This is a genomic window from Streptomyces sp. NPDC012637, assembly GCF_042954805.1.
Classification (GTDB): domain Bacteria; phylum Actinomycetota; class Actinomycetes; order Streptomycetales; family Streptomycetaceae; genus Streptomyces.
In genome coordinates, this window is the sequence record NZ_JBIBDS010000006.1 from 283,086 (window position 1) to 340,756 (window position 57,671).

The 57,671-nt window shown below is 73.1% G+C and carries 31 protein-coding genes (2 of these 31 cut by a window edge); 8 read left to right on the forward strand and 23 right to left on the reverse strand.

Going from position 1 to position 57,671, the window contains the following annotated elements:
- The 8 genes from ACFY8W_RS24500 to ACFY8W_RS24535 form a co-directional block, all read right to left on the reverse strand.
- A protein-coding gene (locus ACFY8W_RS24500; protein ID WP_391108929.1) for an amino acid adenylation domain-containing protein crosses the window boundary here: on the reverse strand, positions 1-1,018 show its 5' portion. The gene continues 863 nt to the left of window position 1, outside the view; only the first 1,018 of its 1,881 coding nucleotides appear in the window; its start codon is at positions 1,016-1,018; its stop codon lies beyond the left edge, outside the window.
- Between the two features lie 630 nt (positions 1,019-1,648).
- Positions 1,649-6,154, reverse strand: coding sequence for an amino acid adenylation domain-containing protein (locus ACFY8W_RS24505; protein ID WP_391108932.1), 4,506 nt, complete (start codon positions 6,152-6,154; stop codon positions 1,649-1,651).
- A 59-nt stretch (positions 6,155-6,213) separates the two neighbouring features.
- Positions 6,214-11,031, reverse strand: a complete 4,818-nt coding sequence (locus tag ACFY8W_RS24510; protein WP_391108935.1) for an amino acid adenylation domain-containing protein — start codon at positions 11,029-11,031, stop codon at positions 6,214-6,216.
- Between the two features lie 359 nt (positions 11,032-11,390).
- Positions 11,391-12,644 (reverse strand): glutamate synthase-related protein, encoded by a 1,254-nt coding sequence (locus ACFY8W_RS24515; RefSeq protein ID WP_391108938.1) that lies wholly within the window; start codon positions 12,642-12,644, stop codon positions 11,391-11,393.
- A complete protein-coding gene (locus ACFY8W_RS24520; RefSeq protein ID WP_391108941.1) occupies positions 12,641-13,642 on the reverse strand; it encodes an amino acid--tRNA ligase-related protein in 1,002 nt (333 codons plus the stop codon). Before ACFY8W_RS24520 ends, ACFY8W_RS24515 begins: the two co-directional genes overlap by 4 nt.
- Positions 13,639-15,186: a methylaspartate mutase gene (locus tag ACFY8W_RS24525; RefSeq protein ID WP_391108943.1), complete on the reverse strand. Its 1,548-nt coding sequence runs from the start codon at positions 15,184-15,186 to the stop codon at positions 13,639-13,641. Before ACFY8W_RS24525 ends, ACFY8W_RS24520 begins: the two co-directional genes overlap by 4 nt.
- On the reverse strand, positions 15,183-15,755 hold the full coding sequence (locus ACFY8W_RS24530; RefSeq protein ID WP_391108945.1) for a cobalamin-dependent protein: 573 nt from the start codon (positions 15,753-15,755) through the stop codon (positions 15,183-15,185). Before ACFY8W_RS24530 ends, ACFY8W_RS24525 begins: the two co-directional genes overlap by 4 nt.
- Before the next feature lie 174 nt (positions 15,756-15,929).
- The gene (locus ACFY8W_RS24535) at positions 15,930-17,216 is read right to left on the reverse strand and encodes a helix-turn-helix domain-containing protein (protein ID WP_391108948.1); all 1,287 of its coding nucleotides are present in this window, start codon (positions 17,214-17,216) and stop codon (positions 15,930-15,932) included.
- Between the two features lie 344 nt (positions 17,217-17,560).
- Here ACFY8W_RS24535 and ACFY8W_RS24540 point away from each other — a divergent pair, with 344 nt between their 5' ends.
- The gene (locus ACFY8W_RS24540) at positions 17,561-17,938 is read left to right on the forward strand and encodes a hypothetical protein (RefSeq protein ID WP_391108950.1); all 378 of its coding nucleotides are present in this window, start codon (positions 17,561-17,563) and stop codon (positions 17,936-17,938) included.
- An 87-nt stretch (positions 17,939-18,025) separates the two neighbouring features.
- Here the strand turns inward: ACFY8W_RS24540 and ACFY8W_RS24545 are convergent, their stop codons facing one another.
- Positions 18,026-18,727 (reverse strand): hypothetical protein, encoded by a 702-nt coding sequence (locus ACFY8W_RS24545; RefSeq protein ID WP_391108953.1) that lies wholly within the window; start codon positions 18,725-18,727, stop codon positions 18,026-18,028.
- 51 nt (positions 18,728-18,778) lie between these two features.
- Complete coding sequence (locus tag ACFY8W_RS24550) at positions 18,779-20,305, reverse strand: right-handed parallel beta-helix repeat-containing protein (protein WP_391108954.1); 1,527 nt, start codon at positions 20,303-20,305, stop codon at positions 18,779-18,781.
- 336 nt (positions 20,306-20,641) lie between these two features.
- Between ACFY8W_RS24550 and ACFY8W_RS24555 the strand changes: the two genes are divergently transcribed.
- Positions 20,642-21,889: a hypothetical protein gene (locus tag ACFY8W_RS24555; RefSeq protein ID WP_391108957.1), complete on the forward strand. Its 1,248-nt coding sequence runs from the start codon at positions 20,642-20,644 to the stop codon at positions 21,887-21,889.
- A gap of 150 nt (positions 21,890-22,039) precedes the next feature.
- The gene (locus ACFY8W_RS24560) at positions 22,040-23,842 is read left to right on the forward strand and encodes a SpoIIE family protein phosphatase (protein ID WP_391109660.1); all 1,803 of its coding nucleotides are present in this window, start codon (positions 22,040-22,042) and stop codon (positions 23,840-23,842) included.
- Positions 23,843-23,896: 54 nt separating this feature from the next.
- Here ACFY8W_RS24560 and ACFY8W_RS24565 read toward each other — a convergent pair whose 3' ends face one another.
- The gene (locus ACFY8W_RS24565; RefSeq protein ID WP_391108960.1) at positions 23,897-25,810 is read right to left on the reverse strand and encodes a ricin-type beta-trefoil lectin domain protein; all 1,914 of its coding nucleotides are present in this window, start codon (positions 25,808-25,810) and stop codon (positions 23,897-23,899) included.
- Positions 25,811-26,054: 244 nt separating this feature from the next.
- The gene (locus tag ACFY8W_RS24570) at positions 26,055-28,313 is read right to left on the reverse strand and encodes an LAETG motif-containing sortase-dependent surface protein (RefSeq protein ID WP_391108963.1); all 2,259 of its coding nucleotides are present in this window, start codon (positions 28,311-28,313) and stop codon (positions 26,055-26,057) included.
- Positions 28,314-28,570: 257 nt separating this feature from the next.
- Here ACFY8W_RS24570 and ACFY8W_RS24575 point away from each other — a divergent pair, with 257 nt between their 5' ends.
- Together ACFY8W_RS24575 and ACFY8W_RS24580 are read left to right on the forward strand one after the other, a co-directional pair.
- Positions 28,571-29,113 (forward strand): hypothetical protein, encoded by a 543-nt coding sequence (locus ACFY8W_RS24575; protein WP_391108966.1) that lies wholly within the window; start codon positions 28,571-28,573, stop codon positions 29,111-29,113.
- 10 nt (positions 29,114-29,123) lie between these two features.
- On the forward strand, positions 29,124-29,987 hold the full coding sequence (locus ACFY8W_RS24580; protein ID WP_391108969.1) for a hypothetical protein: 864 nt from the start codon (positions 29,124-29,126) through the stop codon (positions 29,985-29,987).
- A 93-nt stretch (positions 29,988-30,080) separates the two neighbouring features.
- On the opposite strand, the gene ACFY8W_RS24585 is transcribed toward ACFY8W_RS24580, so the two are convergent.
- From ACFY8W_RS24585 to ACFY8W_RS24630, 10 genes are all read right to left on the reverse strand, one after another.
- Positions 30,081-30,623 carry an NAD(P)H-dependent oxidoreductase gene (locus ACFY8W_RS24585; protein WP_391108972.1) on the reverse strand — a complete coding sequence of 181 codons (543 nt, stop codon included), beginning with the start codon at positions 30,621-30,623 and terminating at the stop codon, positions 30,081-30,083.
- Positions 30,620-31,354, reverse strand: coding sequence for a 4'-phosphopantetheinyl transferase superfamily protein (locus ACFY8W_RS24590; RefSeq protein ID WP_391108975.1), 735 nt, complete (start codon positions 31,352-31,354; stop codon positions 30,620-30,622). Before ACFY8W_RS24590 ends, ACFY8W_RS24585 begins: the two co-directional genes overlap by 4 nt.
- A complete protein-coding gene (locus ACFY8W_RS24595) occupies positions 31,351-32,166 on the reverse strand; it encodes an alpha/beta fold hydrolase (protein ID WP_391108978.1) in 816 nt (271 codons plus the stop codon). Before ACFY8W_RS24595 ends, ACFY8W_RS24590 begins: the two co-directional genes overlap by 4 nt.
- 11 nt (positions 32,167-32,177) lie before the next feature.
- A complete protein-coding gene (locus tag ACFY8W_RS24600; protein ID WP_391108981.1) occupies positions 32,178-32,795 on the reverse strand; it encodes an NAD(P)H-dependent oxidoreductase in 618 nt (205 codons plus the stop codon).
- A 58-nt stretch (positions 32,796-32,853) separates the two neighbouring features.
- The gene (locus ACFY8W_RS24605) at positions 32,854-34,455 is read right to left on the reverse strand and encodes a DHA2 family efflux MFS transporter permease subunit (protein ID WP_391108984.1); all 1,602 of its coding nucleotides are present in this window, start codon (positions 34,453-34,455) and stop codon (positions 32,854-32,856) included.
- A gap of 68 nt (positions 34,456-34,523) precedes the next feature.
- Complete coding sequence (locus ACFY8W_RS24610; protein ID WP_391108986.1) at positions 34,524-39,896, reverse strand: SDR family NAD(P)-dependent oxidoreductase; 5,373 nt, start codon at positions 39,894-39,896, stop codon at positions 34,524-34,526.
- A gap of 22 nt (positions 39,897-39,918) precedes the next feature.
- A complete protein-coding gene (locus ACFY8W_RS24615) occupies positions 39,919-41,466 on the reverse strand; it encodes an acyltransferase domain-containing protein (RefSeq protein WP_391108989.1) in 1,548 nt (515 codons plus the stop codon).
- A 53-nt stretch (positions 41,467-41,519) separates the two neighbouring features.
- The gene (locus ACFY8W_RS24620) at positions 41,520-42,713 is read right to left on the reverse strand and encodes a cytochrome P450 (protein WP_391108992.1); all 1,194 of its coding nucleotides are present in this window, start codon (positions 42,711-42,713) and stop codon (positions 41,520-41,522) included.
- On the reverse strand, positions 42,713-44,428 hold the full coding sequence (locus ACFY8W_RS24625; protein ID WP_391108995.1) for a thioester reductase domain-containing protein: 1,716 nt from the start codon (positions 44,426-44,428) through the stop codon (positions 42,713-42,715). The genes ACFY8W_RS24620 and ACFY8W_RS24625 overlap by 1 nt, the downstream gene beginning before the upstream one ends.
- Entirely contained in the window at positions 44,425-52,563 is an 8,139-nt protein-coding gene (locus ACFY8W_RS24630) for an amino acid adenylation domain-containing protein (RefSeq protein ID WP_391108998.1), read from the reverse strand. Before ACFY8W_RS24630 ends, ACFY8W_RS24625 begins: the two co-directional genes overlap by 4 nt.
- Before the next feature lie 664 nt (positions 52,564-53,227).
- Here ACFY8W_RS24630 and rpmF point away from each other — a divergent pair.
- Together rpmF and ACFY8W_RS24640 are read left to right on the forward strand one after the other, a co-directional pair.
- Entirely contained in the window at positions 53,228-53,398 is a 171-nt protein-coding gene (rpmF, locus tag ACFY8W_RS24635) for a 50S ribosomal protein L32 (protein ID WP_391109001.1), read from the forward strand.
- Positions 53,399-53,404: 6 nt separating this feature from the next.
- Positions 53,405-54,565 (forward strand): GTP-binding protein, encoded by a 1,161-nt coding sequence (locus ACFY8W_RS24640; protein WP_391109004.1) that lies wholly within the window; start codon positions 53,405-53,407, stop codon positions 54,563-54,565.
- 296 nt (positions 54,566-54,861) lie between these two features.
- Here the strand turns inward: ACFY8W_RS24640 and ACFY8W_RS24645 are convergent, their stop codons facing one another.
- A complete protein-coding gene (locus tag ACFY8W_RS24645; RefSeq protein ID WP_391109007.1) occupies positions 54,862-56,505 on the reverse strand; it encodes a DUF6351 family protein in 1,644 nt (547 codons plus the stop codon).
- Between the two features lie 350 nt (positions 56,506-56,855).
- Here ACFY8W_RS24645 and ACFY8W_RS24650 point away from each other — a divergent pair, with 350 nt between their 5' ends.
- Positions 56,856-57,671 carry the beginning of an ATP-binding cassette domain-containing protein gene (locus ACFY8W_RS24650; RefSeq protein WP_391109010.1) on the forward strand. It continues 819 nt past the right edge of the window, so only the first 816 of its 1,635 coding nucleotides appear in the window; it begins with the start codon at positions 56,856-56,858; the stop codon falls past the right edge of the window.

A 57,671-nucleotide genomic window follows, 5' to 3' on the forward strand; every position in this document is an offset into this window, starting at 1 on the left:
GCCGGTCGTCGAGCAGGTACGCGCGGACGCCGGGCAGCGGCTCGCCCAGGTGCGGGCCGGGGCCGGTGATCGGCGCGGTGATCGCGTCGACGGTGCACTCGGTGGGCCCGTACAGGTTGAGCGCGTCGATCCCGCCGTCGGCCAGTTCGCGCCAGGTCCGGGCGGGCACCGGCTCGCCGCCCATGAACAGTCGCGGCACGCGGGCTCCCGCCAGGGGCTCGCGGAGCAGCTGCCAGTGGGAAGGCGTCAGGTCGAGGTCGGTGACGCCGTGCTCGGCGAGCAGCCGTACGAGACGGGCGGGTTCGGCTCGCTGGGCGTCGTCGATCACCACCAGGGTGTCGCCGCGGCAGATCCGGATCCACTGCTGGACGGAGGCGTCGAAGGAGACGCTGGCGTTCCAGGCGACGACGCCCGGCTCCGGCCGGTAGGCGCCACTGCGCTCCAGGGCAGCGGCGAGATCCGCGACGGCGCCGTGCGACACCTCCACGCCCTTGGGCCGGCCGGTGGAGCCCGAGGTGTAGATGACGTACGCGGAGTCGAGCGGGTGCGGTGTGCACGCGGCGGCCGGGCCGGCCGCGGCGTCGGGTCGCAGCACCGGGACGCCCTCCGGCACGGGCGGCGCGGCGTCGGCGCTGACCACGGCGGCGAGCCGGGCGTCGGCGGCCATGAAACCGATCCGCTCGGCCGGGTAGGCGGGGTCGAGCGGCACGTACGCGGCGCCCGCCCGCCAGACGGCGAGCAGCGCGACGGGCAGGTCGGAGGTGCGGCCGAGGTGCACCCCGACCCGGTCCCCGCGCCGGACTCCGGACGCCTGCAGGGCGCCGGCCAGGGTGGCGGTACGGCGGTCCAGTTCGGCGAAGTCGAGACCGCCGTCGACGGCGCGGACGGCGGGCCGAGCGGGGTGGGCGGCGACGGTGGCACGCAGACGGGCCAGGAGGTCGCCGGCGGGGACGGGGGTGGGAACGGTGGTGCCGGTGACGGGGGCCGTGGCGGCGGCCGGCTCGGCGTAGGTGGTCATGTGAGGGCACTCCTCGGTGGTCGGTGGGTTCGATGGCGGGGTGATGCGGCGAGGTGGGTGGGATGGGTTGGAGGGGTTGGTCACGATGTGGGGGAGCCTCCCGCCGGTGCGGCGGGGGCTCTGTGGCGGCGGCTGGGCGGGGCGGCGGAGATGCCGTCCGGCCGAGTGCGGCCGGCCCTTGGGTGCTCGTCGGGCGGGGTGCCGGCCGGCGCGGTCGGAGAGCGGCGGGCGCCCGGCGGGGCGCCCGGCCGACCGCAGCGGCGTGGCGCGGCCGGTAGCGCGGCCCCTGGCGGGCGGAGGCGGTCGCGGGGCACAGGCGTACCCGACGGGCCGGACGGGCCCGGCGTTCCGGGCCGAAGGGCGCGCCAGCCCCCCGTGGCCCGCGTACGGGACCCGACGTACGGGACCCGACGTACGGGACCCGACGTACGGGACCCGACGTACGGGCCCGGGGCGCGTGGACGACGGTTCGGCACCCCTCGTGGCATGCCGTGCCCAGCCCGGTGCGTGGCCCTGGTACGCGGCTCGTGCCCGGCCAGGCGGCGCGATGCCGGCGGCCCGGCCTCGCCCCTCCCCCGGACCGGCGGCCCGGCCTCGCCCGGGCCGGGGGCCCGGCGGTCCCGCGCCGCGTCAGACGTCGCCGGCCAAGCGGCCCAGCGCCTCCTCGTACGCGTCCATGAACTCCTCCGCCGTGGTGTCGTCCACCACCGCGCGCTGGTGGTCCACGGCGAGCAGTACGCGGTGGGAGACCGGGTCCTGGATCAGGGAGGCGCCGAAGGCGAAGCTGTTGGGTTCGTGGCGGAGGGTGGGTTCGCAGCCGATGCGGCTGTCCTCGATGCGGGCCGCGCTGAGCCGGCCGAGGGCGTGGAAGCGGAGGTAGCCGAACTGGCTGTCGAGAGCGGTGTCGGCCATCATGCGGGCCAGGCGGGCGAACGGGACCCGGCGGTGCGGCATCATGTCCAGCTCTTCGCGGTGGACGTGGCGTACGAGCGCCGCCAGGTCGTCCCCCGGCTCGGCGACGAGCGGGACGGTGTTGAGGAAGAGGCCGTACACCTCGGTGCCGCCGAGCCGTTCGAGCCGGCCGTTCATGGCGAGGCCGGTGGTGACCCGGCGCCGCCCGGTGATCCGGGCCAGGGCGTGGAGGTGGGCGGCGAGCGCGACCGACTTGACCGGGACGGCGAGCGCGTCGGCGACGGCGCGCAGTTGTCCGGGGGCGTCGCGCAGCACCCGTTCGACGGTGCGGGGCAGCTCGTGGACGTCCTCGCTGCCGGGCCAGAGCTGGCCGGTGGCGCCGTCGAGCCGCCGTTGCCAGTACGCCAGGGACTCCTGGTCGGCGGCGGCCTCGCGTTCCACGGCGACGAAGTCGCGGAAGGCGGTGCGGGGCGGCGGGGTGGGCGCGGAGGCCGGGTCGGCGGCGAGCGCGGTGTGCCGTTCGAGGATCTCGGTGAGGAGCGAGGTGAAGCTCCAGCCGTCGAGGATGGCGTGGTGCTCGGAGATGGTGAGCTGGAAGGCGTCGTCGGCGAGCCGTTGCGCGGTGATCCGGAAGAGCGGTGGTGCGGCGAGGTCGAAGGGCCGGTCCCGGTGGTGCTCGAAGACGGAGCGGATCCGTTCGTCCTGTTCCGCTTCGGCCGCGCCGCGCAGGTCGGCGAACTCGACCGGTGCGGGCAGCGTGCCGTGCACGAGCTGGAGCGGTTCGCCGTAGCCGGAGAGGTCGAGTCCGGTGCGCAGGACGGCGTGCCGGGCCATCGCCTCCTCGACGGAGCGGCGCAGGGCGGTCTCGTCGAGGTCTCCGGTGATCCGGTAGGAGTTGACGTTGTGGTAGCTGTCGGTGCCGCCGGCGACCTCCATGTGGAAGACCATGGAGAGCTGCATCGAGACCATCGGGTAGGCGTCGACGATGCCGGGCGGGAGGTCGGCCCGGTCCTCCTCGTCGATCAGCGCGAACGGCAGGCCGGCGGCGGGATCGGCGGCGACCGGGCGGGCCAGCGGCAGGAGTTCGGCGACGGTGGGGGCGTTGAAGACGTCCCGAAGGGTGACCTGCCAGCCGCGGTCGTGGAGCGCGCCGGCCAGCTGGACGGCGCGGATGGAGTCGCCGCCGAGGTGGAAGAAGTCGTCGTGGACGCCGATCCCGGCGACGCCGAGCACGTCGGTCCAGACGCCGGCGAACAGTTCCTCCTCCGGGGTACGGGGCTCGACGTGCCGGCCGGTGGCGGTGGCTGCCGCCGCCCGGCCGGGTGCGGGCAGCGCGGCCCGGTCGACCTTGCCGTTGACGGTGAGCGGGATCGCGTCCAGGACCGTGACGGTCGCCGGGATCATGTACGCGGGCAGGGTGCGGCCGAGGAAGTCCCGCAGGTCGTGGGGTTCGGTGGACGTGCGTCCCGTGACGTACGCGGCCAGCCGGTCCTCGTGGACGGTGACCACGCACGCGTCCACCTCGGGGTAGGCGGCGACGGCGTTCTCGATCTCGCCGAGTTCGATCCGGAAGCCGCGCAGCTTCACCTGGAAGTCGGCCCTGCCGACGTATTCGAGGCCGCCGTCGGGCAGCCGCCTGGCGACGTCGCCCGTGCGGTAGAGCCGGGCACCGGGCGGGCCGTACGGGTCGGCGACGAAGCGGCCGGCGGTGAGGTCCGGGCGGCCCCAGTAGCCGTGCGCGAGGCTGCCGCCGCCGATGTACAGCTCGCCGGGGACGCCGGGCGGGCACGGCCGCAGCCAGTCGTCCAGGACGAGCGCGGTGAGGTGCGGCATCGGTGCGCCGACCAGGCTGCGTTCGAAGCCGGTGCCGCCTTCGGCGACGTCGTGGACGGTGACGTGGACGGTGGTCTCGGTGATGCCGTAGAGGTTGCAGAGCCGGGCGGGCGGCAGCGGGTCGAGTTCGTGCCAGCGCTGGACGACGGCCGGGTCGAGTGCCTCGCCGCCGAGCATGATCCAGCGCAGTGCGGGCAGGGCTCGCGGCCGGCGGCGCAGCGCCGGTTCGAGCTGGCGCAGGGCGGAGGGCGTGAGGCAGAGGTGGGTGACCGCCTCCTCGTCGAGCAGTCCGGCGAACTCGTCGGGCGAGCGGCTGGTGAGGTAGGGGACGACGACCAGGCGCGCGCCGTGCAGGAGGGCGCCCCACAGCTCCCAGACGGTCCAGTCGAAGGCGTAGCTGTGGAAGAGCGTCCAGACGGTGTCGGGGCCGAAGCCGAAGTGTTCGCGGCCGGAGTCGAGGAGGCGGCTGACGTGCTCGTGGGCGACGCCGACGCCTTTGGGGCGGCCGGTGGAGCCGGAGGTGAAGATGAGGTAGGCGAGGTCGCCGGGACGGCCGGCGGTGGGCGGCCTGTCCGCCGGGCGGGCGGCGATCTCCGCTGCCCGGTCGGTGAGGTCGAGGGTCTGCCAGGGGCCGTCGGGGGCCCGGTCGGGCCGGTCGGTGAGGACGAGGGTGACGGCGGTGTCGCCGAAGACGAGGGCCGCGCGGTCGGCCGGGGCGGCGAGGTCGACGGGCACGTAGGCGGCGCCGGTCTTGAGCACGGCGAGGATGGAGACCGGAACGGCGGCGGTGCGTTCGAGGAGCAGGCCGACCCGGTCGCCGGGGCGCACTCCGCGGTCGAGCAGGGTGTGGGCCAACCGGTTGGCGCGGGCGTCGAGTTCGGCGTACGTGAGGGTGGCGTGCCCGTCGCTCACGGCGGGCCGGTCGCCGTGGGCGTCGGCGGCCCGCTCGAAGAGGTGGTGGAGGCAGTGGCCCGGGTCGAGCCGGGCGGGGCGGTGCGGGCGGCCCGCCGAGGTGAGCCGGAGCACGGTGGCGTCCGGGTCGGCGAGGGCGGCGTCGAGGAGGCCGGAGTAGTCGGCGGCGAGGCGGCGCACGGTGTCGGCGTCGAAGAGGTCGCTGCTGTACTCGGCCTCGCCGCGCAGTTCGCCGCCGGTGCCGCCGTCGGTGGTGCCGGTGCTGTCGAACACCGACCAGGTGAGGTCGAACTTGCTGGTGCCGTTGGAGCGGGAACCGCGTACGGCGGTGGCGGCGCCGAGCGCGAGCGGTGTCCGGTCCTCGGCGTGGGCACCGAACACCACCTGGACCAGCGGCGGGTGCTGCGGGTTGCGGGCGGTGCCGAGCAGGTCGACCAGCTGGTCGAAGGGGACGTCGAGATAGCCGAAGGCGTCGAAGGCGGCGTCCTGGACGTCGGCGAGGAGCCGGCGGAAGGTGGCGCCGGGGGCGAGCCGGACGCGCAACGGCAGCAGGTTGACGAAGTAGCCCAGCAGATCGGCGAGTTCCGGGCGGTCGCGGGTGGTGACCGGGGTGCCGACGATCAGGTCGTCGGCGCCGGTCCAGCGGTTCATGAGGAGGGCGAAGGCGGCGAGCTGGACGGTGAACGGGGTGACGCCCTCCTGTTCGGCGAGCGCCCGGACCCGGGCGGCGGTGCCGGGGGCGAGGTCGAAGGGTTCGGTGGCGCCGCGGGGGCTGCGCTCGGCGGGCCTTGGCCGGTCGCCGGGCAGTTCGAGCAGGGTGGGGGCGCCGTCGAGGCTCTGTTTCCAGTGGGCCAGGTGCTCCTCGTACGAGGTGTGGCGCCCCTCCTCCGCCCAGTCGGCGTAACGGGTGGTGAGCTCCGCCAGGCCGTGCGAGCGCTGTTCGCCCAGGGCGCCGTAGAAGGCGGCGAGTTCACGCTCGAAGAGCTCGGCCGACCAGCCGTCCCAGACGATGTGGTGCACCACGAACAGGAGTCTGGTGCGGTCGTCGGCGAGCCGGAACGCCTCGGCGCGCAGCAGCGGGCCCGTGGTCAGGTCGAAGGGTTCCGCGGCCCGCTCGGCGATCAGCTCCTCGGCGCGCCCGGCCCGTCGGGGTTCGGGCAGCGCGCGGAGGTCGGTGACGGCGAGCGGCACGGCGAGCGTGGGGTGGACGCACTGGCGCGGGCCGTCCTCGCCCAGCTCGAAGGTGGTGCGCAGCACCTCCTGGCGGGCGACGACGCCGTCGAGGGCGCGCTGGAGCAGCGCGAGGTCGAGCGGGCCGGTGACGTCGTACGTCCACGGGGTGGTGTAGGTGGCGTCCTGCGGGTTCCACCGGTCGAGGAACCAGAGTCCGCGCTGGAGGCCGGAGACGGGCGCGGTACGGGCGGGGCCGGCCGGCGGCGTGTTCGGCGGCGCTGCGGGCAGGTCGGCGGACGGGGTCACGGCCTCGTTCCCTTCGGTCGGCGGGTGGGGCTGGAGGGCCTGCGGCCCCGGGTGTCGTGTCATCGCGCGGCCAGCCGTTCCGCGATGGCGCCGACCGTCCGGCCGCGGAAGACCACCTGCGGCGGGACCCGGGTGCCGGTCTGCTGGGAGAGCTGCATGGAGACCCGTACGGCGGCCAGCGAGTTGCCGCCGAGCCGGAAGAAGTCGGCGTCGGGTCCGGGGTCGTCGGCGAGTTTCAGTACGGTCCGGACGGCGTCGGCGACGAGGCGCTGGTCCGGGGTCAGCGGGTCGGCCTGGGCGGCCTGGGGGCGGTGGGCCGGGGCGGGCAGGGCCCGGCGGTCGGCCTTGCCGTTGGGGTTGAGCGGCAGCGCGTCGAGGACGTCGAGCGTGGCCGGGACCATGTGCTCGGGCAGCAGCCCGGCCAGGTGGTCGAGGAGTGCGTCCGGGTCGGGCGCCACCGGTCCGGCGGCGGTCACGTACGCGGCGAGCCGCTGGTCGCCGGGGGCCGGCTCGTGGACGGTGACGGCGGCCTCGCGTACGGACGGGTGGCGGGTGAGCGCGTCCTCGATCTCGCCGGGCTCGACCCGGAAACCGCGGATCTTCACCTGGTCGTCGATGCGGCCGGTGATCTCCAGGACGCCTTGCGCCGTCCGGTGGCCGAGGTCGCCGGTGCGGTAGAGCCGCTCGCCGGGTGCGCCGAACGGGGAGGCGACGAACCGTTCGGCGGTGAGGCCGGGACGGCCGACGTAGCCGAGGGCGAGGCCGCCGCCGGCCGCGTACAGCTCGCCGGGGGTGCCGTCCGGGACCGGGCGCAGCAGCTCGTCGAGGACGTGGATCTCCTTGCCGTGCAACGGCCGGCCGATCGGGATGGAGGCGCCGGAGGCGTCCTCGGGGGTGGCGCGGTGGCAGGTGGTGAGGCCGAGGCTCTCGACGGGGCCGTAGCCGTTGGCGACGACGAGCTCCGGGTACTGGTCGAGCGCCTTGCCGACGTGGGTGACGGAGGCCCGCTCGCCGGCGGTGAAGGCCACCCGGAGGTCGTCGTACGTCTCCGGGAACTCTTCGAGCAGGAAGTTGAACAGGCTCGCGGAGAGCTGCAGTTGGGTGACCCGGTGGCGCCGGGTCAGCTCGGCGACGGCCTGCGGGTCGGGCCGCTGGCCGGGCTGGAGCACGCACGCGCCGCCGAAGGCCAGGGCGCCGTACAGCTCCAGGGCGAAGGCGTCCCAGGAGACCGGGGAGCACTGGAGCCAGATCTCGTCGGGCCCGAAGCGGGCGTAGTCCTGGCCGAGGTAGGTGGTGGTGAGGGCGCGGTGCGGGACGGCGACGCCCTTGGGGCGGCCGGTGGAGCCGGACGTGAACATCACGCAGGCGAGATCGGTGCCGGTGACCGGCAGGCCGGGGTCGTGGCCGGGCCGGGCCGCGACGGCGGCGGCCTCGGTGTCCAGGTCGAGGTGGCGGGCGACCGGGAACGGCGGGCTCGCCCCACGGTGGGTGACGAGCAGGGCGGCGCGGCTGTCGCCGACCGCGCCGGCCAGTCGCTCGGCCGGGAAGTCCGGGTCGAGCAGGGTGTAGGCGGCGCCGGCCTTGAGGGCGGCGAGCAGGGCGACGACGAGATCCGGTCCGCGTTCGACCAGGACGGCGACGGTGTCGCCGCGGCCGATGCCGAGGCCTCCGAGGTGGTGGGCGAGGCGGTTGGCCCGCTCGTTCAGGGTGCCGTAGTCGACGCGTTCCTCCCCGGAGACCAGGGCGATGGCTCGCGGGTGGCGGTGGGCCCGGTCCTCGAACAGGGCGTGCACGGGCGCCTCGACGGCCGCGGCGAGCGTGCCGAGCCAGGCCTCGCACAGTTCGGCCATGGTGCCGGGGTCGAAGAGGTCGGAGTCGTACTCGAAGCGGCCGGTGAAGTCGGTGCCGCGGTCGTCGACGGAGATCGACAGGTCGAAGCGGGAGACCGGGTTGGAGTGGAGCTCGCGGGTGACCTCGGTGCCGCCGACGGTCAGCGGGCGGGTGTCCAGCGGGTGGAGTTCGAGGAGCACCTGGCAGAGCGGGTTGCGGTCCTCGGTGCGGTCGTCGGGGCGGTCCTCCATGACGGCGCCCGCGATGGCGTCGAAGGGTGCCTCCTGGTGACGGTAGCCGTCGATGGCCACCTCGCGGACGTGCCGCACCAGGTCGCGGAAGTCCATGTCCTCGTCGAGGCGGACGCGCAGCGGCAGCAGGTTGACGAAGTAGCCGATGAGCGCGTCGAGTTCGGCCCGGCCACGGACGCTCACCGGGGAGCCGAGGACGAGGTCGCGCCGGCCGGTCCGGCGGTGCAGGGTGAGGGCGAGTCCGGCGAGGAGCACCATGTACGGCGTCGCGTCCTCGCTGCGGGCCAGGGCGCGGACGGCCTCGGCGACCGGGCGGGGCATGGCGAAGCGGTGGAAGGCGCCGCGGAAGGCCTGGACCTCGGGGCGGGGCCGGTCGGTGGCGAGGACGGGTTCGGTGGGTGCGTCGCGCAGCTGCTCGCGCCAGTGGTCGAGCTGCCGCTCGGCGGCGCCGTCCTGCTGCTGCCAGGCGCTGTAGTCGGCGTACTGGACGGGGAGTTCGGGCAGGTCCGCGGGGCGGCCGGTGGCCAGGGACTCGTAGAGGGCGGCCAGTTCGGCCTCCAGGACGGGCAGCGAGCCCTCGTCCCAGACGATGTGGTGGCAGAGCAGCAGCAGGGTGGAGGTGCCGCCGGTGCGGTAGAGGTGGGCGCGGACGAGCGGGCCGGTCTCCAGGTCGAAGGGCACGAGCGCGGCCTCGGCGATCAGTTCGTCGAGGGCGTCGGCGGTGGTCTCCTGGACGGTGAACGGCAGCTCCACGGAGGGGTGGACGACCTGCCGGGGGCCCTCCTCGCCCAGCTCGAAGGTGGTGCGCAGCGCGCCGTGGCGGTCGACCACGCCGGCCAGTGCCCGGCGGAGAAGTTCCGGGTCGACCGGTCCGGCGAAACGGAACACCCAGGGCACGACGTAGGTCGGCGCGCCGGGGTTCCACTGGTCCAGGAACCACAGCCCCCGCTGGAAGTTCGCCAGCGGCGCCTCGGCGGCACCGGTGGGGACCAGCTCGGGGCGTTCACCGGCGTCCGATGCGGAGGTGACGGCGGCGGCGAACTCGGCCAGGGTCGGCGCGTCGAAGATGGTGTACGGGGAGATCATGCCGAACACGTCGAAGACGCGGCCGACCACGCGGACGGCGGTGAGGGAGTCCCCGCCCAGGTGGAAGAAGTTGTCGTCGGCGCCGACCTCGGGCACCCCGAGGACGTCGGCCCAGACGGCGGCGATCAGCTGCTCGGCGGGGGTACGCGGGGGACGGCGGCCGGCGGCGGGTGCGGCCGGCACCGCCTGGGGCTCGGGCAGCGCCGAGCGGTCGACCTTGCCTCCGGTGGTCAGCGGGAAGGCGTCCAGCGGGGTGACGGTGGCCGGGACCATGTGCTCGGGGAGCCGCTCGGCGAGGTGGGCGCGGAGCTCGGCGGCGTCGGGCGCGTGGGCGGTCCCGGCCGCGGTCACGTAGGCGGCGAGCCGGCCCTCGTGCGCGACGACGACCGCTCCGGCGACGTCCGGGTGACCGGCGAGCACCTGCTCGATCTCGCCGGGTTCGACCCGGAAGCCGCGGATCTTCACCTGGTGGTCGGCGCGGCCGACGAACTCCAGCGGGTCGTCGGCACCGGGCCGCCGCACCACGTCGCCGGTGCGGTACATCCGGGCGCCGGGCTCCGGCGCGAAGGGGTCGGCGACGAACCGGCCCGCGGTCAGGCCGGACCGGCCGTGGTAGCCGGAGGCCAGCAGCGGCCCGCCGAGGTACAGCTCGCCGGGCGTGCCGGGCGCCACCGGTCGCAGTCGCTCGTCGAGGACGTAGGCGCGACGGTCGCCGAGCGGGCGGCCGATGGGGACGGTGCCCGCCAGGAGGTCCTCCGCCGCTGCCGGGCCCGCCAGTTCGTGGACGGTGGCGGTGACGACGGTCTCGGTCGGCCCGTAGGCGTTGAGCAGCGGAACTCCGGTGGCGGCCCACCAGCCGGCGGCGGCGTCCGGGTAGAGGCGGTCGCTGCCCGAGATCATCAGGCGGAGCGTGCGCGGCGCGGCGCGGCCGTGCTCGCGGAGCGCGGCCACCACCTCCTGGAAGTAGCCGGCGGCCAGGTTGGCGACGGTGACGCCCTCGGCGTCGAGGAGGTCCAGGAGGGCGGCGGGCGCCATGAGCTGCTGCTCGGGCACGACGATGCGGGCGCCGGCCGAGAGGGCGGTGAGGACCTGCTCGACGGCCACGTCCACGGTAGGACGGGCGAAGTGCAGCACCACGTCGTCCTCGGTGAGTCCGAAGCGCTCGACGGCGGCGGCCAGGTGGCCGGTCAGGGCGGCGAGCGGCACGTGGACGCCCTTGGGGCGGCCGGTGGTTCCCGAGGTGTAGATGAGGTAGCCCGCGGCCCCGGCGGGACCTCCGGATCCGACGCCTCCGCCGACTGGATCCGCCCCGCCGGTTCGATCAGCTCCGCCCGCTCGGTCCTCTCCGCCGGCCCCACCGGCGGCTTCGGTCCCGGCGGGCGCGGCGAGCTCGACGAGTTCGCCGTCCGCGTAGGCGAGGGTGGCGCCGGCGTCCTCGCGGATCCAGCGGTTGCGCTCCTCGGGCGCCTCCCGGTCGAGCGGCAGGCAGACGGCGTCGGCACGGAGGGCGGCGAGCAGGCCGACCACGTGGTCGAGCCGGTCCCTGCCGGTGACGGCGACCGTGCACCCGGGGGCGATCCGGGCGGCGAGGGCACCGCTCAGCTCGTCGAGGTCCCCGTAGGTGACGGTCCGGGAACCGATCCGTAGGGCCGGGCGGTCCGGAAACCGGCGTGCGACGGATATGAAGGGAAAACCGCGAGATTCCATCATCCAACCCCGATGAATCGACGAAGCTACGGGCAGTGGTCGGTAGTGGTATCGACGATAGGGCGGGGCTTCCGGGCCGATCGGCAGAATTCTCGGAAGTCCATCGGCAGTTTCAACTGCCGCTTGACCAGGGGGTTTACCTGTGCACGACGCAGCCCGCCCAGGCGCACGCAGGCGCCTGGGCGGGCTGGAATAGGAACTCTTCGCGAGCTCTTCGGTCGTCTCTCGACGGAGGTTACGAGGAACTCACGGGAATTCGGGAGAACTCACGGGAATTCGGGAGAACTCAGGGAATCGCCGGGAACTCAGGGAAACGCCGGGAACTCCGGGGAACGCAGGGAACTCAGGGGAACGCAGGGAACTCAGGGGAACTCGGGAGACCAGACATCTTCCCGGTCCAGCGCGGCCGGCGCGTATTTCCCGAGTGCGCTGATCAGCATCCTGAGTTCGAGCGCGAGGCATTCCGTGAACCGGACGAGTCCGGCCTCCGGGTCCTCGGCGGTGGCGAGCAGCGCCGCCCGGCCCAGGCCCACCGCTCGGGCCCCGAGCGCCAGGCTCTTCACCGCCCGGCCGCCCTCCCAGACGCGTCCGGAGACCAGCAGGCAGGGCGGCGGCCCCGCGGCGGCGAGGCGGCGCAGGCATTCCGCCAGCGGCAGGCCGACCTGGGCCGGGAACGCTCCGGGCGCCCAGCCGGTGCCGCCCTCGGCGCCGTCCACGGTGACGGCGTCCGCTCCCGCCTCGGCGGCGACCCGGGCGGCCTCGGCGACGTCACGGCCGGGGTGCAGCTTCACCCACACGCGGGCCCGGGGGAAGTTGTTGCGCATCAGCCGGATCTGCTGGCGCAGGATCTCCGCCGTGAACGTGCCGGGAGTGCTGGAGCGCAGCACCCGGCCGTCACCGAAGACGTCGTCGATCCCGTACCGGTCGCCGAGCCGGCCGGCGGCCTCGCCGTCCAGGACGGTCATGCCGCCGAGACCCGGCTTGGCGCCCTGCCCGGTTTTCAGCTCGAAGGCCAGCCGCCCGGATTCGAGCAGCGGCAGCGCCGCGGGGTCGCTGTAGACGAGGTTCCAGACCTCGGCGTCGGCGTCCTCCGTGGACTGCTGGACGGCGACCCCGCCCCGCCCGTCCGGAAGCTCCTCCGTGTAGGCGCGCAGACGGCCCAGGAGCGCCCGGTCGGCGGCCTCGCCCAGCCGGCCGTAGCCGTTCACCGGAACGACGTTCTCGCCGATCACCATGGGCAGGCCGAGCGCTCCCGCCTGACGGCTGAGCGCGAGGCCGAGGTCGCCGCCCGCGGCCCGGGTGGAGCCGAGCGCGGACACGTACACCGGCAGGGCGGAGGTGAACCCGCCGATGGCGGTGGTCAGTTCGACGTCACGGTAGTCGGGCTCGCGGCCGAGGTCGATCAGCCGGACGAGCCGCTGCGGCATGAAGACGGGCGGGGTAATCCGCAAGGCGTCGAGCGGGTCCCGCTCGCCCTCCGCGTACCGGTCCGCCCGGTCCGCGCCGAACAGGACGCGGCCGTACTCGCCGGGCGGCGGGAAGGCCGCGGCGGCTCCGGCGCGGGCGCGCTGCCGGACCTCCTCCTCGGGGAAGCCGGGCGCCGAGAGGTCGCTCACGGCGACACCACCCCGGCCAGCTTCGGGAAGGCGCTGGCCTGCCAGACCGCGTCGAGCCCGGCGACGTAGCGGGTCAGCCGCTCGACGCCGATGCCGAAGCCGGCGCTGCCGGGGACGCCCTCGCGGACGAGGTCCAGGTACCAGCGGTACTTCTGCGGGTTCTCGCCGGTTTCCCGCATCCGCGTGACGATCTCCGCGTAGTCGTTGGTGCGCTGGCTGCCGCTGCACAGCTCGCCGTACCCCTCGGCCGCGATCAGGTCGAAGTTCTTCAGCAGGCCGGGCCGTTCGGGGTGCTCGCGGTCGTAGAAGCCGCGTGACCCCTTCGGGTAGTCGGTGACGAAGAACGGCCGGTCCCGCTGCGCGGAGAGCAGGGCCTCGCCGGTCCAGTCGAGTTCGGCGTCGGGGCTCTGCGGGTGGCCGAGCCCCTGGAGTTCCGCCACCGCCTCGGAGTGCCGCATCCGGCCGAAGGACCCCTTCAGGAGTTCGGTGAACGCCTCGACGTCCCTGCCGAGTTCGGCGAAGTCCTTGGGCAGCTCGCGGACCACGCTGTCGACCATGTGCACCACCAGCTCCTCGACCAGCCGGACGGCGTCGTCCCGGCTCGCACCCGCCATCTCCACGTCGAGCTGGTGGAACTCGGCGAGGTGACGGCTGGTCCCGGCGGTCTCCAGCGGCTCCAGACGGACGTTGGGAGCGACGCAGAAGATCTTGTCGAAGGCGAGCAGCGAGGCCTGCTTGTAGAGGATGGCGCTCGTCATCAGCTTGTAGCGGTGGCCGTAGAAGTCGACGTCGACCTGCTTGGAGCCGCGCGAGCCGGGGTCGGTGACCGGGCCGATCACCGGCGGGAGCAGCTCGGTGAAGCCCTGCTCGCACAGGAACTCACGGGCGGCGGCGAGGAGTCGGTGCTGGATCCGGAGCGCGCTGCGGGTGGCCGGGGCGGTCAGGTGGCGGCCGGGGTCCGGGATCGGTGCGGAGGCCGTGGGCCCGTCGGTGGTCATGGTGTGGTGAGTCCCAACTCTCGTCGTGACGTGGAGGTCGTGCGGGGCGGTACGGGCGTGGTGGGAGTGTCGGTGGGAGGCGGAGCCTCGGGGACGGGACCGGTGGGACCGGGGACCCGCGCGCCGGAGACGGGGACGGGACCGGTGGGACCGGGGACCCGCGCGCCGGAGACGCGGACCGGAGCGCCGGTGACGGGGGCGGGAGCGCCGGTGACGGGGGCGGGAGCGCGAGCGGCGTCCGTCGGCCGTGCGGCGGCGCGGGCGTCGTAGGTCCGCTGGACGTGCGAGAGCGCGGTGAGGAGCCCCGCGGAGCCGAGGATCGGCGGACGCGGGCCGCCGTCCGCAAGGCCGGCGATCGGCATTGATCCGACGCTCGACCAGTGCAGCCGGCCGTCGGGCGCGAGCGAACTGCGGGCCCGGCCGGCGTTGTCGGGGTGCAGGCAGTACGGGACGTCGAGGTAGCCGGCGGCGAAGGCCCGGACCAGCGCCCGGCCGATGTCCGCGTCGAGTTCGAGCACGGCGCCGATGAGCGCGCGGGCCTCGGCCTCGATGCCGGTGTCCTCGACGTCCGCACCGGCGCGGGTGCCCGGGGCGTGCCGGTGGCGGGCGCGCTCGCCGGCGGCGGCCGAGGCGGCCGCCTCCAGCGCCTGTACGTTCTCCTCCACGGTCGGGATCCGGTGCGCCTCGGCGGTGGTCTTGACGATCAGCCGGGCCGCGCCGGCCCGCACCGCCAGCCGGGCCGCGTCCTCCAGGAGCAGCCGGGCTCCGCCGGGGGTGCGCGGGAAGACGCCCATGTAGGCGTAGAGGACGACGTGGTGGTCCACGTCCGGCAGCAGTTCGCCGGCCAGTCGCCCGAGCACGGTGAGCGCCTCCTCGTCCTGGCGCGCGTCGGCCTGCTGGGCGTAACTGAGCGAGATGCCGCGCAGTCCGTGCTGCCGGAAGAACAGCGCCTCCAGCACGCTCACCGCGATCAGCAGGCTCGGCGGACAGAGCTGGCCCATCAGGCAGCCGCCGAAGGTCTCCAGGTGCGGCTGTGCGCCGAACTCCGCGGCAGAGGCCAGGAGCTCGCAGCTGCGCCGCCAGTGGTCGACCGCCTCGCGCAGCGGCGTACGGCTGTAGGGCAGGCAGTACGAGACCGGGCCGCCCTCGGTGGCGTCCAGGCCGGCCGCGAGGAGGGCGCGGACGATGTGCTCCGGCATGGCCGAGCCGTGCCGGACCTGCACCGGGAAGCGGGCGTCCGCGACGCCCCGCAGCACGGCGCGGGTGGTGTCCGCGGAGTGGGTGGCGATCGGATAGCCGTTGAGGCCGACGCCCTCAGAGAGCGCGCGCCGGGCGGCCGCGAGGTCGCCGGTGCGGGTGTAGCTGTCGAGCGTGAGCGTGCCGACGGTGACGGCGTCCGCGTACCGCGTGGCGATCAGTCCGTCCCGCATCCGCAGCGGGTCGGCCATGCCCATCCGGGGCTGCACGACCAGCTCGCCGGCCGCACGGGCGCGGGCGACGAAGGCGCCGAAGCCGGGGCTCACGTCGACCGCGGAGCCGGTCACAGGAGTGCTCCCGAACCGGCGGACACCGGCCGTGCCCCGGTCGGCGGCAAGCCGGAACCGGCGGGCAGGGGACGGGATCCGGTGGGCAGAGAAGGGGATCCGGCAGGAAGGGAGCGGGCCCCGGCGGGCAGCGAGTCGACGAAGGAGCGGAACTCGACGACCGAGCCGCCTTCCTCGAAGACCCCGTCGAAGCCGGCCGCCAGCAGCTCCCGCTGCCGTTCCGGGTCGCCGGGACCGGCGATTCCGAGTTTCCCGCCGATCACGGTCGCCGTGCCGGCCAGCTCGGGGCAGGCGCGCAGCTGAGCGATCACTCGCAGTCCGTCGGGGAAGCCGTGCCCGTTGACGCTGCTCAGGACGATCAGGTCCGGCTCGATCCGGCGGCACTCGGCGACCAGCAGCTCGTCCGGTACGCACGCGCCCAGGTTGGTGACCCGGTGACCGAGCTCCTCGAGCAGCAGCTGGAGGAAGACCAGGTTCCAGGTGTGCGAGTCCGAGGCCATGGTCGTCACGACGACGTCCAGAACGGCCGGCTCGGCCTTTCCGTGCTGCTCCACGGCATGCTGCTCCACGGCGCAAACCTCTGTGTCGGTAGGTGGTGGGACTCCCGGGGAGTGGCGGGCCGCCGGGTGTCCGGCCGTCCCTCCCGTGGACAGAACGCTAGGGAGGTTCAAGGAGCCGGACCGGCAGCTCACCCGGCAGGATGCGGGCAGTATCGACCGGGGACGGCGACGCCCGGCCGGAGGTCAGCTCGCCGTCGCCAGCTGCAGACGGGCGTGCGTCGCGCCGGTCCCGCAGAACCGGCGGAAGAGGTTCAGCACGGTGAAGCGGACGCCGTCGCGGGCCGGGACGCTGCGGATCAGCCCGTTCGCGAGCAGTTCGTGCATCGCCGCCAGGCACTCGTGCGGCGGCCGGCCGCTCAGCTCGGCGGCGTCCTCGCCCGACCAGTCCCCCGGTTCGGCCGCGAGCCGCTCCAGCAGGTCGCGCTGGCCCAGGGTCAGCCGGTCGAGGGCGGCCCCGAGCGCCGCGCCGACGTCCGCCCTGCCGCCGTACCCGGCCGGCGGCGGCGCCAGGTGGAACGGGCCGTCGGCGAGGCGTGCGACGAGCTGGCGCGGCGAGAGCACCGTCGACCAGCCCGCGACGAGTTCCAAGGCGCCCGGCAGGCCGTCGAGTTGGCGGCAGAGCGCGGCGACGGCCGGGGCCTCCTCGGGCTCCAGGCGGTAGCCGGGGCGCAGTCGGCGCAGGTGGGAGAGCAGCAGCCGGACGGCTCCCACCTCGGCGAGGGCCACCGGATCGTGGTCGAGTTCCGGCCCGGGTGTGGGCAGCGGAGCCAGCGGGATCACCTGGCCGCCGGGCAGCGGCTGCGCGACCCTGGCGGTGATCAGTACCCGGAGGCCGGGGCAGCGCAGGAACAGTTCGTCGAGGAGCGCCGCGTCCACGCCGGCGTCGGCCCCGTCCAGGACCAGCAGGGTGGGCCGCTCCCCGATCACTCCGGCGAGGTCCGCCATCGCCCGGGCGAGATCCGTACGGCGCACGAGCCCGGCGGCGGGGAGCCGGTCGCAGTCGATCCAGCGCACGGACCACCGGGACGCGAGGTGCAGGCGTCTCGCGACCTCCAGGACCAGCCGCGTCTTGCCGACGCCGCCCAGGCCGGCCACCGTGACCAGCCGGTCGCCGTGGACGGCGAGGGCGTCGGCCAGCACCTCGACCTCCAGCTCACGGCCGACGATCGCGCCGCGGGCGACCGGCGGGGCGGTCGGCTCGTCGCGAGGCTCTTCGGCGAGCGCGTGCCGGCGCGCCGCCGCCTCGAAGACGGACCTGTTGGGGCCTTCCAGCCGCAGCGCGTCGGCGAGGAGCCGGACGGTCTCCTGCCGGGGGCGCTGCACCCGCCCGCTCTCCATGTCCCGGATGGCCCGGACGCTCAGGGTCGCGAGATCGGCGAGCACCTGCTGGGTCAGGCCGATCCGCTCGCGCCAGATCCTGAGCAGCTCTCCGAAGCCCGCCGTCGACTGCGGCGACCGCACACCGTCCATGCCTCGTCCACCTTCCGTGGGTTGGCCAACAACCGGGGACGGGGGCCCGGGCGCCGCTGCGGCACGCCGGGGGCGGCGGCGACCGGTGGTGACCGTCGAGCCGTTTTCCCCCTGACGCCGATGGAACACGGCAGGGCTCTACGGCCGATCAACGCCCGATCACCGCACGTTCACGGGTCCTCCACGGTGTCCCCCACTGTGTGGACGCACCCCGGCTTGCGCCTCTCGGTGCTGTCCTGGCGGGTGGGGCCGACGGTGACGTGGGCGCCGACGCGTCCGGCGCGCGGCATGCCCGCTTCCCGCCGCCCCTGGTCAGCAGTGCCGCGATCGGCGAACCTGGGCGCATGCTGTTGCCCCACACCCGTGCGGAGACCGAGCTGATCGAGGTCGTCCGCATCGCCGATCCCGCCAGTCACCTCACGTCGAGGGAGCTGACCGGTGACACCGTCGCGATCTGGGCGGAGGACGAGGCGGAGGAGGCACTGGCTCTGGTCGCCGACCTGCCGAGCGACGAGCTGTACCGCTGCTTCCTGCCGGGCTGGGGAATCCGGGCGCACGGCGCCGACGATCGGCTCTTCGAGATCGCCTTCTGCTTCCGCTGCCACGGGGCCCGCGTCTGGGGACCGGGCGTCACCGCCGAACAGCGGCACCAGACTTTCGACGCCCAGAGCCTGGCGGCCCGCGAACTCCTCAGCAGATTCCGTGCCTGTCTGCTGGACTGACCGTCCACGGACGACGGCGCTTCCCCCGCAGGGGGCGCCGGGCAGGACAGCCCGGCGCCCCTGCGTGGGGTCAGACCTTCGCGGTTCTCACCGTCTCTCGGTCCGCTGGTCCACGCTCACGCGCTTCACGTCACCGCCACCGGCCAGGGTGACCCAGTTGCCGTGGACGCCTTCCTTGACGTGGAAGGACCCGTCGAGGATCACTCCGATCCAGTTCTCCTCAAGGACGAAGTCGCTCGCGCGACCATCAGGGTTCAACGTCGCCCAGGGCGCGTCCCGGCCGTCCTTCGCGAACACCACACCCGCACCATTACTGAACGCGAAACGGTTGCCCTCAATGGCGATCTTCTTCACGTCACCACCACCGGCCAACGCGACCCAACCACCGAAGACACCCTCCTTCACATGGAAAGACCCGTCCAGGATCGCCCCGATCCAGTTGCCTTCCAGGACGAAGTCACTCGCACGACCATCGGGGTTCAACGTCGCCCAGGGCGCGTCCCGGCCGTCCTTCACGAAGATGACGCCCGCCCCGTTCATGAACGCGATCCGGTCACCGCTCAGCTTGAACGACTTCACGTCACCGCCGCCGGTCAGCTTGTGCCAACTGCCGTACAGGCCGTCCTTGATGAACAGGTCACCGTCCAGGATCGCACCGATCCGGTTCCCCGAGACCTGGAAGGCGGACGCCCGCCCGTCAGGATTCAGCACCGCCCAGGGAGCGTCCCGCCCGCCCTTCGCCAGGACCACACCCGCACCATTGGAGAACGCGAAGCGGGAGACCGTCACCGTGGCGGGCTCCGTGTTCTGCGGTCGAGCGGGGCGACCGTGGAGCGAGGTCTAGAGACCCGGGCCGTTGTACGCGCCGCGGTGCGGCTTCGTCGTCGCGGAGACCGGGTTCGCCCAGTAGTCGCGGCCTCCGTTGCCGCTGATCACGGAACCGTTGTTCAGGGCCGGCGAGGTGGCGCGCAGCTTGTAGCCGTCGACCGAGTGGATGGTGTCGCCGCCGGTGCCGGGGTTCACGAACCGCGGGTCGCCGACGATGCCGTTGGCCGTCGGGCGTGGCACGTCCTGGAAGACGTTCCACAGCCACGTGATGCCGGCGCCGGTGGGCAGCCGGGAGTCGGCGGTGCCCACCCAGATGTTGTTCTCGACGACGCTCTCCTCGGGGAGCGTGACGTCGAGTCTCCGGTCCGTGCAGTAGAAGACGTTGTTGTACATGTGGAGTGCCGACCGGCCGGCGCTGACGCTGCTCATGCGGCAGTCGTTCTCGGAGATGTTGAACCGGATGACCTGCTTGGCGCCGCCGATGGTTCCGCAGCCGTCGCAGTCGAGGAAGAAGCCGCCGATGTTGTCGCGGCTGAAGTTGTACTGGATCGTGCAGGTGCCGGTGTTGCCCCAGTCGCAGTCGAAGGCCTGGCTGTCGGCCACCGACATCCGCGTGATGCCGTACACGGCGTTCTTCTGGATGGTCGGGTCGCGGTCGCCGAGCACCCAGATTCCGGCGAAGTTCCCGCCGGAGAACGGGTACGCGCCGTTGCCGACCCCGGAGGCGTTGTTGTACTGGATCATCGGCGCGTCGGCGTAGCTGGCGATGATGCCGTCACCGCCCACGTCCTTGATGACGTTGTGCTCGATCAGCACGCCGGATCCCTTGACCGACATCGCCCCGACGCGGATCTTGAGGCCGCCGCCGCCCGTGTTGCTGATCTGGTTGTGGTGGACGTGGACGTCGTTGAGCGTCGAGTCGGTGCCGCTCGCCCCGGTGACGATGCCCGCGGACTGCACGAAGTCCTCGGTGGCCGGGCTGGTCTTGTTCGTCTGTCCGGCCACCCGGTCGACGACGAGGTGGCCGATGTCGAACCCGCGGTGCGCCGTGCCGTCGGTGGCGGAGATCCGTAGGCCGGTACGGCGCGCCAGGGAGGAGGCCGGGTTGGTCAGCTTGAGGTTGCTGATCCGCCAGTGGTCCTGGTTGGTCAGGGAGACCGCGTCGGCGGCACCGTTGCCGTCGATCACGGGCAGCGCGCCGGTGCCGTACGAGGTGAGGGTGACGGGCGCGGTGGCGGTGCCGCTGCCGCGCGGAGCGAGCGAACCCGTGCACGTGGTGCCGGACGCGAAGGCGAGGGTGTCGCCGGGGGCGTACGTCCTGCCGTTGGCCTGGCCGATGCTGTTGAACGGCGATGCCTGGCTGCCGTCGCCCGCGACCGGGAGGGAGCAGTCCACGTACGTCGTGTTTCCCGCGGCGGACGCCGAGGGCGCGGCCGAGGCGGAGGCCTCGGCGAGAGCCACGGTTCCGGTGAGAGCGAGGGCTATGGCGAGGAGCCCGCGGCCCGTCGCCCGTCGGCCCGCGAATGGCCCGATGGTCATGACGCAACACCCTTCTGGCGGTCTGGTGTCGCCAGAAGCTAGGGGTGACCGATGATCGAGTCAATGCACATTTGTCGAATGATCGAATTTCGATCAGGATATGGGCGATCGTCCCCGTGGCGGCAGTAGCGGCGTGCCGCCGGCCCCTCCGGGCTGGGCCCGGCACCGTAGCTGGTTCAGCCGTTCTTTCGCTCCGACGGCGCAGTGGGGACGTTCCCGGATGGCGCAGCCTCAGCGGCTGCCTCCTAGTGGTGTTCAGAACGCGCTTGTCGGCGCGTCTTGATCCAACCACGGTGGACGCCCTGACCAGGTGTCCGCGATCGGAGCACCACTGTCATGACCCCCGAACCCTTCGACATCAAAACGGCGGACGACTACGACACGGGGGTCCGGGACACCTCTCGGGAGCCCGACACCGTCGAGCCCGGCACCGTGGAGCCCGATACCGTCGAGCCCGGCACCATGGAGCCCGACACCGTGGAGCCCGGGCCTTCGGACCGGCACGCCGCTCCCGAACCGGAAGCCGCACGGGCCGAGGCGATACGGTCCGAAGCCGCGCAGTCCCGGCCCGAGGGGCCTGAACCCGCGCGGTCCCAGCCCGCCGACCACGACACCGCTGCCGAGCCCGGCGCCGCGGACCCCGCTCCCGAACACGGCCCCGCAGTTCAGGACGAGGGCGGGGACGAGGACGGCGACGAGGCGATCCGCACCCTGTTGTGGACGGCAGCGACCGAGCGGCCGGTACCGGAGGTGGCCGCGCTCGTCGCCCGGCTCAACGAGTCCGGCGAGCTGTCACGACCCGCCGACCTGGCGCTGCGGGCCGCCGCCGTGTCCCGTCCGCTCGAAGAGGTGCGGCAGCTGGTCTCCCTGCTCAACGAAGCGGGGTACGACCTCCGTCAGGCCGAGACGACCCTGCGCGCCGCGGCCGTGGGCAGGCCGATCGAGGACATCGTCGCGCTCGTGAACATCATCGGCGCCGACAGCAGCAGCTGGCGGGCCGTCGGCGGCGGGGAGGACCCTTCACGGCCGACCATGACGGACGGGCGGCCCGCGTCCGCCTCCGCGCCCGCGCTCCCGCCCGCATCCGGGGCAGGAGCGTCGCCGAAGCCGTCGCGCGGGCCGAGGACGTCGGCGAGGTCGCCGCTGGACCACGCCCTCGCGGCAGGCCCGGGCAGCCACACGTCCACGCCCGCGTTGCGTTCGCCCCTGCGCTGGCCGGCGGCGGCCGCGCTGCTCGCGTGCGGCCTGATCCACCTGCCGACCGATGTGGAGGGCCTGCGCTCCGGCGCCAACACCTCCCTGCTGTCGATCGTGGTCACCCTGTTCTGCCTGGTGTGCGGCGCTTGGCTCGCGATGCGGGACAGCGCGACGGCCTGGGCCGCCACGGCGACGGGCACCGTCGGACTCCTCGCGGTCCACGTCCTCGCGGGCGCGCGCACGGTGGACGTGCTGCAGGCCAGCCTCGGCTCGCGGTTCGCCTGGGCGCAGGCCCTGGCCGTCCTGAGCTGCGCGGCCGTGATCGCCCTGGCGGCCGTGACGCTGTTCCGTCACACGAGGGCGACCGGCGCCGCCGACGGCGCCTGACCGCCCCGCCGCGGCAGGCGTCACCACCCGTGACCAGGCCGTGACGACGGCCGACGGCGGATTCGATTCCGTGTGACCGGTGCGCAGGGACCTGTTCCGGTGCATGCTGTGCATCATGTGGTGTCGAGTTCCTGTCTGGAGGCCGAACGAGTGCACGGCGGCAACGGGCGACGGCGCCTGACCAGGCGCGCCTCGGCCACGCGGAGCGGCGCGACCCACCGCCTGGCCGGGGCCCGCGGGCGGCTCGGCAGGGGTGTCGGCGGCGAGGTGCCCCTCGACGGGCTCACCACGCGCGGCCGGCTCGCCTGGCTGAATTCCGCCGCCTCGCGGATCGGCACGACCCTGGACCTGGAGCGCACCGCCGAGGAGCTCACCCGGTTCACCGTGCCCGATTTCGCCGACGGGGCGGCCGTGGACATCCTGGAGAGCGTCCTGCGGGGCGACGAGGGGGCGCGGTGGACGGGCACGGGCATTCCCCCGATGCGGGCCACGGCGATCTCCGCCGTCGAGGAGCTGTCGTCGCTCGAGCCGACTCCGGTGGGCGAGACGTTCGTCCGTGACGAGTGGCACCACGAGACGTTGCTGCACCGCTACTGCCTGCGGCAGGGCAGACCCGTGCTCGTGAGCCGCATGCGCCACGACGACTACCTCAAGGTCGCGCCCACCGAGAGCGCCGCGGCGAAGATGCGGGCCGCGGGGGTCCACAGCTACCTGGCGGTGCCGCTCATCGCCCGTGGGCTGCTGCTCGGTTCCGCCGACTTCGTCCGCGGCCCCGGCTCGCCGCCGTTCACCCGCACGGATCTGGCGCTGGCGGAGCAACTCGCCTCCCAGGCCGCCGTGTTCCTCGACAACGCGCGGCTGTACGGGCGGGAGCGCGAGCACGTGGTCTCGTTGCAGCGCACGCTGCTGCCGCGCGCCACCCCGGTCACGCAGGGGCTGCGCGTGCACGCCGAGTACGCGCCCACGGCGACCTACCACGGGGCGGGCGGTGACTGGTACGACGTGATGCCCCTGCCCGGCGGGCGGACGGCCCTCATGGTGGGGGACGTGATGGGCCACGGGCTTCCGGCCGCCGCCACGATGGGGCGCCTGCGGGCGGTCGCCCGGACCCTGATGACCCTCGACATGGCCCCGGAACGCGTCCTGGCGCGGCTCGACCTCGCCACCCGCGACCTGGAGGACGAGCAGGTCGCCACGTTTCTCTGCGCGGTCTTCGATCCGGCGGACTCCAGCTGCACGCTGGCCCTCGCCGGGCACCTGCCACCGCTGCTCCTCGACGGTCGGGGCTCCGCCGGGTTCGTCGACGTGCCGATCGGCGCGCCGCTCGGAGCGGGAGTCATCCCGTACGACCCGGTGCGTCTGACGGTCCCGGAGGGGGGCGGTCTGGTCCTGTACACGGACGGGCTCGTCAAGTCACGGCAGGCGGACCTGAGCGACCAGCTGGAGCTGCTGCGTTCGGCGGCGCGGGACCTGAGCCGGGAGGCCCTCGAGGGCGGCGGGCTCGTGGAGAGGGCCCCGGCCGGTCCGGAACGCTTCGACGAGGCCGTGGTGCTCAGCGCGACGACCGCGGAGGAGGGCCGGGACGACCTGCGCGTATGGCAGCTGCCGCAGGACGGGCGGGCCGCGTCCGCGGCGCGGCACCTGGTCAAGGAGCAGCTCGCCGCGTGGCACCTCGGGGACCTGGCCGACGTGTGCGAACTCGTCGTCTCGGAACTCGTCGGGAACGCGCTCCGCTACGGCAACGGGCCCGGTGCGCTGCGCCTGCTGCGGGGCGACCGTCTGGTCGTGGAGGTCTCGGACACGGGTCCCGACCTGCCCCAGATCCAGCACGCGGACGTCAGCGACGAGGGCGGCCGCGGCCTCCAGCTCGTCAACATGCTCTGCCGCCGCTGGGGTTCCTGCCGTACCGCGACCGGCAAGGTCGTCTGGGCGGAGCAGAACATGCCCTCCTGAGGGGCCCGGGGAAGAGGGCCGGGGCACGCGGGTGCGCGTCCCGGCCGGGTCACGTCAGGACGGCTGGTGGGTCCACTTCTGGTTGGCGCCGCCCGTGCAGGTCCAGATCTGGGCGCGGGTTCCGTCGGCCGACGAGTTGCCCGTGACGTCCAGGCACTTGTCGGCGGCCGTGTTGACGACGTCGTGGGTCGTGGGGTCGTACGACCAGCGTTGTGCGCCCGTCCCGTTGCAGGTGTAGAGCTGCACCTTGGTGCCGTCGGCGGTGCCGCCCGCGGTGGCGTCGAGGCACTTGCCGAGGGCGCGGACGCTGCCGTCGGCGGCGAGCGTCCAGCGCTGGGCCGTGGTGCCGTTGCAGGTGTAGAGCTGGACGGGGGTGCCGTCTGCGGTGGCCGCGCCGGCCACGTCGAGGCACTTGCCGGCCAGTCCGGTCAGCGGGCCGGTGGGGGCGGCGCCGCCGGGCGTGCCGGCCCAGGTGAAGGTCGCGGTGGTACGGGCGGGCAGGGTGTACGTGAAGGACTGGCCGCCCCAGTCGACCCGGACGGACCGGGCGGAGGTGCCGCCGTTGTGGGCGATGAGCGCCTTGGAGCCGTCCGGGTTGCGCCAGGCGACGTTGGGGAGGGCCTGGTCGTCGGTCGAGGCGATCCGGTACGCGCCGGGCCGGACGAACTTCGTGAGGTGGCCGGTCGTGTAGTACTCGATCGTGTAGTCGACCTGACCGGCGCGTGCGCCGCCCTCCTGGACGGTGATCAGACCGGTGCAGGTGCCGCAACCGCCGTTGTGCGGGCCCATGTCCTGGTTGAGGGCCAGGCTCCACTTCACCAGGCTGCTGCTCCAGTTGCGGGCGTAGCCGACGATGTCCTTCAGGTCCTCGTCGTGCTGGTTCGTGACCCAGGTGCCGCCGGAGTGCTCGGTGCTGAACTGCCGGACGGACGGGTACTGGGCGTGCACCTGGCTGCCGACGGCCGGGTCGCCGAAGTAGCCGTGCCAGGCGATCCCGCCGAAGAGGGGGTCGTTGCGCACGCCGGCGTCGCCGAGCACGCCCGCGCCGAAGTTCGCGTAGTCGCCGTAGTTCCAGTCGTGTACGAGGACCTTGGTGGTGAGGCCGGCTGCGCGGAAGGCGGGGTAGACGTGGTTCTTGGTGAACTCGACCAGGCCTGAGGGGTTCCAGCTCATGCCCGGGTAGTTCATGGCGGTGGGGTTGCCGGCCTGGCAGCAGTTCGGCTCGTTCTGGACGGAGAGGTAGTCGACCTTGATCCCGGCCGCCTGGTAGCTCTGGACGTACTTCACCAGGTACTGGGCGTAGAGCGGGTAGTACTCCCACTTCAGCCAGCCCATCTGGTCCATCCGGCCGTTGTCCTTCATCCATCCCGGGGCGCTCCACGGCACGCCCTTCACGCGGAGGGCCGGGTTGAGCTGCTTGGCCTGGACGGTCAGCAGGCGCACGTTCGTGTCGTAGCCGTTGGCCCCGAAGTCGGAGAGGTCGCAGCAGGTGTCGTCGAGGGAGACGTTGCCGGGCCGGGAGAGGTCGGAGGCGCCGATCGGGTTGCGGACGAAGGAGAGCCCGATCCCCTCGGTCGGGGAGAACAGTCGGCGCATGACCTCGTCGCGGGTGGCGGCGCTGACCGCCCCGCCGCGCAGGAGGTGGGCGGTCGTGTCGGTGATGGACGCGCCCCCGCCCTCGAACTGCTGGTAGGTGGTGGCCTCGTCCACGGCGATGGTGTGGTTCGCGCTGCCGCCGGCGGGACCGAAGGCGGTCGGTGTCTGGGGCGCGAGGCCGCGCGTGACGGTACGGCCGCCCGAGTCCGAGGTGGTGGTCAGCCAGACGTCCACCCGCTCGCCGGCGGCCTGGGCGTCGCCGGGACCGGCCATGACGAGGCCGCTCGCGAGGAGGGCGCCGGTCACGAGGGTGGCGAGGCGGCGGGGGCGCCGCCTGCCGCGGCGCGCGGGGAACCAAGACTTGTAGTGCACCTGACAGCCTTTCGGGTGGAGGGTGCCATGCCGCCACGACGGTCCCGCACGACTGGACCGCCCTGCGTCCCGCGGCACGACAAGGCTTTTTTCAAGGTGTGAAGTTATGGAGGCGACCAGGGCCCGTCAACCCCCTGCGCGTACAACTCCCGAACTCACGGGGCGCGTTCGGGAGATCCGGACGACGAGAGGGCCCTCCCCCGTGCGGGAAGGGCCCTCTGTCGTTCTCCTGATGCCGTGCCGGTCAGCTCTCCGCCTGCTCCCGGCGGCGGCGCCACCAGACGAGCGCGCCACCCGCGGCGACCGCGGCGGCGGCGATGCCGGCGATCAGGCCGACGGGAGTGTCGCTGCCGGTGTCGGCGAGGTCGCCGTCAGGGTCCTTCGGGCCGGGCGGGGCCGTCTGGGAGGGACCGCCGCTCGTCGGCGTCGGGTCCGGCTTCCCCGTGGCGGTCGGGGTCGGGTCCGGCTTGCCGGTGCCGGTCGGGCTCGGCGTGGGGGTGGGCGTGCCGCCCTCGGAGTGCCCGGCGCTGTTGCCGCCGAACATCAGGTAGCCGGCCTTGTGCGGGTCGTCGGCGATCGTGTCGACCGCGAAGCCGACCGTGCGGGGCTTGTAGCGCTGCTCGGTGCGGAAGCGGACCGGGTTCATGTTCTGCTTGGGCTGCTTCGAGAAGTCCACGCCGCCCACCGTGTAGACGTAGACGTCCTCGCCGTTGGACCACTTGTACTTGAAGGTGCCCTCGGTGAACGCCTTGTAGTAGCGCTCCCAGACCTGCCTGCCGGTCCAGTCCTGGTGCGGGGCGCGCAGCGGCCAGCGCGTCACGTCGTTGCTGTTGATGATCCTGCGGTACTCGGCGGGCATGTCGGCGGCGTTCTGACGCACCCACTCGGCGGCGACGCGGGCCGTGTAGACGCGGCGCAGGTCGCCGTAGTACTCGCCGTTGTTGACCTTCTCCGCGACCAGGGGCGTGATGTAGCGGTCGAGGACGGCGTCCGACTGCTGCGTCTCCGCCTCGGTGAGGTCACAGCCCTTGCCGCCGGGCGGCTGGGTGTGGGTCTCCTGCGGCACCGTGGACAGCTTCAGCGGCGTGTCGAGGATGTGGATGCCGCCGTCCTGCTCGCGGACGACGGCGGTCTCCGGCTCGATCCAGTAGCGGAACCCGGCCCAGCACGGGAATCCGTTCCGCTTGGGCAGGGCGTTCATGAAGTTCCGGCCCGCCTCCGTCTCCGGATCCATGGCCTTGAAGATGTCGTGCTTCAGCTCCAGGTCCGCCTCCAGCAGCACCCGTCCGGCGTCCGTCTTGCCGAACTTGGCGTCGATGATGCGGTTCGGCTCGTCCGGGTTGAGGTTCACCCAGAACGTCGACGGGTCGAGCGCGAGCCAGGTGAAGAACGCGTCGGAGATCAGGGCGCCCTTCTCCTGACCGCCCCATCCGGCCGCGTACTCGTCCTCCACCGACTTGGCGGAGAACGCGTAGTCCAGGCCCTTGCCGCCCTTGCCCTTGCCGATGTACCGGAGGTCGAGGGTGGTGAAGTCGATGCCGCCGAGGCCGCGGTTCATCAGCGCCCGCTCCCCGGTCTTCCCCAGCCGGTCGAGCTGTTCCTTGAGGGTCTGCGGGTTCGGCGGCGACTGCTTGATCACTTGGTTGCCCGAGCCCCGGGACCCGGTGGAGGCACCGTTGCCCGGCGACATCGTGGTGCCGTTCGCGCGGTACGGGCCGTTCTCGGTGCCCTTGGGCGGCACGCCCTTGTGGTGGGACTGGTAGTCGTAGAAGCGGACCCGGTCACGGCCGAGCGCGTCCTTGCCCGCGGTGTTCTTCAGCTCCGCCATGAACTTCTTGGCGTCACTGGTCTGGTTCTCGGCGAAGACGTAGGTGTACTTGTACGAGCGCCAGCCCTGGTGCTTCGCCCAGGCCCGGTCCGCGGGCTTCTCGCGGCCCTCGGGGCTGCCGTTGGACTTGACCTCGACGAACTCCCGGGTCCGCTTGTTGTACGCGTCCGGCCGGCGCAGGTGGCGCTCGCCCGTGTCGGGGTCGGTGAAGTAGAACTCCTTCTCGCAGATCCAGTCCGGACCCGTCAGACCCATCTCGCGCACGACCTTGGCCATGAACGCCTTGCCGCGGGCGTCGTGACCCTGGTTCGGGATGTAGACCTTGGCCAGGTAGTCGCCGAAGTCCTTCCACCGCTTCTGCGCGTTGAACCGGGCGTAGATGCGGCGCGGGTCGCTGTGGTCGTACTTGTCGTAGTCGCTGCCCGCGGCCTTCAACTCCTCCGTGGTGGGGTTGAGTCCGTCGAACTGCAGACCCGCGTTGGTGTACTCGTAGGTGTCCCACCGGTCCACCGCGCGGGAGGCGTCGCCCTGGGGCAGGCCGCCCGTGGGCACGTTCTTCACCCCGTACATCTCGTCGCAGCGCTTGCCGGGCTTCAGCGGCCGCGGCGCGGCCTCGGCGACGCCGGTGACGGGCTGGCCGGTGACGGTGACGACGGTGGCGCAGGCGAGCGCCACCAGGCTTCTTCTGAACGCACGCCAGCGGCGTGCTATTCGGGCTGACTTCACAGTGCTTTCCCCCGGGAGCCCCCACGGGTTCGGATTCCGGCCGCGCGGCGCCAGGGCCCCCGATGCTCACGTGGGCGCCGCACGAGCCACCCGATCCTAGGGCCTCGCTTTGCCCGAGCAACGGGGTTTCGGCGGTGCGGCGTGTGTCAACTCCGTGGAGATTCGTAGCCGTTGCCGTTCGGGGCGGGAGGATAGGGTTGGCTGCTGTGAGCGAGGAAACCTGGGACGGCGAGGACGAGTACGCCGTCGCCGAACGCATCGACGGGGCGCACGCCGACAATCCCCGCCTGTCGGCGTGGCTGACCGAACAGCAGGGCCGCTTCGAGGACTGGAGCCGTCACCACGGCGGTGGCTGGGACTTCGGCGAACGCTCCCTCGACCGCCTGGAAGCCCTGATCCGCGAACACGTCACGTCCGTCGACGACCTGTTCGCCCGCGAGGCCACGCCGCTGGTCCAGGTCGCCTGCTGGTACGTCGGCGAGGTCCACAACCGCACCCGCGGCACCCAGTGGCGCATGGACCCGGAGCCCGCCGACAGTCACCCCTGGTCCGCACGCCCCTACGTGATCGTGCCCTTCGCGCGGCTGCACGCGTACGAGGACCCCGAGGGCATCGACTACGACGCCAGGCCCCAGCACCACCCGCTCAGCAGCCTCCTCGCCCTCCTCCGCACCGATCCTCCGGCCGGCCAGGACTCGCTGCGGAGCGAACTGGACGACTACGGGCCGGGCGGCCGGTCCGCCACGTAGCGTGGGTGCCATGACGGCGATATCCCCGCGCGAAGCACGGCGCTGCTACAACGCCCACCACCCCGTACACGCGGCGTACTACTTCTCGCCCGAGCACGACGGCACCTACGCGGAGCTCGGTCTGGAGGCCGGTCCCATGGCCTACCTGGCCGGACGGGCCGCGCCTTTCGGGGCGGTCGGCCCCGGAGTGGTCACGGCGGCCTTCTACAACTTCCACCCGGACCTCGTCGCACGGCACCTCCCCCGCACCTGGGAGGTCACGTCGCCCGCCGCCGTCCTGGAGGCACGGCTTCGGATCGCGGACGCGTACCTCGCCCGGCTCCTCGGCCGCGAGGCGCTGACGTCCCCCGAGATGGCGGAGGCCGCCGAGCTGGCCCTCCGGGCGGCCGAAGGGTGCCGCCGGCCAGGCCGGCCCCTGTACTCGGCCAATGCCGACCTGCCGGTGCCCGAGGCTCCGCACCTGGCCCTGTGGCACGCCGCGACGCTGCTGCGCGAGCACCGCGGGGACGGGCACGTCGTCGCGCTCTCCTCAGCCGGTCTCGACGGTCTCGAGGCCCTGGTGTCCCACACCGCCACCGGGACGAACTGGCGGCCCGGGTACCTCCAGTCCGCACGGGGCTGGTCGCCGGACGAGTGGGCGGCGGCACGGCAGCGGCTGCTGGAGCGCGGGATCCTCGACGCCGACGGTGAACTGACCGCCCAGGGCGCGGAGCTGCGCCGTGCCGTCGAGGCCGACACCGACCGCCTGGACGTGGCGCCCTACGAGCACCTGGGGGCGGAGGGCACCCGACGGCTCACGGAGCTGGCGGGCGCCTTCTCCAAGGTGGTCCTCGAGGGCGGCGGGCTGCCGCTCAGGGACATCGGCAAGCGCTGAACGCCGCGGCCCCCCGAGCGCACCGGCCCCGGAACGCCGCGGCCCCCGAACGACCGGGACACCCGGTGCGTTCAGGGGCCGCGGCCCGCGGGCTCAGTCCTCGGAGCCCCGCTCCTTCGCCGCCCGGGCCATCGCCGCGAGCACGTCCTTCAGGGCTCCCAGGGTCGCCTCGTCGTGGACCCGGCCGTCGGCGATCTTGGCACCCGCGAGCGGGATGGGGAGCGATTCCGGGAGCACCCTCGCGCCCATCACCTCCAGGGTCTCCTTCACCCACGCCTGGGCCCGGTCACCGCCGGTCATCGACGGCGACGCGGTGACGACGGCGACGGGCTTGTCGACGAGCTCTCCGCCGCCGACCACCCACTCCAGGCCGTTCTTCAGGACCCCCGACGTGCCGTGCGCGTACTCCGGGCTGGAGATGAGCACCGCGTCGGCGGATTCGAGCAGCGCGCGGAAGGCCATGACCTCGGGCGGCGGGCACTCGCTCTCCACGTCCTGGTTGAAGAACGGCAGCTCCCCCAGGCCCTCGTAGACCGTCATCGAGACCGGCGGCAGGCACAGGTCGGCGACGGTGCGCACCACCGCGGTGTTGAGCGACCTGGCCCGGAGGCTCCCGGATATGGCGACGAATTTCATCTGATTCCTTTCCTGCTTTCAAGCGTTCCCCAGCATCGCGCACGGATCGCGGGCTGTCCCCGCGTTCCCGGAAGGGCGAGCGCGGCGACCGCCCCGGCCCCGACGTCGAGATCGGTCACCGTCCAGGAGCTCGGCCCCGGTCCCGCGTCACAGTGGACCACGACGGTCCCGAGGCGGTCAGGGCTGACGTCGACGGCTGTCAGGTCCGTCGCGATGCCGACGCCGACCGCCTTGGTCACCGCCTCCTTGCGGACCCAGGCGCGGTGGAAGGCTTCCGGCCGCTTCCCCGCCGGAAGTCCGAGGACGTACGCCGCCTCCTTCGGTGACAGGCACTGGGCCGCCAGCTCCCGGACGTCGAGGGGACGCGTCGCCTCGACGTCCACGCCCACCGGCCCGGACGGCGACACGGCCACCAGCGCGTACGGCCCGGAGCGGGAGAAGCTGAAGGCCGCGGACGTCGGGGGGTCGGCGATCCGCGGGGGCCCGTGGCGGTCGCTCCCGCATCCGGGGCACGGGGTGCGGCCCCAGACGATCGCGGCCGGCCCGACGCCCAGGTGCTCGGCGAGCACGCGCCGCAGGACGGCCCGTCCGGCCACGAAGGACGCCCTGTCCCGGGCCCGCAGGTAGCGGTCGGCCCTGGCGCGTTCCGCGTCGTCGAGCAGGGCGAGATCGTTCTCGCTCGCCGAGGAGGGCAGCGGCACTGTCCAGACGAAGGCACCGGCCGACGTCATGCGAGGTGTCCCTGCGCCGTCCGGCGCGCCGCGGCGACCGCCGCGGTGATGCGCCGGGCGACCGGCCGCCGGTGGTCCGCGAGATAGAAGTGCCCTCCGTCGAACATGTTCAGGCCCAGGAAGCGTTCCGTACGGCCCGCCCAGGCGGCCAGGCGGTCCCGCGCGACCACGGGATCGTCGGCACCGCCGAACGCGGAGACCGCGGTGCGCAGCGGTTCGGCGTCCATCACCGGCCGCCAGGTGTCGACGAGAGCGAAATCGCTGCGGAACACGGGACCGAAGTGGCGCCACGTCGCGTCCTCGTCGAGCACCGCGTCAGGTGTGCCGCCGACCGACCGGAGCCAGTCCCTCAGCTCGCCGTCCGTGAGCAGGTGGCGTCCGCCCGGCTTCCCCGGCTCGCGCGCGGCCTGCGGCGCCCCGCAGGAGGACAGGCCCAGCCAGACCGGCAGGGAGCGTCCCTCGGCCGTCAGACGGCGTGTCAGTTCGTACGCGACCAGGGCGCCCATGCTGTGCCCGAAGAAGGCGAAGGGGCGGTCCGTCCAGGGCAGGAGCTCCCTCGAGAAGTAGGCCACCAGCTCGTCGCTGTCGGCGATCGGGGGAGCGCCGCTCAGCCGTCCCCGGCCGGGAGCGTCGAGGACGCACACCTCCCAGTCGGCGGGGAACCCGTACTCCCAGCCCTTGTAGAGGAGGTGCGAGCCACCGGCGTGGTGGAACAGGAACAGCCGCAGCGCGGCCCCCGGAACGGGCCGGGGGCAGGTGACGGCTCCGTGGACCAGCGGACGCCTGGTCGCCCGGGTGGCCAGGCGGGTCACCACGTGCGTCCTCACTTCCCCGCCGGCGCCAGGACGTCGACGCCGGCGGCCTCCCGCGCCGACGCGCGCAGGTGCATCCGGGCGAAGTCCACGACCTGCCCGGCCATGGTCTCCAGCTGGCTCCGCACCCGCGGATCAGTGCACTCGCCGTCCGGTCCGAAGCCGGTCGTCTCGGTGTTGACCACGACTCCGAGCGGGGTGGGCCAGCCGCGCAGGGCGTGGGTCACGTCGCGGAGCGCGGCGAGCGTGGACACACCGCCCTGCCAGCCCTGGGCGACGGCGAGACTGCCGACGGCCCGCCCGCTGAAATACGGCCGGGCGTCCTCGCGCAGCTCCTCGACGTGGTCGAGGGCGTTCTTCACGAGCCCCGAGATGCTCCCGTGGTAGGCCGGGCTGGCGAGGACGAGACCGTCCGCGCCGGCTATCTCGTCCACCAGCCGGAGTGCCCGCGCCGAGCGGAGCTCGTCGCGCGGGTCGTAGAGCGGCATCACCAGCTCGGCGCCGCCGACCAACGACACCTGCGCGCCTTGTCGTTCGGCTTCGGCCAGGACGGCTCGAAGGGCCCGCTCGGCCGTCGAGTCCGGCCGGGGCGAACCCCCGATCCCGACCACCTTCACGGTCTGCTGCATAGGGATTCGCCCCGATTCCTCTCGCCGGTCGTACGGGCAGTGCGTGCGAACACCGCGGTCAGGCGGTGGCCTTCGCCGGGCTCGGCGCCACGGCCTCGCTCCGCGCGCTCTCGTGCAGGTCGCGGCTGCGGATGGTGAAGAAGGCGATGGCCGCGCCGACGGCCGCGACCACGGCGCACACGACCATGACGTCGGCGAGGGAGTCGACGAAGACGGAGCGGGCCGCCGCGGTCACCTGGTCGAGGACGGACGCGGGCACGGTGTCCTCCAGTCCCGAGGTGCCGCCGGTGGCGACCTGCTGTCCCACGGCCTCGGCCTCCGCGCCGAGCGTGGAGCCCGCGGCCCCGGAGGCGAAGTCGTCGACCACCTTGTGGTGGAAGAGCGCACCGAACGCGGCGACGCCGATCGCGACTCCGACCTGCTGGAAGGTCTCCCCCATGCCGGAGGCCATGCCGGCCTTCTCGGGCCGCACCACGCCGATGGTGACCGCGGCGCGCGGCGGGTTGAACAGGCCCATGCCGACGCCCGTGACGATCATGCTGGGCAGCATCGCCGTCCACGGGTCGTCCGGGCCGACGAGAACCATCAGGCCCATGCCGGCCGCGATGAAGCCGATGGACAGGCCGATCAGCACGCCGGGCGCCACCTTGGCGAGCAGTCCTCCGGTGACGCCGGCGACGACGAACAGGGTGAGCATCATCGGCATGAAGCGCAGACCGGTCTCCCAGGGCGAGTACCCCAGGACGTTCTGCACGTAGGAGATCTGCAGGAAGACGGCGGCGAGGCTGGTCGCGTTGGACAGCAGGGTGGCCACGCAGACGCCGGCGAAGGTGGGCGTGCGCATCAGGGAGAGGTCGAACATGGCCCGTTCGCCGCGCGCCTTCTCGACGACGACGAAGATCACCAGCAGGAGCACGCCGGCCGCGAACGCCCCGAGGATGGGCGCGCTGGTCCAGCCGGAGGACTCGCCCCGCAGGAAGCCGAGCACGAGCAGGGTGAGGCCGATGCCGAAGCTCAGCATGCCGAGCCAGTCGATGCCGTGCGCGGCCGGTTCCCGCGACTCCCGCAGCCGCAGGGCGCCCACGATCAGGGCCACGGCCCCGATGGGCACGTTGATCAGGAAGATCCAGCGCCAGGTGAAGGCGTCGGTCAGGAAGCCGCCCACCAGCGGCCCGAAGGCCAGGGCGAGGCCGGCGATGCCGCCGAAGAGGCCGAACGCCTTGCCCCGGTCGGCGCCCCGGTACTCGTTGCCGATCAGAGCGGGCCCGACGGAGAACAGGACCGCGGCACCGACGCCCTGGACACCGCGGGCCACGTTGAGCGCGAGGACGCTCTGCGCCAGGCCGGCGGCCAGCGAGGACAGCGTGAAGAGGACCAGGCCCGCGTTGAAGACCCGCTTGCGGCCCAGCCGGTCGGCGAGCGAACCGCCGGTGAGGAGGAAGGCCGCCAGGGTCAGGGTGTAGGAATCGATCACCCACTGCAGGTCGGAGAAGTCCGCCCCGAGCGAGGTCCGCAGGTCCTGCAGCGCGACGTTGACGACGGTCACGTCGAGCATCAGCATGAACATCGCGACCGAGGCCAGCGCCAGGGTCCATGACCGGGCGCGGTCGGCCGGCGGCCCGTTCTCCGCCTGGGTGCCGACGGCTGCTTCGGCTGACATCACGTTCTCCTCGTTGCTCCGCGGCACCTCGGCGCCGCTGTTGTCGGTCTCTTGGGAACTCACCGCGGTCACACGGGCCCGCCCGTGCGGCTCGCCGCGGGCCCGGAACGCCACGTCCGTGCCGCCGGGTCGTACGAGCCCAGCTCCGCTCCCCGTATGCCGGTCACCTGGACGAGGGCGCGGCCGTCCGGTCCGGCCAGGGCACAGCGCTCCTCGCCGGACGCGGGGTCGAACCAGTGGCGGAGCACCAGTCCGTCCGGCCACCCGGCGGCCAGGTCCGCGTCGTTGGCCGGGGTGTACAGGTCCACGGAGGCCAGCCCCGTGGGCACCATCACCGGCACCTCTCCCGGCTGCCTGCCGTCGAGTACGGAGGTCCGCAGCAGGCAGTCGAGTGCGACGCTCGGCAGCAGGAAGCGGGAGTACACGCCACCGCCCGGCGGGAGGGTGAGACGCAGGTCGGCGGAGCCGCCGTCGGCGGTCAGCCGGGGACGGCGCAGCGCTCCGAACACCCCACTCAACTCGACCGGCGTGCCGCTGAGTTCGTACGTGTTGGGCGCGTCGTGGCCGCCGGCCGGGGCGGGCGGGCACCAGGGGCCGTCGGGGAGCGCCCGGGCCAGGTGCACCACCATGCGCGAGTGCTCGCGCTCGGGCACGGGGGCGGCCGCGGGTGACGTGATCCGTACGGCGACCCGGTCGCCGTCGCGTACGGCCGAGACGCACAGGGTCCGCGGCCAGCGGTGCCGGGCGGCCCGGATGAACTGGGACAGGACGACGTCGGTGATCCGCGCCGGGACCATGCCCGGGGCCAGCTCGGCCGCGGCTTCGGCCGCCATTTCGAGGATGAACGTGCCGGGCACGGTCGGCCGGCCGTCCACCAGGTGCTCCAGGAGGTACGGGTGCTCGTCGAGGTCCACCTCGAACGTCCACGTCGCCGACGTGCCGTCGCGCTGCGGGAAACCGGTGAGGAAGGCGCGCCGGGTCGCGGCCGGTGCCGGCGTGCGCGGCCTTTCCGGTGCCCTCCCGGCCTCCGCCTCGCAGGCGGCGCGGAACCCGGGGGCCCTGCGCTGCAAGGTCGTCCAGTCCGCGTCGCCGATCCACGTGGTGGCCAGTCCGTGGCTGCCGCGGCCGCGGAGCTCCGTGCGGAAGAACTCCCGGCCCTGGACGTCGGTCAGCTGCCCGATCTCGCCCTGGCGGGCCAGGAAGGCACCGCTCGGGGTGTCCGCCGAGGCCATGCCCGATTCGACCCACAGTCCGGAGGCGAGGGCGACCTCGTCCGCGCCCTCGGCCGCCCGGGCGTGCGCGGCGGCGAGCAGCAGGTACTCGTTGGCCGCGCCGTAGTCGGGCTCGCCGCGCAGTCCGGTGAACGCGGAGACGGAGCTGACGCTGCACCACAGCGCGGGGCGCCGGTCCCCGAGCGCGGCACGCAGGTGCGCGTATCCGCGGACCTTCACGTCCCGCACCGCCCGGAAGTCGGCGAGCTTCTTGCGGGTGATGCCCGCGGAGCGGCCCAGACCGGCGCCGTGCACCAGCACGTCCACCCGGCCCTCCTCGGCCAGGATCCCGTGGATCACCGTGCGCACGGCGGTGTCGTCGAGGACGTCGCACTGCCGGTAGTGGACCCGTCCGGCACCGCAGGAGCGTTCCAGCTCCTGGAGCGTGCCCGCGCGTTCGAGCTGCTGGACGGCCCGGTCGTAGCGGCGGCTCAGCGCCGCGGGGGTCTCGCCGGGGTACCGCGTCATCAGCTCGCGCAGGGCGTCGGTCCGCGGCAGGCGGGCGAGGGCCGTCGCGGACGGGTCGGGCGCGGGGCCCGTGCCGAGCAGCCAGACGCTGCGCGGTGCGCGGTCGGCCACGAGCTCGTGCACGAGGTGGGCGGTGAGTCCGCGGGCCCCGCCGGTGGCCACGATCACCGGGTCGTCCGGCAGTCCGAGTGGCGTGTCGTCCCGCGGCGCCTCGACCGGCAGCAGCATCAGCTCGTGCCGTACGCCGCCCGTGTCGTAGGCGACGGGGATGTGGCGGTGGGCGGCCGATTCCTCGGTCAGCCGTGCCAGCCCGGTCCGCGCGTCCTCGCCGTCGACGACCAGGGCGAACACCAGGCAGCCGGACAGCTCCTGGGCCAGGCTGCGCACCAGGCCGCCGAACAGGCCCACGGCCGGGACGGGAGTCGTGCCGTCCACGGCGTCCAGCGCGAGCACCGCGAGGCAGCCGGCGTCGTCGAGTGCCGCGGCGCAGTGCTTGGCCGCCAGGAACGCCAGGTCGTGAAGGTCCAGGACCCGCTGCGGCACGTCCCAGGCGGACGTGGTGGCGCGCGGTCCGGAGACGACGACGCGGACCTGGCCGAACGACCGGCCGTCCGTGGTCAGCAGCCGCTCCAGCTCCTCCGGCTCGTCGAGGTGGACCACCGGGAACGGCAGGGTGGCGTCGCGCGGTGCGGTCCGGGGAGCGACGACCAGGCAGTCCGCCGGCACGCCGGCGTCCTTCAGGGCGCCCGGCTCGTCGGTCAGCACCAGGCTTCCGGCGGGCAGCGCGGCGACGCGGGGGCGGACGTCGCGGACCGGGACGGGACGCAGCACGAGCGCGTGCCGGGCGAGGTGGCCGCTCAGGGAGCCGGCCTTCCCCGCGGTGTCCGCCCGGTCGGCCCGGTCCGCCGCCGCGGAGTCGGCCGGCGGTGGGGTCGTCACCACGATGGCGGGCGTGTGGTCGTCCTCGAGCGGCCGGATGACCGTCCGGCCGCCCGGGGAGTGCAGGGCGCGCAGCAGGGCCACGGCGCCTTCGGCGCCCCGGTGGTTGCGTTCCCGCGGGTGCTCGTCCCCCCGGGCCTGGACGGGCGTGTCGCCCGTCGCGAGGCCCACCCGGCCCAGGACGGTCATGCCGTGTTCCCGGGCGACGCTCAGCCGGGTCAGGACGAAGCCGATGGCGGCTTCGGCGTTCTCCCTGCTTCCGTGGGTGGGGACGTGGTCCGTGGTGGCGTTGACGCCGATGACGACGGCCAGGTCCATCTCGCCGTCCCGCAGGTAGCGGATGGCGGTGGCCAGGGCGGAGCTGGTGGAGTCCCGGCCGGCGTCGAGCGTCATGTTCGGCCCGTGCAGGTCGAGGCGTTGCACCACCCGGGCGGCGATGACGTTGGGCATGAGCCCGGGATAGGCGTCCTCGTTGACGGGCCGGGACAGGGCGCGCACCGCGTCGTCCAGGGTCCGGGGCGGCACGCCCGTGGGTCCGGTCAGCCGGCGCAGCAGGTCCTCGCGGTAGCAGCGCAGGTCGGAGGCGAGCGCGGCCCTCGTCGGTCCGCTGTGGCCGACCAGTACGCCGGTGCGCGCGGCCAGTGCCTCGTCCTTCACCCAGTCCCCGGCGAGGAGGTCGGCGCACCGCAGGGCCATCAGCTGGCTGCGGTCCATGGCCGCGATCGCCGAGGGCGCGAGCCGGACTTCCACGGGCGAGGGCAGGGGGTAGGTCTCGCCGAAGGACGGGGGCCAGTCGGCCGCCCCTCCGGAGAGCCAGCGGCCGACGCGCTCCTCGTCCGGGTCACCGGGCAGGTGCGTGCCCGCGGCCACCACGACCACCGGGTCCTCCTCCGCGCTCGCCGGCCGGCCGGCGGGGCTCGTCTCGCGGGCCGGGGGCCGGTCCGTGAGGACGAGGTGGCCGTTGGTGCCGCCGAACCCCATGGCCGACACCCCGACGGTGCGGGGGCGTCCGCTCGTGGCGACCCAGGGCACGTCGTCGACCGGCACGTGGACGGCCGTCGACACTCCCTCGGGAAGCTCGCCGAACTGCCGCTGCGCGGGGATCACCTCGTGCCGCATGGCGAGGAGCGCGTGGATCGCCGACACCGCTCCCGCCGCCCAGCCGGTGTGCCCGACCAGTGACTTGTTGGAGGTCATGGTCCACGTCTTGTCCGGACCCGCGCTCCGGGTCAGCGCGCTCATCTCCGTACGGTCACCGGTCGGCGTGCCGGTGGCGTGCGCGACGATCCAGTCCACGTCGTCGGAGGTGATGTCGGCGGAGCGCCAGGCCCGGTCGAGGGCGATCGTCTGGCCCGAGGCGTTGGGGGCGTAGATCGCCTTGCCCCGCCCGTCGGACGATCCGCCGAACCCGGCCACGAAGCCGAGGACGGGGTCGCCGTCGGCGATCGCCCTGGCGTGGGTCTTGAGGGCGAGGACCGCGGCTCCGTCGCTGAACAGCACGCCGTCGGCCTCCCGGTCCAGGGAGCGCACCCGGCCGGACCGGGAGAGACCGCGGAGCTTGGAGAACAGCACCAGGTTCTGGGCGCTGAGCGCGAAGGCCCCGCCGCACAGGGCCACGTCCGTCTCGCCCGCGCGCAGTGCGCGGACACCCAGGTCGACGGTGTAGAGGGAGGACGAGCAGGCGGTGTCCACCACGACGATCTCGGTGGAGTCGGGGAGACCGGCGGCGGCCATGCGGGCGATGCGGTACGGCAGGACGTCCTCCGGGGATCCGGAGGCCAGCGGGAACAGCGCGTCGATCTCGTCCGGTGCCTTCGCGCCCGCGTCGGCCAGGATCTTCCGTACCCCGGCCGAGACCAGGCTGTGCTCCAGGTGGTGGCTGCCGTCGGGGGTGAGGCCGACCGCGAACAACTGGCGGTCACCGGGCCGGACGGTGACCTTCTCGGTGGCGCCGAGCAGCGAGTGGCGCAGCCACAGCGCCGTGTACTCCTCGCTGTCGAAGGCCCCGGCCTCCAGTTCGTCCCGCAGGCGCGGGTGGGGTTCGAATCCGGTCATGAAGCCGGACACGCGCGAGTAGGTCTTGTCCTCGGCGGTGTCGTCGGCCGACCAGACGGCGTCGATGTCCAGTCGGTCGCCGGGCTCGCCGAAGACCGGCTCGCCGCTGTTCAGGAGCTCCCAGAACTGCTCGGGTGAGCTCGCCCCCGGAAGGGCGAGTCCCATGCCCACGACGACGACCGCGTCGTCGGCGGGTGCCGTCCCGGTCGGCGTCCCGCCCACGAGCAGTGTCCTGCCGTCGACGGACGACGCGTCGTCGGACACCAGGAACCCGACGAGCTGCCCGACGCCGTCCGCCGCCGACGGCTCCCTGTCGTCCCGTGACACCACGGCGTTGACGCGGACGCCGTCCGGCGTCCGGGCGCCGGGATCGCGCACGAGGCCGGCCACCGCTTCCTGCGCCGGCGGGTCCGTGACCACGTGCACGATCGCGGCGTGCCCCTGCCGCGTCATGAGTGCGACGGCCGCGGCCGTCGCCTCGCGGGCGCCGAGCAGGCCCTCCTCACCGGCCACGGTGTTCACGAGCGCGTCGATCCCGGCGGGTGGGACGTCGGCCCGGTCGAGCGCGGCCCGGATCCGGGGCGCTTCGTAGGCGTCGCAGGTCACGACGCGGGCGCCGAGCCGGGTGAGCCGCCGCGTGATGGACGTGCCGAGTGGCCCGCCGGCACCGGTGACCAGGACGGTGCGGCCGGAGAGGTCGAGGGACATGCTGGCTCCCGTTCTTTCTGGATCAGCGCGCGGACGGCTGGACGGCGGTGATGAGGTCGGCCAGGTCGGCGAGGGTGGGCTGGGCGACGAAGCGGCCGTCGACCGCCGACTCCCCCAAGCCGAAGTGCGCCGACACCTTCCCCAGCATCTCCGCGCGCTTCAGCGAATCGATCCCCAGATCGGCCTCCAGATCGGCGTCACCGGTGATCACCTCCACCGGATACCCGAGCACCGACGCGTACAGCTCACGCAACTCGTCCAGCACACTCACACCGGACGCGACAGACGCGGCCACCGGGACCGGAGCCGGAGTCGCCTCGGCCACCGGGGCCGCGCCCCGGACCTGGGCTATCAGCGCCGCCAGGTCGGCGAGGGTGGGCTGGGCGACGAAGCGGCCGTCGACCGCCGACTCCCCCAGACCGAAGTGCGCCGACACCTTCCCCAACATCTCCGCGCGCTTCAGCGAATCGATCCCCAGATCGGCCTCCAGATCGGCGTCACCGGTGATCACCTCCACCGGATACCCGAGCACCGACGCGTACAGCTCACGCAACTCGTCCAGCACACTCACACCGGACGCGACAGACGCAGCCACCGGGGCCGGGGCCGGAGCCGGAGTCGGAGTCGCCTCGGCCACCGGAGCCGGGGCGGCATCGGCGCCTCGCGCCTGAGCGGTGCGGGTGGTGTCGACCTCGGGCACGCTGCGCCGGACGAGTCCGGACAGTCCCGCCCGGCCGCACTCCACGAAGCGCTGCGCGCCGTCGGCGTGGAGCTCGCGCACCGCCGCCATGAACCCGACCGGGGTGGTGAGCTGTCGGACGAGCAGCGCCTTGAGGTCGGTGTCGTCCTTGAGGTACCCGCCGGCCACCGGCGAGTACACGGTGGCCCGCAGCGGGTGCTGCCGGATTCCGGTGATCGCTTCACCGAAGGCCTCGGCGGCGACCGCGAGCCCCGGGCTGTGGAAGGGGAACGGGGCGTTCAGCCGGGTGGCCTGCACGCCCATCGCCGCGGCGAGCCGCGCCACGACTCCGACCGCCTCGTCGGGCCCCGCCACGACCGTCTGGCGCGGCGCGTTGGACACGGCGACGGCCAGTCGCCGGTCGGCGACGGCGCCCACCAGGTGTGCCGCCCGGGCGGCCGGCAGTTCCAGGGCCACCATGCCGCCGTCCGACGGGCAGTGCGCCAGGAGGGCTTCCGAGCGGTGGCACACCAGGCGCGCCCCGTCGGCCGGGCTGAAGGCGCCGGCCACCGTCAGGGCCGCGATCTCGCCCATGCTGTGCCCGGCCACGACGTCCGGCGTGTCCTGTCGCAGCGCGATGCGGAAGCTGCCGACGGCCGCGGTGAACACGGCGAGTTGCAGGGCGAAGGAGTCCGAGCGCACCAGGTCCGCCGCGGACGGCGCGTCGGTCCGGGTCAGCAGGTGCGAGACGCCGCCGCGTCCGAACTCGGCCGCGATCCGGTCGGCCGTGTCGAGGACCTCGCGGACCTCGGGCGAGTCGTCACCGGCGAACAGTCCAGGTGTGTAACCCCCCTGGCCGGGCAGGAGGAAGACCGTTTCCACCACCATCATGCGTCCTTTGCGTCCTTCGTGAAGTGGGTGACTTTGCGGGGCGACACCGGAGGTCACCAGGTGACGGGCAGTCCGCGGACGCCGTAGAGCACCATGTCGTGCCGGAACGGCAGGTCCTCCAGCCGGCTGCCGAGCTTGAGCGTGGGCAGCCGGTCGAAGAGGCCGGCGAACACGGTGCTCAGCTCGACGCGGGCGAGCGTCAGCCCGATGCACTTGTGGAAGCCGTGCCCGAACGCGACGTGCGCCTGCGGGTCCTTGCGGTGGATGTCGAAGGTGTCGGGCGCCTCGAAGACCGCCGCGTCGCGGTTGGCGGCGTTGATCATCACGAGGACGCCGTCCCCGGCCTTGATCTCCTGGCCTCCGACGGTGAGGTCCTCCGTGGCGGCGCGGGGCAGTCCCGCGTGGTTGATGGAGAGGTAGCGGAGCAGTTCCTCGATGGCCTGCGGGTACAGCGACGGGTCGGCCTTGAGGTCGTCGAGCTGGTCGGGGTGCTCGAGGAGGGTGGCCGTGCCCAGGCCGATCATCTGGGCCATGGTGTCGTAGCCGGAGAGCATCAGCAGGGCGGCCAGGCCGACGAACTCGTCGTGGCTGATCCTGCCCGCCTCCTCCTGCGCCACCAGTCGGCCGAGCATGTCGTCGGTCGGCTGCCGCTTGCGGGCGGTGACCACCTCGTCGAAGTACGCCATGAGTTCGCGTGCGGCGCCTTCGGCCTGTTCGGGCGTGCTGCTGCGGTCGAGGATGGTGTCCGTGAGGGTCACGAAGATCCGGTGGTCCTCGTAGGGGACGTCCAGGAGTTCGCACATCACGGTGGCGGCCATCGGGAGGGCCAGCTGCTTGACGAGGTCGGCGGTGTTCCCCTCCCGCGTCATCTCGTCGAGCAGGGTGTCGAGGATCGCCTTCATCCTCGGCCGCTTCGCCTCCATCTGGCTGATGAGGAACTCGCGGGTCACCAGGCGGCGCAGCCGGCCGTGGTCCGGTTCGTCCTGGTTGAGGAAGAAGCCGGGCGGGAGCGGGGTGTCGCCGGAGATGTAGGAGGGGTAGCCCGGGGTCTTCGGGTCCGAGCTGAACCGGGTGTCGGTGAGCACGGCGCGGGCGTCGGCGTGGCGGGTCACCACCCAGACGGCCTCGCCCCGCGGCGTGAGCACCCGGAAGACCGGCTGCTCGGCGCTGAGTTCGCGGTACCGGGGCGGCGGGTCGAGCGGGTGGCGGCGCGGCATCGGGAAGGCGGGTGCGGCGGGAGCGGTCATCACGCGGTCCTCCGGGTCTGGGTGCGGGCGGTGCCGGCGGCAGGAGCGGGCAGGAAGCCCGACGAGACGAAGTAGTCGAGGTAGAGGTCGAACAGCCGGCGGTCGACCGGTCGGCACTCGATGCCCGAGCCGTGGAGTGCGGCGCGCAGGTTGTCGGTGCGGAAGTCGGGCCTGCTGCCCAGGTAGCCGACTTCCTCGGCCGGCTGGTCGGCGCCGAACAGCGGAAGGTAGACGGCGAGTTCGTTCTCGTCGCCGCGCTCCACGGCGGCGGCGAGCTCGCGGTACCAGCTCCGGTAGTCGAGGCGGCGCAGCGGGTAGCCGTACGCCACGATCAGCTCGAAGATCTCGTTCATGCCGACGGAGCCGGCGCTGGGAACGTTGAACACGGCTTCCTCGCGGCCGCCGGAGAGCGCGGTGTGCACCACGGTGGCCGCGCAGAAGTCCACGGGCACGAGGTCGAGGAGCAGGTCGTAGTCCAGGTAGGCACCCAGCTGGATGCAGCCCTTGATCAGGTGGTTGATGAAGGTGTCGGGCGAGCAGGCGCCGCTGGTCTGCGAGCCCGTGATGGCGCCGAGGCGGTAGACGTGCGTCGGCACGCCGCGGTCCCGGGCCTGGAGCATCAGGCTGTCGGCGACCCACTTCGACTGCCGGTAGCCGCCCACGACGTGGTCGGCCTCGGTGAGCCGGGTCTCCGCCCAGCTGCGCTGCCCTTCGTGTCCCGGGTACACGCCGATCGTGGAGACGAAGTGGACGGCCTTGACGCGCTTGCGGCAGGCGAGCCGCAGCACCTCCAGGGCGCCGAAGACGTTGACCGGCTTGATCTTGGCGTACGGAACGATCCAGCTGGAGATCGCCGCGTTGTGGATGATCAGCTCCACGTCGGCGGCCAGCCGGTGGTACAGCGCCTTCGTCAGCCCGAGGTAGGGGCGCCCGGTGTCGCCGGGGACGCCGACGATGCGTTCCTCGTCCCCGTCGCGCAGCAGCCCGTACTCGGCCAGGTTCCCGCGTACCCGCTCGTGTGCCTGGTCCGGCCCTTCGGCTCGTACCAGGACGTGCACGGTCGCGGACGAGCGGTCGAGCAGTTCACGGAGCAGGAAGGCCCCGGTGTAGCCCGTGCCGCCGGTGAGCAGGACGGTGCGGTACGGGCCCGTCGAGGCCGGCAGGGCGCCTTCCTCGGGTACGACGTCGGCCGGCAGGACGGCGTCGGCGGTCATCGCCTCGCTCGCGACGCCCCGGGGGTTGCCGGCCCCGGTCACGGCCGGGTCCGCCTGGGAGCTGACCATCCGCGCCAGCTGGGCGACGGTGGGGTCCTCGAACATCCGGCGGAGGTCGAGGCGCACGTCGTAGACCTCGCGCACCTGGGCGGTCATCTGCAGCACCGTCAGGGAGTCGCCGCCCAGGTCGAAGAAGCTGGTCTCCACCCCGACCTTCGGCAGGCCGAGCAGGTCCTGCCAGATCCGGGCGAGCTGCGTCTCCACCGGTGTGCGGGGAGCGACGAAGGCGGCTTCGGGGGTCTCCTCGGCGGTCAGCGGAGGAAGGCTCTTTCGGTCCACCTTGCCGTTGGGCAGCTTCGGCAGGTCCGGCAGCACGACGAAGTGCGCCGGGACCATGGCGTCCGGGAGGTGCGTCCTGGCGTAGGCGCGCAGGGAGGAGCGCAGTCCGGCCGCCCAGGCCGAGGTGAGCGGGTCGTTGGCGAGTCGTCGGGTCGTGCTCATGCCTTGTCCTCAGCGTCGTCGTGGGCAGGGACCGGACTTCCGAACTCCACGTCGAACGTGTCCAGTCGGCCGTCCTGCGGCACCAGGACCCGGACCGGTCGTCCGTGCTCGGCGGCCAGGTCGTACAGCTGCTCCGGATGGATCCCGGCCTCGTCGTCGAGGTCCCAGAGCAGCCGCTCCAGGTCCCAGGCGGTGGCCGCGCCGTCGGTCTCCTCCAGCGCGCGCACCGCGGCCGTGGTCCGCAGCAGCCTCCGGTTGGGGACGCCGGTCACGACCAGGCCCCCGGGGCTGCCGGTCAGCCGCTGCCGCAGTCCGTCGAGGCCGTCGTCGAGGGTGTTCCAGGAGACCCGGGGCTCGACCGTGCCGGGCGTCGCACGGTCGCCGACCAGCAGGGTGACGTCGTAGCGGAAGAGCGAGAGCTCGTTGTCCGCCAGACCGCGCTTCAGCTCGAAGCGGACCTCGCCGATGCCGTCGAGATCGGCCGCCAGCTGCTGGAAGAAGGCCGGGGACAGGCACAGTTCCCGTTCCTCCTGGAGCCGGCGGGAGACCGCGGACCGGATCTCCTCGACCGTCTGGAGCGGTCCGGCCCGGTGCAGGGTGACGGCGGTCTGGAACTCGGGCAGCATCTCGACCGAGCGGACGTCGCCGACGAAGACGGCGCCTCCCGGCCGTACGGCGCGCACGGCGTCGGTGAGCACGGTGCGCAGGTAGTCGGTGCCGGGGAAGTACTGCGCGACCGAGTTGATCACCACGGTGTCCAGGCTTCCCGGCTCCAGACGGGCCAGGTACTCGGGGCCGGACCGCTCCAGGTGGACGTGCTCGGGGAGCGGGCGTCCCAAGGAGGCGGCCGCGGCGGTGAGCGCGGCGGGCGAGACGTCCACGCCGTGGTACTCCCCGACCTGGTCGGCCAGGTTGCGGAGCACGAGGCCGACGCCGACGCCGATGTCGGCGACCGTGGTGGGGCGCAGCGCGCGGATGCGTTCGACGGTGTGTCCCAGCCATTCCCGCATCTCGGGGACGGGGATGGGATCGCCGGTGTAGCTGCTGAGCCAGCCGGCGAACTCGCTGCCGTCCACCGGGGCACCGTCCGGCGCCTCGCCGTCGACGGCGGTGTACGCGCTCTCCCAGACCTCGCCCCAGCGGCGGACGTGCGCGTCCTGCACGGAGGCGTCGGACAGGGAGTCGGCGGGAGACACGTAGGCGACGAGCTCCGTGCCGTGGGCTCCTTCGACCGCCGTGACGGCGACCGCGTCGAGCTGCGCGTGGCGCGAGAGGACGCTCTCCACCTCGTCGGGCTCGACCCGGTGGCCGAGGATCTTCACCTGCCGGTCGATGCGGCCGAGGAACTCCAGGCTGCCGTCGGCGCGCCGGCGCACCCGGTCACCGGTCCGGTAGTAGCGGCCGTCGCCGTCCGGGCCGGTGACGAACCGCTCGGCGGTCAGCTCCGGTCGCCCGATGTAGCCTGCCGCGACGCCGTCGCCGCCGATCCACAGCTCGCCGGAGACGCCGACGGGGAGCGGCCGGCCGCGCTCGTCGACCACGAGCACCTCGGTGTTGGCGATCGGCCGGCCGATGGGAATGGTGTCGGCGCCGGCGTCCCGCCGCGGGTCCAGTTCGTGCACCGTCGACCAGATGGTCGTCTCGGTGGGGCCGTACATGTTGCAGATCCGCACCTCGGGCAGGGCTTCGAGCAGGCGCTGCGCGAGACCCGAGGGGAACGCCTCGCCGCCGATCAGCAGGGCGCGCAGTCCTCGCAGGGATTCCAGGGCGGCGGGTTCCGCGGCGACCGCGGTGAACAGCGAGGGCGTGCCCTGTACGAGGGTGACCCGGTGCCGCTCGCAGAGCGCGGCGAAGGAGTGGGCGCCCTCGGCGACCTCGGTGGCGTGGGCGTCGCGCAGGCGGTCGACCCAGGTGAGGCTCTCGAGGACGGCCTGCGCCTCGACACCGAAGTCGACCAGACACGCGATCTCGTCGACACCGGCGGCGGCGAGCGCCCGGACGAGATCGGCGCAGCTGTCCGGGGATCCGAACAGGCCGGAGGTCTCGAAGTACCGGTTGATCGCCATGTCGATCACGGCGTCGATCTGCTCCTCGGCGCCCATCTCCGGCAGGTCCTGCCCGGTGGAGGCGAAGAGCGTGCGCCACAGCTCGGTGGAGCTGCGGAGGTAGTCGCGGAAGGGTTCCCGTGCCTGCTGCCTGGCCTGCTCCGTGTCGTCCGACATGAAGGTGTGCACCATGACGGTGACCTGGCCGGGACCGGTGTGCCCGGCGGCTTCCCGGGCCTGCCGGTAGGCCTTGATCTTCTCCGCCAGGTCGTCGGGGTTCTGGCCGAAGAGGTGGGTGAGGAGGTTCGCCCCGGAGGCGCCGGCCTTCTCGAAGGTCTGCACGGTGCCGACCGAGGTGAGCCAGATCGGCGGTTCGTCCTGGACGGGCGCGGGGAAGATCCGTACGTCGACGGTCTCGCCGCTGCCGCCGACGCGCCGCACCGGCTCGCCGCGCCACAGCTTGCGGAACTCCTCCAGCTGTTCGGTCATCCGCTCCTTGCGCACGGGGAAGTTCTCCGGCCGCAGCACGAAGTCGTTGGAGTTCCAGCCGGCGGCGAACGCCAGGCCGACCCGGCCGTCGGAGAGGTTGTCGACGAGCGACCACTCCTCGGCGATGCGCACCGCGTCGTGCAGCGGGGAGACCACGCTGCCGCAGCGCAGCGCGATGCGGTCGGTGATGGTGGCCAGCGCGGCCGACATCACCGAGGGGTTGGGGTAGAGGCCGCCGAACTCGTGGAAGTGCCGCTCGGGCGTCCACACGGCCTCGAACCCGTGGGTGTCGGCGTAGCGGGCCGCGTCGAGGACCAGCTGGTAGCCCTCACGGTGGGACGCGCCCGCGGAGGCGGCGAAGAAGAAGAGGCTGAACCCGAGGGCCCGCTCCCGCGCCTCCGACCGCGGTACGAGGTTGCCGATGACGCGCTCTCCCGCCACGACCACCTTGGCGCCGTGCGTGAGCGGCCACAGCAGTTCGAGGACCGAGATGTCGAAGGAGACGCTGGTGACGGCGAGCACGACGTCGTCGCCGTCGCAGCCGACCTTCTCGTCCATGCCGGCGAAGAAGTTGACGGCGTTGCGGTGCCGGAGGGCGGTGCCCTTCGGCTTGCCGGTCGAGCCCGAGGTGTAGATCACGTACGCCGTGTCCTCACCGGACACCTCGACGCCGGGCCGTGTGGCCGGTGACCGCTCGATGGCCCGCGCGTCGCCCACGACGTCGACCACGCGCGGGGCGGTGATCCCGTCGGGCGTACCCGGCCCCTTGACCAGGCAGCCGATGCCGGCGTCGGCGGCGATGTCGGCCAGCCGTCCGGCCGGGAACGACGGGTCCATCGGCACGTACGCGGCACCGCTCTTGAGCACCGCGAGGAGGGCGACGACGAGGTCGGTCCCGCGCCGCAGGCTCACGCCGACCAGGTCTCCCCGTCCGACGCCCTGGCCGCGCAGGTGGTGCGCCAGCCGGTTCGCCCGGGAGTCCAGCTCCGCGTAGTCCACCTCGTCGAAGCGGTGGGCGACCGCGATCGCGTCCGGGTTCGCCCGCACCTGACGCTCGAACCGTCCGTGCACCGTGTCCTCGGTGTCGTACGCGACGGCGGTGTCGTTCCACGCGGCCAGCTGGGCGTGTTCGGCGGGGGCCATGAGGTCGACCGACGCGAGCCGCTCCTCCGGCTGCCGGGCGACGGCCGCGAGGGCCCGCTCGTAGTAGCCGGCGAGCCGCGAGCAGAACTCCTCGGGCAGGACCGCGAGGTCGCAGTCGAGCCAGAGCTGCAGCCGGCCCAGCTCGGGGTCGATCAGGAAGTTGACGGCCAGCGGGTAGTTGGTCTCGGCGACGCCCACCGTGACGGCCATGAGGCCGTCCGCCGACCGGTGCCGGTCCCGGTGGAAGTCCATGAAGTTGACGTAGCTGTCCAGCCGGAGGCCCTCGCCGACGTCGTGCTGCATCTGCGCGAAGGGGTAGCGGCGGTGGGCCGCGGACCGGCGCTCGTGCTCGAAGACCCGTCGCGCGGTGTCCAGGAGGCCGGCGGAGGACAGGTCCACGCGCAGCGGGAGCGTGTTCAGGAAGACGCCGATCGTCTCGTCGCCGCCCGCCTCCTCCAGCCGGGCGTTGGCGACGACGCCGGTGAGCACCTCGTCGTCACCGCCGACCAGGCGCAGCACGGCGAGGTGCGCCGTGGTCAGCAGCGCCTTGAGCGGCAGTCCTTCGCGCCCGGCGAGGGCGCGCAGGGCCGCGGCGACCTCGTCGTCCACCGGCACGTCGTACCGGTGGTTCGCGGCGGGCCGGGTGCCCTCGGGGCCTTCCTGCCCGGTGGCGCCGCGGGGCACCAGCCGGGTGGGCTCGGCGCCGCGGAGCAGCCCGGTCCAGTAGTCGCGGGTCTCCTCGTCGGCGAGGGCCTCGCGCTCCGCGGCCACGAAGTCGCGGTAGACCGAGCGGACCGGCGGCAGGGACAGTTCCTCGCCGGCGAGGCGCGCCCGGTAGTGATCGGCCACCTCTTCGAGCATGCGCATGTCGCTCCACCCGTCGAGGACGACGTGGTGCTCGATCACCGACAGCTCGAACGCCTCGGGGCCGCAGGGGTGCGCCACGAACTTCAGCAGCGGCGCGACCTCCGGGTCGAAGCGGGTGAACTTGGCCTCCTCGACCCAGTCCGTCACGGCGCGCAGCCGGGCCGCGTCGTCCAGGCCGGCGAGGTCCAGGCCGGTCTCCAGGGGGATCTCGACGTGGCTGTGCACGAGCTGCAGGGGCTCGGAGAAGCGGGCCAGGTCGAAGGAGCAGCGCAGGGACGGGTGCCGGGCGGCGGTGTCGTCGATCGCGGCCCGGAGGGCGGCGGGGTCGAGAGGGGCCGCGACCCGTGCGCTGGTCACCACGCGGTACACCGAGGAGTCCTCGGCATAGGCCGCGTGGTAGAGCATGCCCGCCTGCATGGCGCTGAGCGGGTAGGCGTCGTCGAGCCCGTCCGGCAGCAGCTGCCGGTCCTCCTCGGAGAGCAGACCGAACGGGCGGCGGTCGGCGGAGTCCTCCCGCTGTTCCGACGGTCTGACGGCACGCGCGAGTTCGCGGATCGACGGCCCGGCGAACAGGTCGGCCACGTCGAAGGTGAGGCCGCCGCGCTCGACCTCCGCGCGGACGCGGATGGCGTGCATGGAGTCGCCGCCCAGGACGAAGAACGAGTCGTCCACGCCGATCTCGTCGGTGTCCAGGACGGTGCGCCACGCCTGGTGGAGCAGCCTCTCCTCGGCGGTCTCCGGCGGCGTCAGGGTGCGCGCCGGCCGTGCCTCCGGCATCGGCAGCGCCTTGCGGTCCAGCTTCCCGTTGGACAGCAGGGGCAGGGCGTCGAGGGTGACGAAGTGCGCCGGGGTCATGTAGGCGGGCAGGCGCTCCCGCAGCCAGTCCCTCAGCTCCGCCGCTTCGGGGGCGTCGCCCTCGGGCACGACGTGGGCGACGAGCTGGCGCTGTCCGTCGCTGCCGAGCGGTGCCGTCACCACGGCCTGCCCGACGCCCGGGTGGCCGAGCAGCGCGGACTCGATCTCGCCGGGCTCGATGCGGAACCCGTGCACCTTGACCTGGTGGTCGAGTCGGCCGCGGTAGAGGACGACGCCGTCCTCGCGGAGCACGGCCAGGTCTCCGGTCCGGTACAGCCTGCCCGGGCCGAAGGGGTTGTCGACGAAGCTCGCGGCGGTGAGTTCGGGGCGGTTGAGGTAGCCCGTGGCGACCTGGACGCCGCCGATGTGCAGCTCGCCGGCGATGCCGTGCGGAAGCGGACGCCCTTCCCGGTCGAGCACGTACAGGCTGGTGTTGGCGACCGCCCGGCCGATCGGCACCGGCCTGTGGGCGTCCTCCGGGGTGCACCGCCAGTGGGTGACGTCGATGGACGCCTCGGTCGGTCCGTACAGGTTGTGCAGTCCGGGACCGTCACCGTAGAGCTCGAAGTACCGGCCCACGGTCTCGGAGCGGAGGGCCTCGCCGCTGCAGAACACCCGGCGCAGGGCCGGCAGGTCCCGGCTCGTGGGCTCCGCCAGGAACAGGTCGAGCATCGACGGGACGAAGTGCACCGTGGTGACCCGGTGCCTGCGGACGACGTCGGCGAGCGCGCGTGGGTCCCGGTGTGCGCCGGGGGCCGCCAGATGGAGCACGGCGCCGTTGAGCAGCGGCCAGAAGAACTCCCACACCGAGACGTCGAAGGTGAAGGGCGTCTTCTGCAGGACGCGGTCGTCCGCTCCGAGGCCGTACTCCTGCTGCATCCACAGGAGCCGGTTGACGACGCCGCGGTGCGGGACGGCGACGCCCTTGGGGCGGCCGGTCGAGCCCGAGGTGTAGATGACGTACGCGGTGTCCTCGGGCGTGGCGGTGCCCTGCAGCGGGCCGGACCCGGGCAGGGTGGGCAGCAGCTCGTCCACGGCGAGGACCCGCGCACCGGTGCCGGCGAGGCGCCCGGCGAGGTCCGACCGGGTCAGGACGACCCGCGCCCCGGAGTCCTCGATCTGGAACTCCACGCGCGCGGCGGGGAGTTCGGGATCCAGCGGCAGGTACGCGGCCCCGGACATCATGACCGCGAGCAGCGCCACGACCAGGTCGAGCGAGCGCTCGTCGTACACGCCCACCACGTGGCCGGCGGCCACGCCGTCGGCGCGGAGACGGGCGGCGAGGGCGCGGGCCCTGGCGACGAGCTCGCGGTAGGTGAGCGAGCCGTGCTCCGTCTCGGCGGCGACGGTGTCGGGCGTCCGCGCGGCCTGCTCCTCGACGAGTTCGTGGAGGGGCCGGGTGAGGTCGAACTCCCGCGCGTGGGCGTCGGCTTCGGCCTCCACCAGGGCGCGCTCGGAGGCGGTCAGCAGCTCGATCCCGCCCAGGGGCAGCTGCTCGTCCGCCTGGACGAGCGTGCCCAGGAAGGCGGCGAACCGGTCGCGGTGGGCGGACACGGTCGCGGCGTCGTGCAGCTCCGGGTTGGGGTCGAAGGACACCAGGAGGTCCGCGCCGTCGGCACCGCCGAAGAACTCGACCGAGAGGTCGCGTACGGGTCCCGAGGACACCTGGCGAACCGTGCCGTCGAGCCCGCCGAAGCGCAGCCGCCCGTCGAACGACACGACGTTGACGACGACGCCCGGGGGTTCCTCGGCCGCCCCGGTCCGCCGGAGCTCCCGCTGCAGCGCCTCGCCACGGAAGCGCTGGTGCGCGAGCACCTCGCCCGCCCGGGCGGCGACGTGCTGCACGAGGTCACGGAAGCGCATGTCGGAGCGCACGGAGAGGCGCAGCGGCAGCACGTTGGCGAGCATGCCCGGCGTGGTCAGGGCGGTGCGCGTGGTCCGGGCCCGTACGGGCAGACCGATGGCGATCTCGTCCTGCCGGGTGATCCGGTGCAGGTACGCCGCCGTCGCCGCGAGGACGACGACCGCCCACGGGGTGCCGTACCTGGCGGCCATCTCGTCGATCCGTTCGACCCGCACGGGGGGCTGGAACCGCTCGGCGGGCCGGGAGGTTCCGGCGCCGCGGTCGCTCAGGCTGATGCGGTCGGGCCACTCGGCGGCGTTTCCCAGCCAGTAGGCACGGTCGCTCTCATGGGCCGGCGACTCGCGGTACTCGGCTTCCTCGTCGAGCAGTTCGCGCAGTGTGGCCGCGCTCTTCTCGCGGACCGGCGTCCCCTGCTCGAGCGCGGTGTAGATCTGCGCGAGCCTGCGCCAGTAGAGAACCTGACCGTAACCGTCCAGCACGATGTGGTGGTAACGGAGGTGGAAGAGGAAGTGGTCCGGTGCCAGCCGGAGCAGGGTGTGGGTGAACAGCGGGTCTTCGGCGAGGTCGACCGGCGTGGCCAGGTCCGACCGGACCCACTCCTCGGCGGCGCCGAACGGATCGGCCTCCGTGCCGAAGTCCTTCACGTGCAGCGGGGCATCGACTTCGGCCGTCAGCTGCCAGGGGGTGCCCTTTTCATCAGCAACGAACTTCACGCGTAACGCATCGGTCTCACCGACCGCTCGCCTCACCGCCTCGGCGAGGTGGGCCTCATCCAGCCGCCCTCGGATCTCGACGTATCCACCGCAGTTGTGGAGGGCGCCGCCGGCATCCATCTGGTGGGCGATCCACACGTCGTGTTGCGCGGCGGACACAGGTAAGCGCCCGGTAAAACTCTTCACGAGTCACTCCGTCTTTCGGTTCCAAGAAGGCGCACGCCTCCGACCGCCCCGGCCGCACAACGGCAGGGGGCAGCACAGGAGTTGCTGCGCACTTAGTGCTTGCAGCCAGTGGAGACAGTGGCGGCGCGGCCGCCGTCGGCGAGCCGCGAGGGCTCGCAACAGCCGCTACGTACGACGTCGACTGGAGGACGCCGAACCAGGCCAGCTACGCGTGAACATAGAAATCCCCCGTACATGCCACATGGTGGCACTCCCCGTTGACCCGGCGCCCAAGACGCCGGGCTGTGCGTCACGCCCGGAATCGCGCCCTCTCGAGCGGTCCCGCCGCATGACTGGTCCCCAGCCAGCCACAGCACACAGGTCGTGTCAACCCGTTGCAGTCGCGAAGCAGGGTCGATCATCAGCCGCGTTCATCCGACACCCGGGCGGACTTGGCCATTCCATGGCCGGATAGCAACCACCAGAGGGAAACCCTGGAATCTTCGCTCACGGCACGCGCACGTGGCGGCACGAAGGGTGACATTAAAGCTTGCGTCAAGCGGCGCTTTAGGTCCCCTTCGGTACGCGGTTAGTAATGACATCCATTTTCATATAGAGTCCGCCGCGACCCGTTCCTCGTCACCACCCGGAGGTCCCCATGGCCGTTCCCAAGCGGAAGACGTCCCGCAGCAACACCCGGCATCGCCGCGCCCAGTGGAAGGCCACCACCGCCCAGCTGGTGCCGATCACCGTCGACGGCTCCGTGTACCTCGTGCCGCAGCGCCTGGTGAAGGCGTACGGGCGCGGCCTCATCCGCCCCGAGGGCTGAGCCCGCATGGCACCGAACGACCGGCTGCCCGTGACCGTGCTGTCCGGGTTCCTCGGCGCGGGGAAGACCACCCTGCTCAACCATGTGCTCGGCAGTCGCGAGGGCCTGCGGGTCGCCGTGATCGTCAACGACATGAGCGAGGTCAACATCGACGCCGCGCTCGTCCGCGGGGGCGAGGCGGCACTGTCCCGCACGGAGGAGCGCCTGGTCGAGATGACCAACGGGTGCATCTGCTGCACCCTGCGCGACGACCTCCTGGAGGAGGTCGACCGGCTGGCCCGCGAGGGCCGCTTCGACCACCTACTGATCGAGTCCAGCGGCATCTCGGAACCCATGCCGGTGGCCGCCACCTTCTCCTTCCCGCGCGACGACGGCGCCACCCTCGGCGACCTGGCGCGCCTGGACACGATGGTGACCGTGGTCGACGCCGCGAACTTCCTGTCCGAGCTCGACGGCGGCGACGAGCTCGTCGCGCGCGGGCTCGACCAGTACGAGGACGACGAGCGCACCGTCAGCGATCTCCTCATGGACCAGGTCGAGTTCGCGGACGTCCTCGTCCTCAACAAGCTCGATCTGGTGGACCCGGACGCCGCCCGCCGGCTGCGGGCCACGCTGTCCCGGCTCAACCCGGAGGCCCGCGTCGTCCCGGCCGTCCGCGGGCAGGTCGCCCTCGAACAGGTCCTGGGAACGGGCCTTTTCGACGTCGAGCGGGCGCAGCAGGCCCCCGGCTGGGTGAAGGAACTGAACGGCGACCACGTACCGGAGACCGAGGAGTACGGCATCTCCTCCCTGGTCTTCCGTGCCGAGCGCCCCTTCCACCCGCAGCGGTTGTGGACCTTCGTCACCCGGGACCTCGACAGCGGCGCCTACGGGCGGATCCTGCGGTCGAAGGGTTTCTTCTGGCTCGCCAGCCGGCCCCGGGTCACCGGCCTGTGGTCACAGGCCGGCGCCGTGGCCCGCTTCGAGCCGTCCGGCGCCCGTGGCCCGGAGACCACGCAGGGCCAGGAGCTCGTCTTCATCGGCACCGGCCTGCGCGCCGGGGCCCTGCGCGCGTCCCTGGAGTCCTGTCTGCTGGCACCCGGCGAACAGGTTCCGGCCGAGGACGAGTTCCCCCCGTGGGAGACGTACGGCATCGACGACACGTGCGAGCACGAACACGCGGCCTGACGCGGGCCGGTACGCTCCGGGCCGGACGGTGGTCGCAGCCACGGCACCGTCCGGCCCGGTCATGCCCCGAGGCAGTCACCCGCCGACAGACGTCGGGTTCCCCGGCTCGACTGCCGTCGCATTCCACCGTCACGCGACCGATGCGCGGTGCCGGACCCCTGGGGCGGTGCCGACGGCACCATTGGCCCAGTGGCTCGACGGCCACCTACCGGGTCGTCACGGCCGAGGCGGAGCTGGGGGCCTCAACTGGGACGGCCTCCTCAGCGAACTCCTCGACGGGCCAGAGCGGCGTCCGGTCAGCGGCGGGGCGGCCGCACGCAAGGAGAGCCGGCCGCGGCGGTCGGGTCCCCCTGGCCGTGGTCACGGGACACCCGCGGGTAGCCGCACAGGTCGCGGCTCACCAGGTCGCCGGAGGCGTTGCGGAGGGTGGCCGGAAGGGTGCGGGGGGCCTTGCCCTGCTCCACCCAGGCCACCAGGGCCCCCAGGTCGTCGACAGCCGCTCCGCTCCCGTCGTTGAGGCCGCAGTGGGTCGCGCCCGGGACGAGGAAGAGACGGTAGAAGTCGTCGACCTTCTTGGTGCCGCCCATCTTCCGCTCGACCTCCTCGCGGTACTTCACGGTGCCCTGGGACGGGATGAACTCGTCGGCCTGGCCGTGCCAGGTCAGCAGCTTGCCGCCGGAGTCGCGGAAGTCGGACAGGTCGGGGTCGTCGGTGCCGATGACGCCGTCGTACTCGGCCTGGGACTGCCGGAACAACTGCGTGAACCGACCGTAGGTGATGGTGGAGACGTCGAACGACGGCTCCTTCTCGAGCCAGCTGGCCACCCAGGCGGCGGGCACCGGGAACGGCGCGCCCTTGACGTTGCCGTCGGCGTCGGGCGGGGTGGTGCCCGCCAGGCCCGACAGTTCGGCTCCGACGGGAACGCCCGGCCACAGCTTCCTGCCCGACGGGGTGCGCGGGCCGTCCCAGATCTTGCGCACCACGGTCGCGTCCGCAGCCGTGATGGTCAGCTCCCGGCCCGCGCAGAGCACCTTGGTGCCGATCAGGCCGCGCGGGTCGAAGCCGCACCGCTCGGGGGCGTCGACCAGGCCGTCGACGGCGCCGTCGAGCGGGTCGCAGGCCCGGACCGCGGCCTTCGTGAAGGCGCCCAGCTCGCACGGGGTCAGGTGGTTCTCCTCCTGGTCCATCACCACCTGCGGCCACAGCGTGGCGACCTCGAACTCGTCCCAGTGGACGGCGGGCGCGTTGGCCAGGATGCCGTCGTAGTCGTCGGGGTGGCGCTGGGCCTCCATGTAGCCCTGGCGTCCGCCCGTGGAGCAGCCGTTGAAGTACGCGTAGGAGGCGAGCCTGCCGTAGAAGCCGGCGATGACCTCCTTGGCGACGACCGCCGCCTCGTGCTCGGAGCGGCTCGCGAAGTTCTCCAGCAGCACCTCGTTCACCCGGCCGTCGCCGGTCAGGGCCCAGCCGGTGTCGATGTAGGTGCCGACGCCCGCGTCGGTGGTCGCGGCGGCATAGCCGTTCCTGACCGCCTTCGCCAGACCCTTGCCGTAGTCGCCGGCGGCGTACGCGCTGCCGCCGATGGTCTGCAGGCGGCCGTTCCAGCCCTGCAGGGGCAGCCACGTACGCACCTTGGCGTGGTCGCCCGCCCCCGGGTGGGTCAGCGTGACCGTCACGTCGCAGTACGCCGGTACGTCGTCGACCTGGTCCGCGGGCAGCGGCCAGACCTCGGGCACGTCCACGGTGCCGGCCTCGTGCCGTACCGCCGTCACCTTCTCCACCCTGGTCCCGGCCGGGGCCTCGACGGACCGCGGGGTACAGGCGGGCGGGGCGGACACGGCGGCGGGGCCGCGCTGCGGCTGCGCGGCCGCGTTCGGCAGGCACACCGCCGCCGTGAGCAGCGGTACGCCGGTCGCGAGAGCGGCCAGAAGTCGTCGTCCCATGGTGTTCCTCCGTCACATGCCATGGTCGTCACCGGTTTAACCGGTGACGACCATGGCATGGTCGCGATCGGGCTGTCAACGCCCGCAGCGGCGGGCACGGCGAGCCGTGGGAGCGGAAAATTCCGGCAGGACCGAGGGACGGCCTGTTAGCCTGTCGACGACATTGACCGTGTATCGAGGAGTCGCAGACGTGGTGGGTGACGACGACATCTCCGGGTGAGATCCGGATCTGACGGCCGCCGGGCGTGCTGAAGAAGCGCCGCCGGAGTGGCCCGTTCGTCGTACCCCTTTCCCGCACGTCTGCCCGGGGCACAGCTGTCTCCGCCCCCAGTCCTCCCGAGGTCACTTCCATGTCCGACGCCACCGTCGTCTGCTCGAACCTGTCCTTCGCCTGGCCCGACGACACCCCGGTCTTCCGCGACCTGTCCTTCACCCTGACCACCGGAAGCACCGGCCTGGTCGCCCCCAACGGCTCCGGCAAGACCACGCTGCTCAGGCTGCTCGCCGGCAAACTGCGCCCCGCCGCAGGCTCGGTGTCCGTGGGCGGCACGCTCGGCTACCTGCCGCAGGACCTCCCCCTGACCGGTGACGTCACCGTCGCCGAGGTGCTCGGCGTCGCCGCCGTGATCCGCGCCCTGGACGCCGTCGAGTCCGGCGACGTGAGCGAGGAGCACTTCGCCACCATCGGCGACGACTGGGACGTCGAGGAGCGCACCCGCGCCCAGCTCGACCGTCTGGGCCTGGCCGGCCTCGCCCTCGACCGCCGCCTGAGCACGCTCAGCGGCGGCCAGGTGGTCCGGCTCGGCCTCGCCGCCCAGCTGCTGAAGCGCCCCGACATCCTGCTGCTCGACGAACCGACCAACAACCTCGACGGGGATGCCCGGCGCAAGCTGTACGACGCCCTCGGGGACTTCAAGGGCCTTCTGCTGCTGGTCGCCCACGACCGCGCCCTGCTCGACCGCATGGACGGCATCGCCGAGCTCGGCAGCTCCCGACTGCGCTTCCACGGCGGCAACTTCACCTCCTACGAGGAGGCCGTGCGCGCCGAGCAGGAGGTCGCCGAGAAGAACGTCCGCAACGCCGAACAGGAGCTGAAGCGGGAGAAGCGGGAGCTGCAGCAGGCCCGCGAACGCGCCGACCGCCGGGCGGGCAACGCCGCCCGCAAC

What these genes read in the sequence shown, in the direction of transcription:
- ACFY8W_RS24540 (WP_391108950.1), top strand. Translation starts at nt 17,561, where the DNA reads ATGCTGTTGCCCCACACCCGTGCGGAGACCGAGCTGATCGAGGTCGTC.
- ACFY8W_RS24555 (WP_391108957.1), top strand. Translation starts at nt 20,642, where the DNA reads ATGACCCCCGAACCCTTCGACATCAAAACGGCGGACGACTACGACACG.
- ACFY8W_RS24620 (WP_391108992.1), bottom strand. Translation starts at nt 42,713, where the DNA reads ATGACCGCTCCCGCCGCACCCGCCTTCCCGATGCCGCGCCGCCACCCG.
- ACFY8W_RS24550 (WP_391108954.1), bottom strand. Translation starts at nt 20,305, where the DNA reads ATGACCATCGGGCCATTCGCGGGCCGACGGGCGACGGGCCGCGGGCTC.
- ACFY8W_RS24615 (WP_391108989.1), bottom strand. Translation starts at nt 41,466, where the DNA reads ATGATGGTGGTGGAAACGGTCTTCCTCCTGCCCGGCCAGGGGGGTTAC.
- ACFY8W_RS24580 (WP_391108969.1), top strand. Translation starts at nt 29,124, where the DNA reads ATGACGGCGATATCCCCGCGCGAAGCACGGCGCTGCTACAACGCCCAC.
- ACFY8W_RS24535 (WP_391108948.1), bottom strand. Translation starts at nt 17,216, where the DNA reads ATGGACGGTGTGCGGTCGCCGCAGTCGACGGCGGGCTTCGGAGAGCTG.
- ACFY8W_RS24625 (WP_391108995.1), bottom strand. Translation starts at nt 44,428, where the DNA reads ATGAGCACGACCCGACGACTCGCCAACGACCCGCTCACCTCGGCCTGG.
- ACFY8W_RS24600 (WP_391108981.1), bottom strand. Translation starts at nt 32,795, where the DNA reads ATGCAGCAGACCGTGAAGGTGGTCGGGATCGGGGGTTCGCCCCGGCCG.
- ACFY8W_RS24645 (WP_391109007.1), bottom strand. Translation starts at nt 56,505, where the DNA reads ATGGGACGACGACTTCTGGCCGCTCTCGCGACCGGCGTACCGCTGCTC.
- ACFY8W_RS24510 (WP_391108935.1), bottom strand. Translation starts at nt 11,031, where the DNA reads ATGATGGAATCTCGCGGTTTTCCCTTCATATCCGTCGCACGCCGGTTT.
- rpmF (WP_391109001.1), top strand. Translation starts at nt 53,228, where the DNA reads ATGGCCGTTCCCAAGCGGAAGACGTCCCGCAGCAACACCCGGCATCGC.
- ACFY8W_RS24585 (WP_391108972.1), bottom strand. Translation starts at nt 30,623, where the DNA reads ATGAAATTCGTCGCCATATCCGGGAGCCTCCGGGCCAGGTCGCTCAAC.
- ACFY8W_RS24605 (WP_391108984.1), bottom strand. Translation starts at nt 34,455, where the DNA reads ATGTCAGCCGAAGCAGCCGTCGGCACCCAGGCGGAGAACGGGCCGCCG.
- ACFY8W_RS24640 (WP_391109004.1), top strand. Translation starts at nt 53,405, where the DNA reads ATGGCACCGAACGACCGGCTGCCCGTGACCGTGCTGTCCGGGTTCCTC.
- ACFY8W_RS24520 (WP_391108941.1), bottom strand. Translation starts at nt 13,642, where the DNA reads ATGACCACCGACGGGCCCACGGCCTCCGCACCGATCCCGGACCCCGGC.
- ACFY8W_RS24610 (WP_391108986.1), bottom strand. Translation starts at nt 39,896, where the DNA reads ATGTCCCTCGACCTCTCCGGCCGCACCGTCCTGGTCACCGGTGCCGGC.
- ACFY8W_RS24590 (WP_391108975.1), bottom strand. Translation starts at nt 31,354, where the DNA reads ATGACGTCGGCCGGTGCCTTCGTCTGGACAGTGCCGCTGCCCTCCTCG.